Origin of the sequence: Deinococcus frigens DSM 12807, assembly GCF_000701425.1 — a bacterium.
GTDB classification, from domain to species: Bacteria; Deinococcota; Deinococci; order Deinococcales; family Deinococcaceae; genus Deinococcus; species Deinococcus frigens.
Map to the genome: position 1 here is coordinate 1 of NZ_JNIW01000025.1, position 55,339 is coordinate 55,339.

56 protein-coding genes are annotated in these 55,339 nt (G+C 65.8%); 28 read left to right on the top strand and 28 right to left on the bottom strand.

Going from position 1 to position 55,339, the window contains the following annotated elements:
- Window positions 1-274 precede the first annotated feature (274 nt).
- Window positions 275-1,066: an amino acid ABC transporter permease gene (locus Q322_RS0110240; protein WP_029477821.1), complete on the top strand. Its 792-nt coding sequence runs from the start codon at window positions 275-277 to the stop codon at window positions 1,064-1,066.
- Window positions 1,067-1,346: 280 nt separating this feature from the next.
- Here the strand turns inward: Q322_RS0110240 and pnp are convergent, their stop codons facing one another.
- Both pnp and Q322_RS0110250 read right to left on the bottom strand, forming a co-directional pair.
- Window positions 1,347-3,512, bottom strand: a complete 2,166-nt coding sequence (gene pnp, locus Q322_RS0110245) for a polyribonucleotide nucleotidyltransferase (RefSeq protein WP_029477822.1) — start codon at window positions 3,510-3,512, stop codon at window positions 1,347-1,349.
- Between the two features lie 23 nt (window positions 3,513-3,535).
- The gene (locus Q322_RS0110250) at window positions 3,536-3,796 is read right to left on the bottom strand and encodes a hypothetical protein (protein ID WP_029477823.1); all 261 of its coding nucleotides are present in this window, start codon (window positions 3,794-3,796) and stop codon (window positions 3,536-3,538) included.
- Between the two features lie 332 nt (window positions 3,797-4,128).
- Here Q322_RS0110250 and Q322_RS0110255 point away from each other — a divergent pair, with 332 nt between their 5' ends.
- From Q322_RS0110255 to Q322_RS0110270, 4 genes are all read left to right on the top strand, one after another.
- Window positions 4,129-4,821, top strand: coding sequence for a TetR/AcrR family transcriptional regulator (locus Q322_RS0110255; RefSeq protein WP_029477824.1), 693 nt, complete (start codon window positions 4,129-4,131; stop codon window positions 4,819-4,821).
- 299 nt (window positions 4,822-5,120) lie between these two features.
- Complete coding sequence (locus Q322_RS0110260; protein WP_029477825.1) at window positions 5,121-6,806, top strand: bifunctional metallophosphatase/5'-nucleotidase; 1,686 nt, start codon at window positions 5,121-5,123, stop codon at window positions 6,804-6,806.
- Window positions 6,807-7,056: 250 nt separating this feature from the next.
- On the top strand, window positions 7,057-8,583 hold the full coding sequence (gene malQ / locus Q322_RS0110265; RefSeq protein WP_029477826.1) for a 4-alpha-glucanotransferase: 1,527 nt from the start codon (window positions 7,057-7,059) through the stop codon (window positions 8,581-8,583).
- 127 nt (window positions 8,584-8,710) lie between these two features.
- Window positions 8,711-9,283, top strand: a complete 573-nt coding sequence (locus tag Q322_RS0110270) for a cob(I)yrinic acid a,c-diamide adenosyltransferase (RefSeq protein ID WP_029477827.1) — start codon at window positions 8,711-8,713, stop codon at window positions 9,281-9,283.
- Between the two features lie 214 nt (window positions 9,284-9,497).
- On the opposite strand, the gene pdxR is transcribed toward Q322_RS0110270, so the two are convergent.
- The gene (gene pdxR, locus Q322_RS0110275) at window positions 9,498-10,997 is read right to left on the bottom strand and encodes a MocR-like pyridoxine biosynthesis transcription factor PdxR (protein WP_051668425.1); all 1,500 of its coding nucleotides are present in this window, start codon (window positions 10,995-10,997) and stop codon (window positions 9,498-9,500) included.
- A gap of 17 nt (window positions 10,998-11,014) precedes the next feature.
- Here pdxR and Q322_RS0110280 point away from each other — a divergent pair, with 17 nt between their 5' ends.
- From Q322_RS0110280 to Q322_RS0110305, 6 genes are all read left to right on the top strand, one after another.
- On the top strand, window positions 11,015-11,422 hold the full coding sequence (locus Q322_RS0110280; RefSeq protein ID WP_051668426.1) for a cupin domain-containing protein: 408 nt from the start codon (window positions 11,015-11,017) through the stop codon (window positions 11,420-11,422).
- Window positions 11,419-11,880, top strand: coding sequence for a GNAT family N-acetyltransferase (locus Q322_RS0110285; RefSeq protein ID WP_029477830.1), 462 nt, complete (start codon window positions 11,419-11,421; stop codon window positions 11,878-11,880). Before Q322_RS0110280 ends, Q322_RS0110285 begins: the two co-directional genes overlap by 4 nt.
- Window positions 11,877-12,506: a pyridoxamine 5'-phosphate oxidase family protein gene (locus tag Q322_RS0110290; RefSeq protein ID WP_034418254.1), complete on the top strand. Its 630-nt coding sequence runs from the start codon at window positions 11,877-11,879 to the stop codon at window positions 12,504-12,506. The genes Q322_RS0110285 and Q322_RS0110290 overlap by 4 nt, the downstream gene beginning before the upstream one ends.
- On the top strand, window positions 12,503-13,381 hold the full coding sequence (locus Q322_RS0110295; protein ID WP_029477832.1) for a DMT family transporter: 879 nt from the start codon (window positions 12,503-12,505) through the stop codon (window positions 13,379-13,381). The genes Q322_RS0110290 and Q322_RS0110295 overlap by 4 nt, the downstream gene beginning before the upstream one ends.
- A gap of 96 nt (window positions 13,382-13,477) precedes the next feature.
- Window positions 13,478-14,740 (top strand): aspartate aminotransferase family protein, encoded by a 1,263-nt coding sequence (locus Q322_RS0110300; protein WP_029477833.1) that lies wholly within the window; start codon window positions 13,478-13,480, stop codon window positions 14,738-14,740.
- Between the two features lie 160 nt (window positions 14,741-14,900).
- Window positions 14,901-16,595 (top strand): VanW family protein, encoded by a 1,695-nt coding sequence (locus tag Q322_RS0110305; protein WP_029477834.1) that lies wholly within the window; start codon window positions 14,901-14,903, stop codon window positions 16,593-16,595.
- 241 nt (window positions 16,596-16,836) lie between these two features.
- Here the strand turns inward: Q322_RS0110305 and Q322_RS0110310 are convergent, their stop codons facing one another.
- Window positions 16,837-17,205 (bottom strand): hypothetical protein, encoded by a 369-nt coding sequence (locus Q322_RS0110310; protein WP_029477835.1) that lies wholly within the window; start codon window positions 17,203-17,205, stop codon window positions 16,837-16,839.
- A gap of 387 nt (window positions 17,206-17,592) precedes the next feature.
- Between Q322_RS0110310 and Q322_RS0110315 the strand changes: the two genes are divergently transcribed.
- Entirely contained in the window at window positions 17,593-18,057 is a 465-nt protein-coding gene (locus tag Q322_RS0110315; protein WP_029477836.1) for an SRPBCC family protein, read from the top strand.
- Window positions 18,058-18,208: 151 nt separating this feature from the next.
- Here the strand turns inward: Q322_RS0110315 and Q322_RS0110320 are convergent, their stop codons facing one another.
- The 4 genes from Q322_RS0110320 to Q322_RS0110335 all read right to left on the bottom strand — a co-directional run bounded on the left by Q322_RS0110320 (window position 18,209) and on the right by Q322_RS0110335 (window position 23,009).
- Window positions 18,209-18,844, bottom strand: coding sequence for a hypothetical protein (locus Q322_RS0110320; RefSeq protein ID WP_051668427.1), 636 nt, complete (start codon window positions 18,842-18,844; stop codon window positions 18,209-18,211).
- A gap of 228 nt (window positions 18,845-19,072) precedes the next feature.
- Complete coding sequence (locus Q322_RS24530; protein WP_245593214.1) at window positions 19,073-19,789, bottom strand: hypothetical protein; 717 nt, start codon at window positions 19,787-19,789, stop codon at window positions 19,073-19,075.
- Window positions 19,790-19,798: 9 nt separating this feature from the next.
- Window positions 19,799-20,353, bottom strand: a complete 555-nt coding sequence (locus tag Q322_RS0110330; RefSeq protein WP_029477839.1) for a DUF402 domain-containing protein — start codon at window positions 20,351-20,353, stop codon at window positions 19,799-19,801.
- A gap of 82 nt (window positions 20,354-20,435) precedes the next feature.
- Complete coding sequence (locus Q322_RS0110335; RefSeq protein WP_029477840.1) at window positions 20,436-23,009, bottom strand: U32 family peptidase; 2,574 nt, start codon at window positions 23,007-23,009, stop codon at window positions 20,436-20,438.
- A 184-nt stretch (window positions 23,010-23,193) separates the two neighbouring features.
- On the opposite strand from Q322_RS0110335, the gene Q322_RS20875 reads away from it, so the two are divergent.
- The gene (locus Q322_RS20875; protein WP_084147927.1) at window positions 23,194-23,766 is read left to right on the top strand and encodes an ankyrin repeat domain-containing protein; all 573 of its coding nucleotides are present in this window, start codon (window positions 23,194-23,196) and stop codon (window positions 23,764-23,766) included.
- A 187-nt stretch (window positions 23,767-23,953) separates the two neighbouring features.
- Window positions 23,954-25,288 (top strand): aspartate--tRNA(Asn) ligase, encoded by a 1,335-nt coding sequence (aspS, locus tag Q322_RS0110345; RefSeq protein ID WP_029477842.1) that lies wholly within the window; start codon window positions 23,954-23,956, stop codon window positions 25,286-25,288.
- 169 nt (window positions 25,289-25,457) lie between these two features.
- Here aspS and Q322_RS0110350 read toward each other — a convergent pair whose 3' ends face one another.
- Window positions 25,458-25,940 carry an FKBP-type peptidyl-prolyl cis-trans isomerase gene (locus Q322_RS0110350; RefSeq protein ID WP_029477843.1) on the bottom strand — a complete coding sequence of 161 codons (483 nt, stop codon included), beginning with the start codon at window positions 25,938-25,940 and terminating at the stop codon, window positions 25,458-25,460.
- Between the two features lie 148 nt (window positions 25,941-26,088).
- Here Q322_RS0110350 and Q322_RS0110355 point away from each other — a divergent pair, with 148 nt between their 5' ends.
- The gene (locus Q322_RS0110355) at window positions 26,089-27,309 is read left to right on the top strand and encodes a molybdopterin molybdotransferase MoeA (protein ID WP_029477844.1); all 1,221 of its coding nucleotides are present in this window, start codon (window positions 26,089-26,091) and stop codon (window positions 27,307-27,309) included.
- Between the two features lie 10 nt (window positions 27,310-27,319).
- Here Q322_RS0110355 and Q322_RS0110360 read toward each other — a convergent pair whose 3' ends face one another.
- The 9 genes from Q322_RS0110360 to Q322_RS0110395 form a co-directional block, all read right to left on the bottom strand.
- Window positions 27,320-27,541 (bottom strand): helix-turn-helix transcriptional regulator, encoded by a 222-nt coding sequence (locus tag Q322_RS0110360; RefSeq protein WP_029477845.1) that lies wholly within the window; start codon window positions 27,539-27,541, stop codon window positions 27,320-27,322.
- Between the two features lie 2 nt (window positions 27,542-27,543).
- The gene (locus Q322_RS0110365; protein ID WP_156952994.1) at window positions 27,544-28,059 is read right to left on the bottom strand and encodes a hypothetical protein; all 516 of its coding nucleotides are present in this window, start codon (window positions 28,057-28,059) and stop codon (window positions 27,544-27,546) included.
- Between the two features lie 94 nt (window positions 28,060-28,153).
- Window positions 28,154-29,362, bottom strand: a complete 1,209-nt coding sequence (locus tag Q322_RS0110370) for a thiolase family protein (RefSeq protein ID WP_029477847.1) — start codon at window positions 29,360-29,362, stop codon at window positions 28,154-28,156.
- 3 nt (window positions 29,363-29,365) lie between these two features.
- Window positions 29,366-29,911: a hypothetical protein gene (locus Q322_RS23330; RefSeq protein ID WP_156952995.1), complete on the bottom strand. Its 546-nt coding sequence runs from the start codon at window positions 29,909-29,911 to the stop codon at window positions 29,366-29,368.
- A complete protein-coding gene (locus tag Q322_RS0110375) occupies window positions 29,908-31,077 on the bottom strand; it encodes an alpha/beta hydrolase family protein (RefSeq protein ID WP_051668428.1) in 1,170 nt (389 codons plus the stop codon). Before Q322_RS0110375 ends, Q322_RS23330 begins: the two co-directional genes overlap by 4 nt.
- Window positions 31,078-31,272: 195 nt before the next feature.
- Window positions 31,273-33,633, bottom strand: coding sequence for a 3-hydroxyacyl-CoA dehydrogenase/enoyl-CoA hydratase family protein (locus Q322_RS0110380; RefSeq protein WP_029477849.1), 2,361 nt, complete (start codon window positions 33,631-33,633; stop codon window positions 31,273-31,275).
- 110 nt (window positions 33,634-33,743) lie between these two features.
- Window positions 33,744-34,874 carry a hypothetical protein gene (locus tag Q322_RS0110385; RefSeq protein WP_156952996.1) on the bottom strand — a complete coding sequence of 377 codons (1,131 nt, stop codon included), beginning with the start codon at window positions 34,872-34,874 and terminating at the stop codon, window positions 33,744-33,746.
- A gap of 71 nt (window positions 34,875-34,945) precedes the next feature.
- Entirely contained in the window at window positions 34,946-35,209 is a 264-nt protein-coding gene (locus Q322_RS0110390) for a hypothetical protein (RefSeq protein WP_029477851.1), read from the bottom strand.
- Window positions 35,206-35,973, bottom strand: a complete 768-nt coding sequence (locus Q322_RS0110395; RefSeq protein ID WP_029477852.1) for a sulfite exporter TauE/SafE family protein — start codon at window positions 35,971-35,973, stop codon at window positions 35,206-35,208. Before Q322_RS0110395 ends, Q322_RS0110390 begins: the two co-directional genes overlap by 4 nt.
- 206 nt (window positions 35,974-36,179) lie before the next feature.
- On the opposite strand from Q322_RS0110395, the gene Q322_RS0110400 reads away from it, so the two are divergent.
- The 3 genes from Q322_RS0110400 to Q322_RS0110410 all read left to right on the top strand — a co-directional run bounded on the left by Q322_RS0110400 (window position 36,180) and on the right by Q322_RS0110410 (window position 38,777).
- A complete protein-coding gene (locus Q322_RS0110400; protein ID WP_034418258.1) occupies window positions 36,180-36,809 on the top strand; it encodes a nucleotidyltransferase family protein in 630 nt (209 codons plus the stop codon).
- A gap of 39 nt (window positions 36,810-36,848) precedes the next feature.
- Entirely contained in the window at window positions 36,849-38,135 is a 1,287-nt protein-coding gene (locus tag Q322_RS0110405) for a class I SAM-dependent RNA methyltransferase (RefSeq protein ID WP_051668429.1), read from the top strand.
- 222 nt (window positions 38,136-38,357) lie between these two features.
- Window positions 38,358-38,777: a hypothetical protein gene (locus Q322_RS0110410; protein ID WP_245593215.1), complete on the top strand. Its 420-nt coding sequence runs from the start codon at window positions 38,358-38,360 to the stop codon at window positions 38,775-38,777.
- A 154-nt stretch (window positions 38,778-38,931) separates the two neighbouring features.
- Here Q322_RS0110410 and Q322_RS0110415 read toward each other — a convergent pair whose 3' ends face one another.
- Window positions 38,932-39,429, bottom strand: coding sequence for a hypothetical protein (locus Q322_RS0110415; RefSeq protein ID WP_029477856.1), 498 nt, complete (start codon window positions 39,427-39,429; stop codon window positions 38,932-38,934).
- 101 nt (window positions 39,430-39,530) lie between these two features.
- Between Q322_RS0110415 and Q322_RS0110420 the strand changes: the two genes are divergently transcribed.
- Window positions 39,531-40,103 (top strand): DUF2975 domain-containing protein, encoded by a 573-nt coding sequence (locus tag Q322_RS0110420; RefSeq protein ID WP_156952997.1) that lies wholly within the window; start codon window positions 39,531-39,533, stop codon window positions 40,101-40,103.
- A gap of 27 nt (window positions 40,104-40,130) precedes the next feature.
- Window positions 40,131-40,421, top strand: a complete 291-nt coding sequence (locus Q322_RS0110425) for a helix-turn-helix domain-containing protein (protein ID WP_029477858.1) — start codon at window positions 40,131-40,133, stop codon at window positions 40,419-40,421.
- Here Q322_RS0110425 and Q322_RS0110430 read toward each other — a convergent pair.
- Genes Q322_RS0110430 through Q322_RS0110435 form a run of 3 tightly spaced genes read right to left on the bottom strand, consistent with a single transcriptional unit; the run spans window position 40,325 to window position 42,399 of the window.
- On the bottom strand, window positions 40,325-41,224 hold the full coding sequence (locus tag Q322_RS0110430) for a Cof-type HAD-IIB family hydrolase (RefSeq protein WP_084147928.1): 900 nt from the start codon (window positions 41,222-41,224) through the stop codon (window positions 40,325-40,327). The two genes, Q322_RS0110425 and Q322_RS0110430, sit on opposite strands and share 97 nt — an antisense overlap.
- 28 nt (window positions 41,225-41,252) lie before the next feature.
- Window positions 41,253-41,993 (bottom strand): ATP-binding protein, encoded by a 741-nt coding sequence (locus Q322_RS22415; protein ID WP_084147929.1) that lies wholly within the window; start codon window positions 41,991-41,993, stop codon window positions 41,253-41,255.
- Window positions 41,971-42,399 carry a 4'-phosphopantetheinyl transferase superfamily protein gene (locus tag Q322_RS0110435; protein WP_029477860.1) on the bottom strand — a complete coding sequence of 143 codons (429 nt, stop codon included), beginning with the start codon at window positions 42,397-42,399 and terminating at the stop codon, window positions 41,971-41,973. The genes Q322_RS22415 and Q322_RS0110435 overlap by 23 nt, the downstream gene beginning before the upstream one ends.
- 37 nt (window positions 42,400-42,436) lie before the next feature.
- Here Q322_RS0110435 and Q322_RS0110440 point away from each other — a divergent pair, with 37 nt between their 5' ends.
- Complete coding sequence (locus Q322_RS0110440; RefSeq protein ID WP_034418275.1) at window positions 42,437-43,132, top strand: HepT-like ribonuclease domain-containing protein; 696 nt, start codon at window positions 42,437-42,439, stop codon at window positions 43,130-43,132.
- A gap of 2 nt (window positions 43,133-43,134) precedes the next feature.
- On the opposite strand, the gene Q322_RS0110445 is transcribed toward Q322_RS0110440, so the two are convergent.
- The 5 genes from Q322_RS0110445 to Q322_RS0110465 form a co-directional block, all read right to left on the bottom strand.
- Window positions 43,135-44,082, bottom strand: coding sequence for an aldo/keto reductase (locus Q322_RS0110445; protein WP_029477862.1), 948 nt, complete (start codon window positions 44,080-44,082; stop codon window positions 43,135-43,137).
- A complete protein-coding gene (locus tag Q322_RS0110450; protein WP_051668430.1) occupies window positions 44,079-44,855 on the bottom strand; it encodes a hypothetical protein in 777 nt (258 codons plus the stop codon). Before Q322_RS0110450 ends, Q322_RS0110445 begins: the two co-directional genes overlap by 4 nt.
- Window positions 44,852-45,232: a RidA family protein gene (locus Q322_RS0110455; protein WP_029477864.1), complete on the bottom strand. Its 381-nt coding sequence runs from the start codon at window positions 45,230-45,232 to the stop codon at window positions 44,852-44,854. The genes Q322_RS0110450 and Q322_RS0110455 overlap by 4 nt, the downstream gene beginning before the upstream one ends.
- A gap of 282 nt (window positions 45,233-45,514) precedes the next feature.
- On the bottom strand, window positions 45,515-46,333 hold the full coding sequence (locus tag Q322_RS0110460) for an N-formylglutamate amidohydrolase (protein WP_034418263.1): 819 nt from the start codon (window positions 46,331-46,333) through the stop codon (window positions 45,515-45,517).
- Window positions 46,334-46,423: 90 nt separating this feature from the next.
- Window positions 46,424-47,521: a BMP family lipoprotein gene (locus Q322_RS0110465; protein ID WP_029477866.1), complete on the bottom strand. Its 1,098-nt coding sequence runs from the start codon at window positions 47,519-47,521 to the stop codon at window positions 46,424-46,426.
- Between the two features lie 235 nt (window positions 47,522-47,756).
- On the opposite strand from Q322_RS0110465, the gene ligA reads away from it, so the two are divergent.
- The 5 genes from ligA to Q322_RS0110490 all read left to right on the top strand — a co-directional run bounded on the left by ligA (window position 47,757) and on the right by Q322_RS0110490 (window position 52,255).
- Complete coding sequence (ligA, locus tag Q322_RS0110470; protein ID WP_029477867.1) at window positions 47,757-49,793, top strand: NAD-dependent DNA ligase LigA; 2,037 nt, start codon at window positions 47,757-47,759, stop codon at window positions 49,791-49,793.
- A 195-nt stretch (window positions 49,794-49,988) separates the two neighbouring features.
- A complete protein-coding gene (locus Q322_RS0110475) occupies window positions 49,989-50,393 on the top strand; it encodes an Asp23/Gls24 family envelope stress response protein (protein ID WP_051668431.1) in 405 nt (134 codons plus the stop codon).
- Window positions 50,390-50,938 (top strand): transcription antitermination factor NusB, encoded by a 549-nt coding sequence (nusB, locus tag Q322_RS0110480; RefSeq protein ID WP_051668432.1) that lies wholly within the window; start codon window positions 50,390-50,392, stop codon window positions 50,936-50,938. The genes Q322_RS0110475 and nusB overlap by 4 nt, the downstream gene beginning before the upstream one ends.
- Window positions 50,935-51,813, top strand: coding sequence for a bifunctional methylenetetrahydrofolate dehydrogenase/methenyltetrahydrofolate cyclohydrolase FolD (gene folD / locus Q322_RS0110485; protein WP_029477870.1), 879 nt, complete (start codon window positions 50,935-50,937; stop codon window positions 51,811-51,813). The genes nusB and folD overlap by 4 nt, the downstream gene beginning before the upstream one ends.
- Entirely contained in the window at window positions 51,761-52,255 is a 495-nt protein-coding gene (locus Q322_RS0110490; protein ID WP_051668433.1) for a divergent PAP2 family protein, read from the top strand. Before folD ends, Q322_RS0110490 begins: the two co-directional genes overlap by 53 nt.
- Window positions 52,256-52,304: 49 nt before the next feature.
- Here the strand turns inward: Q322_RS0110490 and Q322_RS0110495 are convergent, their stop codons facing one another.
- Complete coding sequence (locus Q322_RS0110495) at window positions 52,305-52,538, bottom strand: hypothetical protein (RefSeq protein ID WP_029477872.1); 234 nt, start codon at window positions 52,536-52,538, stop codon at window positions 52,305-52,307.
- 131 nt (window positions 52,539-52,669) lie between these two features.
- On the opposite strand from Q322_RS0110495, the gene priA reads away from it, so the two are divergent.
- The gene (gene priA, locus Q322_RS0110500) at window positions 52,670-55,186 is read left to right on the top strand and encodes a replication restart helicase PriA (RefSeq protein WP_029477873.1); all 2,517 of its coding nucleotides are present in this window, start codon (window positions 52,670-52,672) and stop codon (window positions 55,184-55,186) included.
- A gap of 58 nt (window positions 55,187-55,244) precedes the next feature.
- Window positions 55,245-55,339: transposase (locus Q322_RS24980; RefSeq protein ID WP_162176608.1), on the top strand; the 95-nt coding region annotated here is incomplete at its 3' end.

The window sequence follows — 55,339 nt, forward strand, 5'->3', positions numbered from 1 at the left end:
GCGTTCCTCAAGCTGGGCGCGGGAATACCGTGAAGGTTGCCATTCGGCCATGCCATTAGAGTATCAGGCTGTATTTACGCCGTGATCAATAAACGCCGGAACCTGTCGAGTAACCGCGCCTCTGACCGGGGCGCGGCTTTTTATTGCTTGCCATTCAGAAACAGCGGGCGCACCCGAACAAATTCGCGACGCTGAACGTGAGCTGTGGCATCATCGGCGAAATGAAAATCAGTCTTCGTCACAGTCTGACCTGCCACCTCCCGGAGCGTCTTGCATGACCGCGCCAAAAGCCGTCCGTCCCCCGTCGGCGGGCGGTCCCTCAATTTTCCTGTGGTTGCTGGGGGCTGTTGCCGCCTTCCTGGCGCTGTTCTTCGTGATCACCTTCGTCCTGCGGCTGATGCCCGATCCGATTGGCCCGCGCGCCGATCTGTTTGTGGAGGGCGCGCGGATGACCCTGCAACTCACTGTGGTCAGCGGGTTGATCGGCCTGGTGATCGGCATGATCGCGGGCATCCAAAAGACGAGCGCCAACGCCTGGGTGCGCGCGCCCGCAAACTTTTTTATCTGGCTGGTGCGCGGCACGCCGCTGCTGGTGCAGATCCTGTTCGTGTACAACGCGCTGCCGGGCATTCTGGCCGCCATCGGCATTCAACTCCAGCTCAATGAATTCTGGTCCGCCGTGATCGCCCTGTCGCTGAACGTCGGGGCTTACAACGCGGAGGTGATCCGCGCCGGAATTCTGGCGATTCCACCCGGTCAGGGCGAGGCGGCCCGCAGTCTGGGCCTCAGCGGCGGGCAGACCATGACCACCGTGGTCTTGCCACAGGCCTTGCGAATCGTGGTGCCGCCACTGGTCAACAACGTCGTTGCGCTGCTCAAGGATTCCTCGCTGGCGTCCAGCATCGCCCTGCTGGAACTGACCCTGGCCGGGTCGCGGGTCAGTTCCGAGAGCTTCCAGCCCATCCCGGTGCTGACCACCGTGGCCGTGGTGTACCTGGCCCTGACCACCGTGCTGACGCTGTTCACCGATCAGTTGGAGCGGCGGACTAAGATCGCGAGCCGGTGAAGCTGGAGTGCGGCACAAGTCTCACGGGCCGTCTCATACGGACTGCGATTGAAAGGTGTTGGAAACACCTGGAAATTCGAGCGAAGCGAGCAGGAGAAAAACGGGTTCCGGACGTGAAGTGGATGAGTCGGCGCTTTCCCGACTCATGCACGAAACAAACGGAATCCGTATCACAAATCAATAAAAAGGGCCACCTCCAATCATGGAGATGGCTCTTTTCCTTTCTGTCTTTCAGAAGTGGCCAGCAGGCAACGCTTGACCCGCGCCCCGACTCTTTCCCTCAGTCCCGCCGGGGTGGCCGTCCCCCACGGTCCCCACCCGCACGCAGCGGACGCGCCTCGCGCGGGGCGATCTTGCCTTCCAGTTCGGGGCGGACCAGGTCGATCTTGCCCCGGTCATCCACGCCCACGATCTTGACGCGCAGCCTATCGCCCACGTTCATCACGTCTTCCACGGCGTTGACGCGCTCCTCGGACATCTGCGAGATGTGCAGCATGCCGTCCTGGCCGGGATACAGGTTGATAAACGCTCCGAACGGCGTGGTCTTGACCACCATGCCGTCGAACTCCTCACCGGTCTTGGCCTCGCGGGTGATGCTCATGATGCGGTCGCGCACCGCTTCCGCCGACGCGGATTCTGCGCTGAAGACGCGTACGGTGCCGTCCTCCTCCACCGTGATCTGCGCGCCCATCGCCTCCAGCTCGCGGATCTGCTTGCCGCCGGGGCCAATCACCTTGCCGATCAGCTCGGGGTTGATCTTGAGGGAAATGATGCGCGGCGCGGTGGGCGACAGTTCCGGGCGCGGGGCGGCCAGCACCTCGGCCATCTTGCCCAGGATGTGCAGGCGTCCATCGCGGGCCTGCGCCAACGCCTCGCGCATGATCTGCGGGGTGATGCCGCCGACCTTGATGTCCATTTGCAGGGCCGTGACGCCCTCGGCAGTGCCGCAGACCTTGAAGTCCATATCGCCCAGCGCGTCTTCCAGGCCCAGGATGTCGGTCAGGACGCGGTATTTATCGCCCTCCATCACCAGACCCATCGCTACACCCGCTACAGGCGCTTTAATTGGCACGCCCGCGTCCATCAATGCCAGCACCCCGGCGCAGACCGTCGCCATTGAAGATGAGCCATTGGATTCCAGCACCTCGCCCACGATGCGGATCACGTAGGGGAATTCCTCGAAGGGGGGCAACACGGCGCGGATGGCCCGCTTGGCGAGGTTGCCGTGACCGATCTCGCGGCGCGACTGCCCGCCCATGCGCTTGACCTCACCCGTGCTGTACGGCGGGAAATTGTAGTGCAGCATGAACTTGTCGCCGGTCTCGGCGCTCAGGTCATCCACCAGAATCTCGTCGCGCTCGGTGCCCAGGGTCGCCACGCCCAGCACCTGCGTCTCGCCGCGTGTGAAGATGGCGCTGCCGTGCGCGCGGGGCAGAGGCCGCGCCTCGATCCAGATGGGGCGCACCGTCTTAGAGTCGCGGCCATCGGCGCGCAGATCGTCTTCCAGGATCAGGCGGCGCAACTCCTGTTTTTCCACCTTGTTGAAGACGTTTTTCAGGGCCGTGATGCGCTCCTTGGCTCCCTCGGCGTCGGGGTCCGGCTCGTAGCCCGCGATAATGCCGTCTCGCAGGACCTTTGTGCGGGCGCTGCGGTCCTTTTTCTTGACGGTCAGCAGCGCATCCTTGAGTCCATTGGCCCGCGCCTTTTCCGCAATTTCGGGGACCAGATCGGTGGTCAGATCGGTGTCTTCCAGGAAGTTGAACTTCTCCTGGCCCATTTCCCCCCGCATGGTCTCGATCAGCGAGATCACGCCCTGCATCTCGGCGTGGGCGAACTCGATGGCCCCCACCAGATCGTCCTCGCTGGCGTTGTGCGCCCCGGCCTCCACCATCATCACGGCGTCCTTGGTTCCGGCCACCACCAGATCCATGCTGCTATGGCCCAGTTGCTCCACGGTGGGGTTGATGACGTACTGGCCGCCCACCTGGCCAACCCGCACGCAGGCGGTCGGTCCTGCCCACGGGATATCGCTCAGGCTCAGGGCTGCCGAAGCGCCCACCGGCCCCAGCACGTCCGGCGCGTTCTGGCCGTCGGCACTGATGACCGTGATGATCACCTGGGTTTCGTGGCGGTAGGTCTTGGGAAACAGCGGGCGAATCTGGCGGTCTGTAATTCGTGCGCCCAAGATGGCCTTCTCGCCGGGGCGGCCCTCGCGGCGGTGGAAAGAGCCGGGAATCTTGCCCACGGCGTAGTGACGTTCCTCGAATTCTACCGTCAGGGGCAGGAAATCCAGCGTACTCTTGTCGTCCCTGGCCTGGGCGGTGACCAGCAGCATGGTATCGCCGTAGCGCAGGGTCACGCTGCCGCTGACCAGCTTGGCAAGTTTTCCGGTCTCGATGCTCAGCTCGCGCCCGCCGAGCATGGTGGTGTAGGTTTTTCCAATCATGAGCGGCAGTCTATCCCGCCTGCTCATCTCCAGAGAGAGGGCTGGCCCGCTCTGGGGTCCAGGCCGCCATAAAAAGCAGAGATGCCAGTGGAGGTCACGCTGAACCCGGCGGGCAGCATCTGCTCGATGCCCCAAAACGGCTGTTCCGTGCCGGACAGCGGAGCCGCGCCCCGGCCCGAGACCACGCACCGACCGGGACGGTGCCCGGCCAGCATGACGCTGGAAAGCCATTTGAGGTCAGGCACATTGTCCAGGGGAGGTTGCGTGACGGAGGTCAATCGCATACACAGGCACCAGCCTGCTGACTTCCAGCGGTACGACGACGCCGCCCGTTTGACAAAGCAGGATGGCTCAACTCTATCCAGGAAGGGGGCCAGAACCTCGCCTTCAACGCGTGGCCAGTCCCCAGCTCTGAAGATGGCATGGACTCCTGTTCTGGGGATGAATGCGCCGTCCGGTGCGCCGCTTCTGCCAAGCCATTCCCAGGCATTGCCTCATCAGATGGCCCGCGCCTTTGGCGAATCTCCGGATTCCCTTAAGCGAACCTCCTGTGTACACCGTGTGAGTGAAGCTCTTAACAGTGCTGGGGCGGCGTTCAAGCTTATGTTCACCTCCCATGACCACTCATCCCTCTCGTCCCATGCGTGCCCGCAGCCTGGCCGACAAACGGCAGCGGCGGGCCGATATCCTGAGCGCCGCCGAGCACTTGTGGACCACCACCCCCTACGCGGACCTGAGCATGAATCAGGTCGCCAGCGTGGCCCAGCTTGCCAAGGGCACGCTGTACCTGTATTTCGGCACCAAGGAAGAACTGTTCCTGGCGCTGGTCGACAGCCATCTGAATGCCTGGATCGACCGCGCCGCCGCACTGTTGGAAGAACGCGGCCCCCACACGCCGTCACAACTGGCCGACGTCCTGCTGGAGGCCGGACAGGAGTCCCGGTCGCTGCGCCGCCTGCTGGTGCTGCTGGGCACTGTGCTGGAACGCCGGGTCCGCCCGGAACTGCTCCAGGAATTTCACCACAACCTGACCGCGCGCCTGGAGCGCCTGCTGACGCTGATGCCGTTGGACCGCGAAGTGTCCGAACGGGTTTTGAAGCATGTGTACGCCCTGTCTATCGGCTGGCAGCATCTGGCAGAGGAGCCGGACGGACGGCCCCGCAGCGCGCAGGGTGACTCGGCCCTGGGCTTGAATGAATGGGGCCTGATCGGCTCTGTCAGCGGCATGCGCGAGGGTGCCGGGGAAGAGTTTGAGCTGGCGCTGCGCGCCGTGATCGAGCGCCTGGCCCGCGTGCCCACTCCCGCCTGAGCCAGCTCGGCGTCTGCCCGGCCCACAACCTAGATCAGGATTGCCACGCTTACCTCTGAATGTGGGGGGGAGTTTGTCTTTTGCCCGCTGGGATGGGTGCTGGCCGGCGGGCGTGGTGACGCCATCCGCGTCCTCCAACCGCAATCTCTGTCACTCCTCTCGCGGTGCTCCCGGGGCCGCTGGAACTGGAACGGCGTGCGTCCCGCTTTCCTGGGCGGTCCGGCGTGGGTGGACGCCGTTTGCCCCGGTCGTCCCGGCCCCGGGCCTGAGGAGCTGGGCGGCGTTTATGATGGGGAACCATGAGACGCAATTTTTTTTTAATCGGCGCAGCCCTGACGCTGTCCTCGTGCAGCATGATGTCCAAGACCGCCGAGCCGGTGACGGTGACGGTGGTGGGCCTCAACGACTTTCACGGCAACCTGGAGGCCACCAACTTCAGCGGCGTGATGATCCCCGATCCGGCGGACCCCAGCAAGCAGATTCGCCTGAAGGCCGGGGGCATCGAGGCCATCGGCGGTTACCTGGACCAGGAGCGCGCCAAGAATCCCAACCTGATCTTCGTGGGGGCGGGCGACGTGATCGGGGCCTCGCCCATTACCAGCAGCCTGCTGCGCGACGAACCCAGCACCATCGCCATGACCAAACTGGGTATGAAGTTCAGCTCGCTGGGCAACCACGAATTCGATCAGGGCCTCAAGGAACTGCTGCGGATGCAGAACGGTGGCTGCGACAGCAATGACATAGCCAAAGCCTGCAAGTTCGAGAACCCCTACCCCGGCGCGGGCTTCAAGTGGTTGGGCGCGAACGTGGTGGACAAGACCACGCAGAAGCCCGTGTTCGAGCCATATGCCGTGCAGGAAGTCGGCGGCGCGAAGATCGGCTTTATCGGCGCGGTTCTTCAGGGAACGCCGGACATCGTCAGCCCCGACGGCATCAAGACGCTGGACTTTCTGGATGAGGCCAGCAGCATCAACAAGTATGTCCCTGAACTGCGCAAGCAGGGCGTGGACGCCATCGTCGTGCTGATCCACCAGGGCGGCGTGGCCAAGGACGGCTTCTCGGAGCCAGCCTGCGGCACCCTGACCGGCCCCATCGTGGACATCGTGAACAAGCTGGACCCGTCCATTAAAGCGGTGGTCAGCGGGCATACCCACCAGGGCTACAACTGCCTGGTGGGGGGCCGCGTGGTCATCCAGGGCGACTACTACGGCCACCTGCTGCAACGCCTGGACCTGACGGTGGACAAGGCCAACCACAAGCTGCTCTCGGTGAGTGCGGCCAACGTGGTGGTGGACACCCGCACATTGCCCAGGGACCCGGCCATGACCGCCATCCTGACCCGCGCCAAGGAACTGACCGACGCCGTGAAGGCGACGCCGGTGGGCACATTGGCGGCCCCCAGCATCAGCCGGACCACCAACGCGGCGGGCGAGAGCGCGCTGGGCGACGTGATCGCCGACTCGCAACTGGCTGCCACCGCCGACCAGGGGGCCGTGATCGCCTTCATGAACCCCGGCGGCATCCGCGCGGACCTGACCGCCAGCGCGGCGGGCAACACCGCCAACTTCGGCGACGTGTTCACGGTGCAGCCCTTCGGCAACTCGATGGTGGTCCTGGACCTGACCGGTGCGCAGATCAAGACCCTGCTGGAGCAGCAGTTCGACAACCCGCAGGAGGGCGGCACCCGCATCCTTCAGGTCAGCAAGGGCTTTTCCTACAGCTATGACTCCACCGCCGCCAAGAGCAGCCGGGTGGACGCCGCCAGCATCAAACTGAACGGCGCGGCCCTGGACCCCGCCAAGACCTACCGGGTCACCATGAACGCCTTCCTGGCAGGCGGCGGCGATTCCTTTGGAATCTTCAAGGACGGCACCAACGTCTTGCAACTGCCCAACCTGGTGGATGTGGACACCTTCGCCACCTTCCTCAAGGCCAATCCCGGCCTGGCGGGCGGCGCGCAGGACCGCATCACCAAGACGAAGTAGCGCGGGTGATCGGCAGCTTCTGAGCTGTGCTGGAGTCGCAGAAAAACTCGCAAACCTATAACCAGTGCGCCCTCTCCCTGAATTATGGTGGGGGCGCATTCCTGTGCCGGCTGTCTTGACCGTCCCTTTGGAGCGTGAGCGCACCCCCGGCGTATGTACTATCTTCGGCGGTACTGGCCCCGGCGGTACTGGACCGTTCACTCTGGAATCACTTCCAAACGCCCTCATCCTCTCAGGAGGTTTTCAAGTCATGACCCTGCCCCACTCGACACTGGCCCGTTCCAGCGGCGTTCTGCTGCACCCCACCAGCCTGCCCGGCCCCTACGGCATCGGCGAGCTGGGCACCTCCGCGCGCAACTTCATCGACTGGCTCTCGGACGCCGGCCAAAAATACTGGCAGGTCATGCCGCTGGGGCCGACCGGCTACGGCGACAGCCCGTATCAGGCGTTCAGCGCCTTTGCGGGCAACCCGTACCTGATCGACCTGGCCACCCTGCGCGACGAGGGCCTGCTGCACGAGACCGACTTTGCCGCCACGCCGGTCTTTGCCCCGGCCCGGGTGGACTTCGGCCTGCAATACATCTGGCGCAACCAGATGCTGGAGCGCGCCTATATCTCCTTCGTGGGCGGTTATGGCGAACACCTGACCCCGGATTTCGAGGCGTTCAAGACCGAAGAAGTGAGCTGGCTGGACGACTACGCGCTGTTCACGGCCCTGAAAGCCGCGCACGGCGGACTGCCCTGGAACGCCTGGCAGCCTGCCGTGCGGGAGCGTCAGCCGGAGGCGCTGGAGCTGGCCCGCAGCGACCTGAACGTGACCATCGAGCGCACCAAATTCATCCAATTCCTGTTCTTCCGGCAGTGGGACGCCGTCCGCGCCTACGCCCGCGAGCGCGGCATCGAGGTCATCGGCGATATTCCCATCTTCGTGGCGATGGACAGCAGCGACGCCTGGGCCAACCGCGATCTGTTTTATTTCGACGGGCAGGGCCAGCCCACCGTGGTGGCCGGGGTGCCGCCAGACTATTTCTCGGAAACCGGGCAGCTCTGGGGCAACCCGCTGTACGACTGGAAGGTCATGCAAAAAGGCGGCTTCGCGTGGTGGATCGAGCGCTTCAAGGGCAGTCTCAAACTGTTCGATCTGATCCGCATCGACCATTTCCGGGGCTTTGCGGCGTCTTGGGAAATTCCCTTTCCCGCCGAAACCGCCATGCACGGGCGCTGGGTGCCCGCGTTGGGTCAGGAAATGTTCCAGGCCGTGCGCGACGCGCTGGGCGTGCTGCCGATCATCGCCGAGGATCTGGGCGTGATCACCCCCGACGTGGAAAAGCTGCGCGACAATTTCGAGTTTCCTGGCATGGCCGTGTTGCAATTCGCCTTTGGCGGCGGCGACTTCGCGGTCAACGACTTCCTGCCCCACAACCTGCGCGAGAATCAGGTGGTCTACACCGGCACCCACGACAACGACACCACGCGCGGCTGGTGGGTACACGCCGAGGAACTGGAGAAGCACAATTTCCGCGTGTACACGTCCTCGGACCCCAGCGAGACCAGCTTTGTGCCGCAGATGATGCGCCTGGCCTTTGGGAGCCGCGCCAATCTGGCCGTGGTTCCCCTGCAAGACGTGTTTAATCTGGGCAGCGAAGACCGCATGAACCTGCCCGGCACCACCGGAAATCACAACTGGACCTGGCGTTACCACGCGGGCGATCTGCATCCCGATCTGGCGGCGAATTTGCGCGCCCTGACGGCGGAAACTGGGCGACTGGGGAATTAGATGGGAATGGGGGAGAGGTGGCCTTCTCCCTTCACATCACAATTAAACCTTCCGAAGACCTCTCCTCCAGGGGTCTTTTTTGCCGTTCCCACACCCCACCGCCCCTAAACCCACTACCCTGGAACTTATGAAGCTCTACACCAAGACAGGCGACGGCGGCACCACTGGCCTTTACGGCGCGGACCGCGTGAGCAAGACGCACCCGCGCGTGGAGGCTTACGGCACCGTGGACGAACTGAACAGCGCCGTGGGTCTGGCCCGCGCCCACAACACCCGCAGCCACAAGCCCGACGCCGCGCTGGACGCCGATCTGGAATACCTGCAAAACGCGCTGTTCGATCTGGGCGCGGACCTTGCCACCCGGCCCGGCACCGTGTACGAGAAGAAGGTCAGCCGAATTGATGCTGAGGACGCCGTTTATCTGGAAGCGATGATCGACCGCTACCAGGAGGCCGCGCCGCCCTTTACCGGCTTCGTCCATCCTGGCGGCACGCCCGCTGCCGCCGCACTGCATGTGGCCCGCACCGTGGCCCGCCGCGCCGAACGCGAGGTGATTCGCCTGCTGGAAGTGGAAGAGGCCAACAAGGAAGTGCAGATCTACCTCAACCGCCTCTCGGACCTGCTGTTCGTGATGGCGCGGGCGGCGAACCAGGCGGCAGGCATCGAGGAACACGCCTGGCTGGTCAAGGGACGGCGCTAGGGGCGTCAACGTTCCTGCCCCCTCTCCCCTCGTGAAGGAGGGCTGGGGAGGGGGCCACCGGGCCGGCGGCAACCTCCGCGAGATGGTGGCCAGCCCCTCACCTCTGATCCGCGTCGCGTGCAATTCAGCACAGACAGAAACGCACCGTCTGTTCTTTCAGGCCACGCAACGCGCGTTTCTTGCTTTTCATTCCAGTCGGATTCAAGTCAGGCCTTTAACCACAATCCATATGATCGCCGAGTTTTTCCTCGACCACCCGCGCAATTTCCCGCGCTCCCGCCTCCGCCCCGTGCATGGTCAGGCCGCCGTAGCCCAGCAGCAGGGCGTTCGGCACGGCTCCAGTAAAGGTATAGGTGTCCAGTGTAGAGACGTAAACGCCGCGCCGCGCGAGTTCGGCGGCCACGTCCTGCGCGTCCAGCGGTGGCGACAGGAACAGGCAGACATGCAGCCCGGCCTCGATGCCGCCCAGCGTGGCGCGCGGCGCAAGCGGTTGCAGCAGGCGTGTCAGTACCGTCCGCACCCCGGCATGCCAGCGGCGCGTGCGGCGGATATGGCGGTCCACCTCGCCCGTTTTCAACAGGTGCAGCAGCGCGTGCTGGACGGGCAGCGGGTGGCCCGAATCCAGCAGCGTGCGGGCGCGGATCAGCGTGGGCATCAGCGCGGGCGGACCGATCAGAAATCCCGTTCGCAGCCCCGGCGTCAGCACCTTGGACAGCGTGCCGAGGTAGAGAACGCGGTTGCTCTGTTTGTTCCCCTGGGGGTCCAGACTCGCCAGCGTAGGCAGGGGCGGCGCACCGTAGCGGAATTCGCCGTCGTAATCGTCTTCCACTATCAGCGCGTCGTGCTTCGCGGCCCACTCCAGCAGGGCCAGGCGGCGCGGCACACTCATGCGCCCGCCGAGGGGAAAGCCGTGGCTGGGCGTCACGTAGGCCAGCCGGGCGGGCGGCGTCTCGGGTGTGATGACCGGCCCATCCCCGTCCTGTTCCAGCGGCACCAGAACGTGTCCGGCGTCCACAATCGCCTGTCGCGCGGCGCGGTAGCCGGTGGCCTCGAACAGCACGGCAGAGGCGGGGGGCAGCAGATGCAGGATCAGGTTCAGCCCCTGGAGGCTGCCTGCCGTGACCAGCACCCGCGCCGGGTCAGCACTCAGCCCGCGTGAGCGCGCCACGAACGCCGCCAGCGCGGCACGTAATTCTGGTTCTCCCGCCGGATCGCCGTAGTCGCCTGCCACCTCTGCCCGCGCCGCCGCCGCCCAGGCCTGCCGCCACGCCCGCGTGTTCAGCGTGACCGTCGTGGCCACGCCTGCCCGGAAGTGAATGCCTCCTGGCCGCATGGGGTCGTCCACCGGGGCGACCTGCGGGGCCACGAACCAGCCGGGCGCTCCGCCACCTGTGTTCCTTACCTGCGCCGCTCCTGCGGCCACGCGCGTTCCCCGGCCCACCGTCGCCTCCAGCGTACCGTCGGCCACCAGTTCGGCATAGGCGTCGGCCACCACGCCGCGCGTGACGCCCAGTTCTGCGGCCAGTGTGCGCGAACCGGGGAGGAGTAGACCAGCGGGCAACGCGCCGGACAGCGCCGCTCCTCGGAGCGCGTCGGCCAGTTGCGTGTGCAGGGGCCTTTGTTCATCCCGGTCAAGCGTGAGGGCCAGTGGCAGGTCGCCCAGAAGTGGACTGCGCTCTTTGGCCTGAAGTGGAGCTTTGCGGGGGGCCACCATCCGGCTAGTCTACGGCCATGAACGTGCAGAAGGGACATGACCTCCAGGCCACCAATCCGCATGGCGTGACACTGGGCGAGGCCAGGGATCAGCTTGGATTGCCCGGCGCTCTGGCCTTTGCCGAGGTTTTCCGGCGCGGCACATTGCGCGCCGAGTTGTACGCCCCGCGCGGCCATGATCCGCAAACGCCCCACCTTCAGGATGAGGTCCATGTCGTCGCCACCGGCAATGGCACGTATCTGTGTGAGGATCAGCGCCGCCCCTTCGGCCCCGGCGATTTTCTCTTCGTGGCTGCGGGGCAGGACCACCGTTTTGAAGACTTCAGCGGGGATTTCGCGGTCTGGGTGATCTTCTACGGCCCGGAAGGCGGCGAACAACCGGGGAGCAGAACCGTGCTGGGGCAGACCCACGGGGAAGGGGCGTGAGCATCCGTAGACTTGACGGCCCCGACGCCGCTCTGGCCCTGCCTGCCCTGCGTGAATTGCGCCCAAACTCTCTTGCTCTGAAGGATGAGGCGTCTCTTGCCCGCCATCTGGCCGCCACCCGCGCCGAGGGTTACCGTCTGGCGGGCGCATTCGAGGACGGACGCACCGAGGCTGCCGCCGCCGCTGGATACCGCGTGATGGAGCTGCTGGCGTATGGACGAATTGTGTATCTGGATGACCTGTCCACGCTGCCGGACGCGCGGGGCAAAGGCCATGCCCGCGCCCTGCTGGAGTGGCTGGACGCCGAGGCCGTGCGCCTGGGCTGCGTGGCCCTGCACCTGGATTCTGGCGTGGGCGCGGCCCGTTTTACCGCCCACCGCCAGTACCTCAAGCACGGCATGAACATCACCTCACATCACTTTGCCAAAAATTTGGACAGCGCCAGGGAGTTGAAGTGACCGATTTCTACAATCCCCAGAGCCGTGACCCCAGCGTCAGCCGCCGCCCGCACAATCGCCGCGACGCCGCCTGGATACGCGAGTTGCTGGCCCGCGTTAACATCGGACGGGTGGCCACCGTGTGGCAATCGGAAGACGGGTTTCCCTTCCCGTTCATCACCACGCTGGCCTTCGCCTACCGCCCAGGGACGCACGACGTCGTGTACCACACCAACATCACCGGGCGGCTGTGGGCGAACGTGGGGCAGGGTCACCCGGCCACCTTTGAGGCCACCGAGATCGGCTGTCTGCTTCCCAGCAACAATCCACTGGAATTGAGCGTGCAATACCGCAGCGTCGTGGCGTTCGGCACGGCCCGTCTCCTGACAGAGCGGGAGGAGGCCCGCGCCGCGCTGACTGTGCTGTCCGAACGGCTCTTTCCCGACTTGAGAATCGGACAGCAGACCCGGCCCATTCTGGACGCCGATCTGGCGCGCACCAGTGTTTACTCGCTGGCGGTGACGCGCTGGAGCGGCAAGGAAAACTGGCCGCCCATGACCGATCAGACGGAAGACTGGCCCGCGCTGACGCCGGAGCTGGCCCGCCTGCGTCCCGCCGTTCCCGGTCCCGCTAGGATCAAGGTGTGACCCGTCAGGACGCCTTTCAACTGTTTGTGCTCTCCGCCGTGTGGGGCATCTCGTTCCTGCTGATCAAGTGGGGGGGCGAGGTCTTCCCGCCGCTGTGGGTGGCGCTGCTGCGGTGCGTGTCTGGCGCGGCGGTGCTGTGGCTGGCGCTGCGGCTGGGCCACCACACGCTGCCGCCCGCGCAGTTGTGGAGACCGCTGCTGCTGGTGGCTTTCTTTAACAACGTGGTGCCGTGGACGTTTTTCGCGTGGGGGGAGCAGAGCGTGTCCAGCAACATCGCCGCCATCCTGAACGCCACCACGCCGCTGTTCACGCTGATGATCAGCCTGGGTGTGCGCGAGATCGCCCCCGGCAGCCGCGTGATTGTGGGCGTGCTGCTGGGCCTGGGCGGCGTGGGCCTGACCGTCTTCGGTGGCCTGAGCGGCGGCCACGCCTCCGTGCTGGGCGTGGGCGTGCTGACGGCAGCGGGGCTGGGCTACGCGCTGGCCACCGTCGTTGCCAAACGCACGCTGGGCGGCCTGAATCCGGTGGGGCTGGCGACAACTCAACTGTCGTTGGCGGGCTTGTTGCTGCTGCCCGCCGCCCTGCTCGGCCCCGCGCCCTCCGCGCTCACCTCTCAGGCCGTGTTTGCCATGCTGTTCCTGGGGGTGTTCGGCAGCGGTTTTGCCTACCTGCTGTATTACGGCCTGCTCGCGCGCATTTCCAGCACGCAAGTGACGGCGGTCACGTATCTGCTGCCCGTCTGGGGGCTGTTCTGGGGCGCGGTGGCGGGGGAGCGGGTAGGCGTCCTCTCGGTGGTCGGCGTAGGCGTGATCCTGTCCGGTCTGGCGTCGCTCAATGTGCGGCCCAGACGCGCCCGTCAGTCCGCGCCTGGCTGATCCACGCCGCCCGCTGCCCGGCCCAGCCCGGTAGGCTGGACACCTCACCGCCTTTCCCGCGCACGACGCCTACACTGAGGGCAAACGGAGGACTGTATGACTGCAATTCCTGAAAGCAAGACCCAGAGCAAGTGGCTGGACGCCGAACTCAAGTACGACAGCGGCGTGTACAACAAGCACGAGGTCGTGATGGTACGCGGCCTGGGCGCAACTGTGTGGGACGAGAACGGGCGCTCGTACATCGACTGCGTGGCGGGTTACGGCGTCGCCAACATCGGCCACAGCCACCCGGACGTGGTCAGGGCCATTCAGGAGCAGGCGGGCAAGCTGATGATCATGCCCCAGAGCGTCCCCAACGACAAGCGCGCCGAGTTCTTACAGGAACTGGTGGGCGTCCTCCCGGCGGGCCTGGACCGCGTGTTCCTGTGCAACTCCGGCACCGAGGCGGTGGAGGCGGCCAAGAAATTCGCCATCACCGGCACGGGCCGCAAGAGATTCGTGAGCATGAAGCGCGGCTTTTCCGGGCGCAGCCTGGGCGCGCTGGCCCTGACCTGGGAACCCAAATACCGCGAACCCTTCGGTGAGGCGGTGGACAGCAAGAACGTGGACTTCGTGACCTACGGCAATGTCGAGGAACTGCGCGCCGCCGTGACCGATCAGACCGCAGCCGTGATCCTGGAACCCGTGCAGGGCGAGGGCGGCGTGCGCCCCGGCACCATGGAATTCATGCAGGAGGCCCGCCGGATTACCAAAGAAAAGGGCGCGCTGCTGATTATGGATGAGATCCAGACCGGTTTTTGCCGCACCGGCAAGATGTTCGCCACCGAGCACTTCGGCATCACCCCCGACGGCATGACGCTGGCCAAGGCGATGGCCGGCGGCGTCCCCATCGGCGCGTTCGTGATGACGGCGGAGGTGGCGGACCGCATGCCCGCAGGCGGCCACGGCACCACCTTCGGCGGCAACCCGCTGAGCATGGCCGCCGGACTGGCCGCCATCCGCGCCATGAAGCGCGAGGGCATGGCCGAGCAAGCCCGCGAGAAGGGCACGTATTTCATGGACCGCCTGCGCGCCATTGACTCCCCTAAAATCCGCGAAGTACGCGGCATGGGCCTGATGATCGGCGTGGAACTTAAGGAAAAGAGCGCGCCGTACATCACCGCCCTGGAACACGACGAGGGCGTGATGGCCCTGCAAGCCACGCCGCTGGTGGTCCGTTTCCTGCCGCCGATCACCATTACCAAAGAGCAGATCGATGGGGTGGTGGACGCCTTCGAGCGCGTGCTGAACGGCGTCAACCCCCGTGCCGAGCGTCAGGCGCAACTGGCCGCGCAGGCGGAGGAAAAACAGAGCGAGTAGTTTTTTTCAACCGGGGCCGGAGTCGGGGCTGCGGACTGGCCCCCAGCCCCGTTTTTGCTGTCCGATACAGGCGAACATGGCCCGGAAAACACCGCCGTGGGCGTGGCAGAGTGTGAAAATCCTCCACACCCCCCACGGCGCATTTCCTTACACTGGGACGGTGAAGTTCTGGTTGATGGGTGTTTCGGCGGTGGCGCTGCTGGGCGGGGCGCTGGCGATGGGTGTGGCGGCCAATGCCGATGACCGGCTCGCGCCGGGCCTGAGCGTGGCGGGCGTGGACGTGGGCGGCCTGACCCGTGCGCAGGCGCTGGCCGCCATCGGTGAGCGAACCGCCGCCACCCCACAGGTGACGGTCAGGGCCGGGAACCAGAGCTGGACCCTGGGGGCCGATCAACTCGGCTGGTACGCCGACGCCGAGACCAGCGTGGCCGCCGCCGCGAGGGCCACTGCCGCGCGGACCTTTCTGGAGCGCGTCAAAGGCGTGATCGGCCAGCAGCAGCAGCAGAGCTTTGCGCTGGTCGCCGCCGTCGATCCTGCCGCCGCCGAGGCAGCTCTGGCTACCCTGACGGCCCGCCTGAACACGCAGCCCAGGAACGCAACGGTGGCCTTCAACAAGCAGACCCTGAAGTATGCCGTGACGGCCAGGGACGCGCTGGGCCGCGAGTACAATGCCGCCGCCGCTGCCAGCACCTATGTCGCCGCGCCCACCGCCACCAGCATCCAGATTCCGGTCAGGGAGTTGAAGGCCCGGTACACCGCCGATGTCCTCCAGAAGTACGTGGACCAGGGCAACGCGTTGATGCGGCCCTTCGGCGCGACGCTGGCTGGGACGGCGCGCAAGGGCCTGCTGACCCCGCTGCAAGTGGCCAACCTGTACTGGGTCAGACCGCAGGGCATCGTCGCGGACGAGGCGGCCATCAAGCGCGCCTTCGTTCTGCTGACGGAGTTCATCGATCAGCCTGCGCAGAACGCCCGCTTCGCCTTCAAGGGTGACACACCGGTCAAGGTGCGCGAGCAGGCCGGGCGCGTGACCCAGAATGCGGCGTATACGGCCTTCCGGGCCACGGTGCTGGACTCGTCCACGTCCAGCATGACGTTCCTGTCCAAGTCGGTGGCCCCCACCCTGAGCGCCGCACAGCTGCCCGACGCCAGCAAGCTCACGCTGATCCACACGGGTGTCAGCAGCTATTTCCACAGCAGCCCCGAGCGCCGCACCAACGTCGCCAACGCCGCCGCGAAGATCAACGGCGCGGTGGTTCTGGCCGACGGCACCTTCAGCTTTCTGGAGAATCTGGGCGGCATCACGGCGGGCAACGGATTCGTGGGCGGGCTGATCATTAGCGGCGGGCGCACGGTGGGCGGCCTGGGCGGCGGCGTATGTCAGGTCAGCACCACCACCTTCCGCGCGCTGTACGGGGCCGGGCTGCCGGTTCTGGAGCGCAACCAGCACAGCTACCGCGTCGGCTATTACGAGCCGCAGGTGGGCTACGAGGCCGCCGTTTACGATCCGGGCCTGGACCTCAAGTTCGGCAATGACACCGGCGGACCGCTGCTGATCAAGACCATCAACAACGACGCCAAGAGCACCCTGGAAGTGCAGCTCTGGGGCATCCCGCAGGGGCGCACCGTGACCGTTGGCCCTGCCGTGATTCTGGGCCGCACCGCGCATCCCGCCCCCAAGTACGTGGTCAACCCGAAGATGCGCCCCGGCACCACCCGGCAGGTGGACTGGGCGGCGGACGGATATGACCTGTACATCACCCGCACCATCGAGGACGCCAGCGGTGTGCGGAGCGACAAGACCAGCACGACGTACAAGCCGTGGCAGGCGGTATACGAGGTGGGGCCGAGCTGAGCCGGGACAGAAAAGGAAGCGTGGGCCGAAGGTTGTTCTTCAGCCCACGTTTCCGTTGAAGGGGCTTATACGGACTCCGATTGGAAGGTGTTGGAAACACCTGGAAATCCGAGCGGGCGTCCAAGCGTCCTCATGGGCGCTGCTCTGGACAAGACAGCGAGCAGGAGAAAAACGGGTTCCGGACGTGGAGTGGATGAATCGGCGCTGTCCCGGTTCATACACGAAACAAACGGAATCCGTATTATTTGACCGGCTTGCGGACGGCGGCCATGATCAGCGAGAAGGCGGCGATCACGAACAGGTAGCTGAGCAGCGAGGCCGCCGGGCTGAAGTTAGGGTTCAGCACGTCCAGCGAGAACTTGTAGATGGCGAAGGGCACGGCCCAGCCCATCGCAAAGTAGGCGGCCCGGCGCAGGTAGTCCGGCGCGGCGGCGGCCTGCGGAAAGTAGAACATGGGCACCAGCATGGCCGGAATCAGCAGCAACTGGACCAGATAGAACCAGATGGGCAACTGGTCAAAACCGTACTCGAAGCCTCCAAAAACGATATTCAGCGCGCCGATGACCAGGCCCGTGATCAGGGCGGTGCGGGGAAGGAAAGATGGATTCACACCCCCCATGCTGCCACAGCGGGCGGGCGGCAACTGTCCGGCGGTTCAGGTCAATGCCCGTTGAGCGGTCAAAATGTCCTGACGTCTCAACTCGACTTTGCCCGTTGCAGGACTCGGGCTACTTCACATCCCGCGTCTGACAGGCGCTCGAAGACCCGGCGAGGTGCTACTTGCCGCATCATGGATGGACCGGAACTCGGTAAAGTCGGCTCAAGTCGGACTGAACCACCCCACCCATTTGACCGGTTCAAAGGGTCACCGGGGACGTCGGGTGGACATGACGGGGTGCACGCTGCCCCTCATCGCCCTGGCAGTCTGGGCCGCCTACAATTGGGGAGCAAGCGCAACTCAGCCTCATCTCAGTTCATCCCCAAAGGAGCGTCAACCATGAAACTCAACTATTCAGGCCAGGAACAGGTCCGGGCCGCGCCCGCCGTGGTGTGGGCCTTTGTGCAGGACCCGGAACGGGTGGCGCGCTGCCTGCCCGATGTGCAGGACGTGGTGGTCCAGGACGCCACGCACATGGAGGCCACCGTGCAGGTGGGCGTGGGCATGGTGCGCGGCAAGTTCAAGTTCAAGATCGAGGTTTTGCCCGACCAGTCGGCGGGCCGCGTGAACGTCAACGTGCGCGGCGGCGGGCTGGGCAGCCTGGTGGACCTGACGGCTGGGGCGGATGTGGTGGACAACAATGACGGGACCACCACCCTGGATTGGACCGGCGAGGCTAACATGCGCGGCCCGGTGGCCTCGGTGGGCGGGCGGATGCTGGACGCACAGGCCAAGAAGCTGATCGAGAAAACGTTTGCGAACATGGGAACGGCCATGAGCGCGGCGGGCGGAACGCTGGCCTAGAGCAGTGCTGCGAATGACGTCACCCGAAGTCTGTCTGTCTGGTGACGTCATTCCCCGTCCTGCTCAGCGAAAGGCACACGCGCCGCTCAGTCTGAAAGATGATTTCTGTTTGAGCTTTATCCGGGACGGGATGACCGCGTGTAAAGCGCAGTCAATCGGTGTCCGTCAACGCCGCCCGTTCCTGCTCCAGCAACTGCACGGCGGTCAGGGTTCCGTGTGGTGACACGGACAGCACGCGGCGTTCGGCCAGGGTCCACAGTGCGCGGTGAACGGCCATCTCCGCCTCGGCGCTGCCGCTGGGGGCCAGACGGTCCAAAAGCGTGGTGTAGCGCAGCGGTCCCAACTCTGCCGCGCCGCCTGCCCAGACGGTGGCCCCGGCTACCAGCGTCAGGACGCGGCGCTGCTCTGGGGTTTCGGCGCGGTCCAGCAGTTCCTGGCGGGCCTGGACGCGGCGAATCCGGGCGTCGCGTTCGCGGCGGCGCTGTTCGAGCAGGGCCGCCACCTCACCGGACGTGTCCTCGCCCCGGCGGGCGCGGGCGTCACCGATCAGGCGCTCCAGATTGCGGTCCGCGCCCTCACCCACGCGGCTCCGCACCGCCTCGGCGCGGTCACGGAGCAGCCCGGCAGCGCCCTGCACGCGCGGGTCGTTCAAAGCGCTGGCGGCGGCGCGGCGGGCGGCGTCACGCAGGCCCCCTTCCTCGGACTTCGAATGTTCGGCCTTCGGACCGGGTTCGCGCAGCGCTCTGGTCACGCGGAGCAGGGTTTTAAAGTTGGGGCGGCGGGTCATGCGTCCTCCTGGGGGCAGGGGAGAGGGAAAGAGACGGCATCTTTCCCTTATAGCGGAAGGAGGCGTGAGAGAACGTCAGCCGAAAGTGAATGTGATGTCCGTTCCATCAAACGTCTCAGCGCAGGAAAGCTGTCCCTGGCGCATTCTGCCCGCAGCGCAACTTCGTTAAAACTGTCCAAACTATTGCTGAACCCCATTCGAACTCAGTCTTGATGGACAGAGCGGCATTCACGGCACCGATCCGGGTTCGGTTCCGCCGTCCACATACACCAGCTCGCCGATCAGCCGCCGTGCCAGCACCTCGAAAGCTGCCTGCCGCGCGTCATCCCCTGCTGCGCCCAGCACGAGCCGGAGTTCCCCGGCGATGGCAGGTGCCCTGGTCCCCAGATCGTCCAGCCAGCGCTCGCGTTTCACGTCCCACCACCCGTGGACAGCGTACAGGGGCCGCACCACCAGCGGTCCAAGCGCCGCCATGACGGTGAGCGCATGGACCGGCGTATGCAGGCTGGCGCGGGCGTCCATCACGGTGTCGGTCAGCATGAAGCGGATGAATTCGCTGACAGGTTTGGACGTGGGACCGGCGGCGTAACGGGCCTGCGCCTCGGCTTTCAGCGCGTCCAGATCGGGATGGGCTAACACGGCGCAGCCCTGCGCGAACATGGTGATCGTCGCCGCGTCCTCGTCCGCAAACATGGCGCGGAGCTTGCGGACTGGATTGTGGAACACTTCCACCGGGACACCGTCCACCACGAAATTGCTGCGCCAGCGGTGATCGCCCGTCACCAAAGCGTGAATATCCAGATCGCTGTAGGCGTTGGCCTCCCCGCGCGCCGCCGAACCGCACCATAGCGCGGCGTAGACAACCGGCGTGGCGGCGATACGTTCCAAGGCGTCAGGTAGGGCAGCTTCGAGGCGGGCCTGATACGGATTGTCGACAGCCTTCACCCGTAGATTTTAGGACAGCGCAGACTGCCTGGCCCCGTTCAACTGCTCGTCTTGAACGTCGTTCTGCCACTCCAGCCGCAACCCTTGCGCGGTCAGCCAGTGGTTCAGGGTATACCCGGCGTGGGCCAGCCCCAGAACGGTGCGGTGCGTGACCTCGGTGGCCTGCTGCAACTCCTCGGAGGTGATGAAACCCACCTCCCAGGCGGCCAGCAGCTCGTCGGTGTCGGCGATTGCCGCGCCCAGGCCGTCGTGCAGCACGATGTCCAGATACAGGTCGCGCACCGTCCAGACGCCGCCCTCACGGCTGATCTGTGCCACGTCGATGTAATAGTCGTGTTCGCGCCGCCCGTGAAATGCGTAGCGGCAGACCACCAGATGCTGCGCGGGCAGCAGGTGCGCCTGCCAGTGGCGGATACGCGGGTGTCCAACGAAATCGCGGGCCACATACAGGCCCGCGCCCGTTTCACGGTAGGTTTGCACGGCGCGCACGCCGGTGTTGGTGTGGTGACATCGCGCCCGAACGTCGTGCCTTTCCACTTTGATGGGATGCGCGTCAGCAAGCATGGGACAGCGTACCCGAAATCACGCGCAACTGACCCAGAGGCATCTAGCAACTCCCGCTCAAAGTTCTGGGACGGACCAGCGATTAAATCACGGGCAGCGCGTCCAGCAGCCCGAAGTCATGCGGAACAAAGAGGCTGCCTTCCGTGGTCCCGCCGTCGCTCAGGTCGGAGAGGGTGGCCTCCAGTTTCGCGGCCCCCATCTCGCCATTCAGGAAGGCGCGGTGGGTGCGGATGACCCCGCGCACCGTGTCCGGCGATTCGTGGACAAATTCCAGACGCAGGTCGCGCAGGCCCGCCGCCAGCCAGTCCTCCAGATGCGCGGCGGCGATCTGTGGACGGCCCTCGAACACCGTGTTGCGGCAGCCCACGTCGGCCATCACCGGATGGGTGCGCCCGCGTTCATCGCGCAGGGCGACGCGGTGGGATTCACACGGGTGGCCGCAGTTGGTGTAATCGGTGCCGTCACTCAGGAAGCGGCAGAACACGCAATGCTCGGTGTGAAAGACGGGCAGGTGGCCGTAGGCGATGACCTCCAGCCGCCCCGGCCCCACCAGCCCGGCCAGTTCCGTGATCTGCCGCGCGTTCAGATCATGGGTGGGCGTCAGGCGCGCGAGGCCCAGCTCCAGCAGCGCGCGGGCGGTCAGCACGTTGGCGGCATTCAGGGAGAAATCGCCCGTCAACTCGGTTTCGCCCGAACACTGCAAGCCTTCCAGCAGACCGCCGCTGCGAACCAGAATGCCAGCGTCCAGCGAGAGCAGGAACTTCTGCAAGTTCTGCTCGGTGGGCTTGAGAATGCGCGGACTTGCCACCCGCACGGCAATGCCAGCGGCCTTCACACGTTCCACGCTGGGTTTCAGACCGTACAGCTCCAGATAATCCAGGGTGATGGAATCCGGGTGTTCTGCAATGGCCGCGTCCAGTTGTTCGGGGGTGCGGACGAGGACATGCAGCCGCGATGCTTCTGGCTCCGTTGCTTCTGGCTCCGTCTGCGCCTGCGGAAGAGAGGCGTCGGCGGCGAACCCGCCAAACACCTCCCCAATCCGCCGCGCCGGGGCTGCGGCCCGGAGCTGGGTCAAGCCCTCCACCACTTCCCGCCGCAGGCCATTCAGGGCGCTCACGGGCAAAAAGCCCTCGCCGCTCAGTTCCATGCTCAGGCCACAGAGGTGATACCCGGTGCCGCCCAGCTTGCCCAGTTGCTCCCGCAGATTCGCCTCATCCAGCGCGCGGTTGCGGGCCGGCGACAGCGGTTCGGGGAGCGTGGCGGAAAAGCTGCGGCCTGCCTCATCGGTCAGAGTCAGTTGCGACGGCTGCCCGACGTGCCCCACGAAGTGGGCGGTGACTGGGCGTGTGTACACCGGATCGCCCGCCTCGATCAGCGGTTTGACGCGGGCATTCAGGCCTGGATCGTGGGTGCGCCACACCGGATCGCCCACGCGCACGCGGGAGCCGTCCACCGCGCCGCGCCCGAAACGCAGTTCGTAGACGCCTCCGGCCCGCACATCCTCGGTCTGCTGGCCGTCCTGCCACAGACCGTACAGGAACCCACCCTCCTCGCGGCCCTCGGGCGTGCGCCAGTTGGCGGGATCGAACACCAGACCGTCGCCGGGCTTGAGCGGCTCAGAAAGCTCGGCCAGCACGCCGCGTTCGGTGATGCCGCGCACAGTGCCGACAAGCACGCCCCGGTGCCTCGGCGCACGCCCGCGCACCACCGTCTGGTGGTTGGTCCCGGCCATGAAATGCGGGGCCAGCCCGCGTGAATAGACCTGCTCCAGATCCTGCTCCTGCTGCGGCGTGATGCTCAGTGGCAGCCCCGCCCACGCCTCGTCCACGGCCTGGCGGTAGGCGGCAGTCGTGAGGGCCACGAACTCGGCGTCCTTGTAGCGGCCCTCGATCTTCAGGCAGTTGACGCCGATCCGCACCAGTTCCGGCACCTGGTGCAGCGCGTAGAGGTCCCCCGGCGACAGCAGATAACGGGCGTCACCCAGGTCACGATATTCGCCGTCCACCAGCAGGTCATATGGCAGTCGGCACGCCTGGGCGCACTGGCCCCGGTTGGCGCTGCGGCCACCCCAGGCTTCAGAGGAAAAGCACTGGCCGGAGTAGGACACGCACAGTGCGCCGTGCACAAAGGTTTCCAGCTCCACGTCGGTCTGCGCGGCAATGCGCTCGATGTCCCGCAGGCTCAACTCGCGGCCCAGCACCACGCGGCTGGCCCCAAACCGGCGGGCATGTTCGGCCCCCTCGGCGGAGGTAATGCTCATCTGGGTGCTGCCGTGGATGGGCAGATCCGGGCAGACCTGCTGGGCCAGCCGCGCAACGCCGTGGTCCTGCACGATCAGGGCGTCCACTCCGGCCTCGGCCAGCGCGATCAACTGGCGTTCGGCGTCGCGCAACTCCCGGTTAAAGACCAGCACATTAAAAGTGACAAAACCCTGCACCCCGCGCGCGTGCAGGCCGCCCATAATCTCGGGGAGGGCTTCGATATCGAAGCCGACTTTGGCCCGCGCGTGAAAGCCCGCGCCGTCGCTTCGGCCCTCACCGCGCGCCGGGTTGACACCAAAAAATACGGCGTCGGCCCCGGCCTCCACCGCTGCCTTCAGTTGGGGAAAGCCTCCCACTGGACTCATCACTTCGGGCTTGATCCGGGAACGCGGCATAACAGGGCAGTGTAACGGGTGGCGAGGTGGGGATGTGGGTGGAGGGAACAAAGATGTCCGCTGTGCTCCCACGCCAACGCCCTTTATGCTGAGGGTAACCCACCGGCCCGCGCCACTCATTTGCCTTGCCCGCTTGAGCTGCCCCCGCCCCCCGTCCCAACCACGCTTTCAGAGGAATTCTGCCATGTCCGCCGATACCGATCCGCACGCCAATCCTCAACCCACCGCTCCCGCCGAAGCCACCAATGCCACTGATGCCACCGATGCCGAGGTGCTGGAGATCATGCAGTCGGCCTTCGAGGCGGCCCGCAACGGGGACGCCGAATTCCTGAAGACCTGGCTGGAAAAGGGCCTGCCGCCCAACCTGCAAAACACCCGTGGCGACACGTTGCTGATGCTGGCGGCGTACCACAGCCACACCGGGGCCGTCCGCACGCTGCTGGACCACGGCGGCGATCCCGATCTCCTGAACGATCAGGGGCAGACCCCGCTGATGGGTGCGGCGTTCCGGGGCGACCGCGCCACCGCCGAACTGCTGGTAGAGCGCGGCGCGGGCCTGGACGTGGCCGCGCCCGGCGGCAGGACGGCGCTGATGATGGCCGCCATGTTTGGCCGTATGGACATGCTGGACTGGCTGCTGGACCTGGGGGCCGATCCCAGCCTGCGCGACGCGGGTGGAGCCTCTGCCGCAGACGCCGCCCGCGTGATGGGGGCGGCGGATACGGCGGCGCGGCTGGACGGGTTGGTGGCGCGTTGACTAGCCCTCACATTGAAATTTGCCCTACGCGCCCGCTAGACTTCCCGGCATGTTCGCGGCTGCCCTGAACAATAGCGATAATGATCCCCGGTAGGGGACGCCAGCCGCCCTGCGCCCCTGACCTCCTCGCCGGAGTCGGGGGCTTTTTTTATCAGCCGATACCGCGCCAGCCCACACAGGAGATTCCATGACCACCGAAACCCAAACGCTCGCATCGACACAGAAACTTCCCCGGACCCTGACCCGTGATCTGGCCCAGCACGACGGCCAGACCGTGCGCCTTCAGGGCTTCGTCCACGCCCGGCGCGACTTAGGCGGCGTGCAGTTCGTGGTGCTGCGCGACGTGTCGGGCATCACGCAGTGCGTGGGCAGCGGCCTGACTCTCCCTTTGCCCGAAAGCAGTATCGAGGTGATTGGCAAGGTCAAGGCCCACCCCAAAGCGCCCGGCGGTTACGAGGTGCAGGTCGAGGATTTCCGCGTGATCAGCGCCGCCGTGGAAGCCCCGCCGCTGGAAATTCCCAAGATGGAATGGAACGTCAACCCCGAAACCATGCTGGATTACCGCTACGTGTCGCTGCGCGGGCTGCGCGAGCGGGCGGCCCTGAAGGTGCAGGGCGAGATCGTCTACGCCTTTCATACCTACCTGCGCGAACACGGCTTCACCGAGATCAGCACGCCCAAGATCGTTTCGGCGGGGGCGGAGGGCGGCGCGAACCTGTTCAAGTTGGATTACTTCGGCGAGCAGGCGTACCTGGCCCAGAGTCCGCAGCTTTACAAGCAGATCATGGTGGGCGTCTTCGAGCGCGTCTACGAGGTGGCCGCCGTCTACCGCGCCGAGGAACACGCCACCAGCCGCCACCTCAACGAGTACCTGTCGCTGGACGTGGAAATGGGCTTCATCGAGAGCGAGGAAGACGTGATGACCCTCCAGAACAACTTGCTGGCGTCGGTCATGGAGCGGCTGCGTGAGACCAGCGCCGCCGAGTTCACGCTGCTGGGTGCGACGATTCCCGACGTTCCGGCGCACATTCCGCGCATTCCGTTGATGGACGCCCGCGCACTCGTCACCGAGAAGTACGGGCACGCGGTGGGCGGCAAGGATCTTGATCCGGAGGCCGAACGCCTGCTCAGCCAGCACTTCACGGAAACCGAGGGCAGCGACTTCGTGTTCGTGACCAAGTATCCCCGCGCCGCTCGGCCCTTTTACACCCACGCGGACCACAACGCCGACGGCAGCCTCAACCCGGACCTCACGCGCGGCTATGACCTGCTGTTCCGGGGCATCGAGATCACCTCCGGCGGGCAGCGCATCCACGATTACGCCATGCTGATGGACTCAATCCGCACCTACAAGATGAACCCCGACGCCATGACCGGCTACTCCGAGGTCTTCAAGTACGGCATGCCCCCGCACGGCGGCTTTGCCATCGGGGCCGAGCGCCTGACCGCCAAGCTGCTGGGCATTGCCAACGTGCGCTACGCCCGCGCCTTCCCCCGGGACCGGCACCGGCTGACGCCCTGAGTAACCGTCCTGACCCCTCCACCCTTACGGGAGAGGGGCGTTGCGAGGCAACGAGGTGAGGAAACCACCGGGCAGGCCATCTCTTGCCAGACCTCCCGCCAAAAAAAGCGGGGCAGAGGTGGGCCGGAACTGGTGAGCCTCTGCCCCGCCCTCTGGCCCTGTTCAGGCCTTAAGCGTCGTGGTCCATCATCTCCGGCGTGTGGGCGTGGCCGTGCTCCAGTTCCTCGGCGGTGGCGTCGCGCACGCCCACCACGGTCACGTCGAAGTCGAGGACCTCGCCCGCCAGCGGGGGGTTGAAGTCCACCTTTACGGTGTCGCCGCTGACGTCCATCACGGTAAAGGGAATCACGCTGCCGTCCTCGGCCTGGGCGTAGTAGGTCTCGCCGATCTCGATATCGTCCTCGAAGTCCTCGCGGGCCAGCTCCTCGGTGTTGTCCTCATCGCGCTCGCCGTAGCCGTCCTCGGGCTGCACGGTCACCTGCATGGTGTCGCCCGCAACCCTGCCCTCCAGCGCCTTTTCCAGCCCCGGAATGATGTTGCTGTGGCCGTGCAGGTAGGTCAGCGGCTCGCCGGGTTCGCTCTGATGTACGATCTCGCCTTTCACAGTCAGCTTGTAATCCAGATCGACAACTTTGTCCTGTGCAATGTTCATATGGCCCTCCGTTGCTCGCCCGGCGGCAGATGCCACCACGTCGGGACGAGTTTTCTCGCCTGAGGAGTGTAACGCTTTGGGGTGAGCGGCGTGGCCTCTTGCCTTGCGCCCTCGCTTCACGGCTGGCTGGCCCTCTATGCTGGCCCGCATGTCTGCCCCCATTTCTGCGAGCCAACCCTTCCCGATGCACGTCAGCGTGGCCGAGGCCCACGAGATGCTGGCCGCACTGCTGCCCGACCTAGAAACCGAGACCGTGTCCGTCTCCCAGGCGCTGGGCCGCACCCTGGCCGCCGATCTGAGTGCCCTGGTCAGCCACCCCAGCGCCACCGAGAGCGCCCTGGACGGCATCGCCGCGCGTGAGGCCGACACGCTGACGGCCAGCGCCGAGGCTCCAGTCCGGTTGAAGATCGTGGGGGAGAGCCGCGCCGGAATGCCCTTTGATGGCCGCGTGGGCGTGGGCGAGTGCGTGCGAATCTACACGGGTGCGCCGCTGCCAGAGGGCGCAGACGCGATCTGCCCGGTGGAACAGTTGGCAGACGAGGAGAGCGCAGACGACGGCCCCGCACACGTTCATCTGCTACGCCCCGCCAGTCCCGCCGACGTGCGCCCCGAGGGCGGCGACTTCCGCGCGGGTGAAACGGTGATGCGCGCTGGCCTGCGCCTGAGTGCCCCCCGCGTGGCGCTGGCCGTCTCGCTGGGCCACGCCCGCCTGCCGGTGCGCCGCAAATTGCGCGTGGCGCTGCTGTCCACCGGCGACGAGGTGATTGAGCCGGGCCTGCCACTACAAGCGGGGCAGGTCTACGACAGCAACCGCGTGGGCCTGTCGGCCATGCTGAATGAGAGCGGCTGCGAGGTCATCGAGCTGGGCCACGCCCCGGACAGTCCGGCGTCCTTACAGGCGGTCATCGCGGGGGCGGGCGGCGCGGACGTGCTGCTCAGCAGCGGCGGCGTCAGCATGGGCAAATACGACTTCATGCGCGACCTGCTGATCGAGCGCGGCAGGGTCGCCTTCTGGAAGGTGCGGATGCGGCCCGGCGGCCCGGCCATTCTGGGCGGCTGGAACGGTCTGCCGGTCTTCGGCCTGCCAGGGAATCCGGTCAGCAGCCTGGTGGTCTTTCACGTCATCGTGCGCCCCGCCCTGACCGGGCAGCCGGTCCAGAGCCTGAAACTGCGCGCCGCCACACCCTTCCGTGGCCTGAAGGACAAGACCGCCTTCTGGCGCGGCGTGATTAAAGACGGAGAGGTGGGGGACTACGGCCCCCAGGGCAGCGGCATCCTGCGCTCGCTGAGCGACGCCGACGCGCTGGTCATCGTGCCGGAGGGAGGCGCAGTGCAGGTCGGGGACGTGGTGGACGTGGTACTGTTGTAGGGGCCGCATCTCAGCTCTGCTGGTACTCAAACACCCGCTCCAGCGGCTGCCCCAGCACCAGCGCGATCTTGAACGCCAGTTCCAGCGACGGCGAATATTTGCTGCCCTCGATGGAATTGATGGTCTGACGGGTCACACCTGCTGCCGTGGCAAGGGCCTGTTGTGTCATTTCCCCGGCCTCGAAGCGCAGGCGGCGGATGTGGTTGACCACCTGACCCTCCGGTGTGGACACGCTCAGAAGCCGCGCCTGTAGCCAATGGCCTGAACGCTGAAGCGCACTACTTCAGCCGTCACAAAAGCCATGAAGCCCAGCAGCAGCAGCGAGGTGGGCGAGAACATCACAGCAGTAGACAGTCCCAGAGAAGCATTGCCGGACAGCATAAAGGGCAGCAGCGTGTAGAAGCCCACACCTGCCAGCACGATCAGGCTCAGGTACGCGGCGCGGGTGGCGCGGGCGTCAATGGCCCAGTCACGCTCATCGGCCCTTTCCTGGGAGGCGCGTTGTCCGGTCAACCAGAAAGCCGCCAGTCCTAGCCCGATCAGCAGCACCTGCAAGATCACCACGGGCAGCAGCATCAGGTGCAGGGTGACGATGCCGCCCACCGTCGTCTCCGGCCCCAGCACGGCCAGCCAGCGCCACGCAAAGACGAAGAACGGCACGTACAGCACCAGCGTGGTCGACAGGCTGATCCACGCCACCTTCTCGCGGAAGGAGCGCGGCATAGCGTCTTCCTGGCTTGTATTCATCATGTTCGTAGTGTACGCTTTACCAGACATAGTGTCAAATTTACCAGACACAGCAACTGTGAAAAAGGCAGCCCGAAAGCCGCCCAATCCAGAAAGCTCAGTCTGCCGCCTGCACGCCTCCTTCCGCCGGATACACTTCCAGCACGCCTGCCGCACCCATGCCACCGCCGATGCACATGGTCACCAGCGCCTTGCCGCCGCCGCGCCGTCCCAGTTCGTAGATGGCGGTGGTTGCCAGCTTCGCACCGCTGCATCCCAGCGGGTGGCCCAGCGCAATCGCGCCGCCGTTGACGTTGGTGATCTCCTCGTTCAGGCCCAGCGTGCGAATGACCGCGAGGCTCTGGGCGGCGAACGCCTCGTTTAGCTCGATCAGGTCGATGTTGGCCAGGGTCAGGCCCACCTGCGCCAGCACCTTGGGAATGGCCTTGACCGGGCCGATGCCCATCAGTTCGGGGTCCACGCCCGCCACCGCGAAGCCCAGGAATTTGGCGAGGGGCTTCAACCCCAGTTCCTGCGCCTTGTCGCCGCTCATCATCAGCACGGCGGCAGCTCCATCAGAAAAGGGGCTACTGTTGGCCGCGCTGACGCTGCCGGTGGTCTTGAAGGCGGGGCGCACCTTCGCCATGTCTTCCAGATTGGCGTCGCGGCGGATCAGTTCATCCTTTTCAAACTGGATGGTTTCGGACTTGATCTTCGTGCCTTTCACGGTGTCTTTCTCCACCGGCACGGCCACGATCTCGGCGTCGAAGCGTCCGGCGTCCTGGGCGGCGGCGGCGCGCCGGTGGCTGCGGAACGCGAAGGCATCCTGATCGGCGCGGCTGATGCCGTACTTGTCGGCCACGTTCTCGGCGGTCATGCCCATGCCGATGTACGAGCCGGGGCGGCTGTCCACCAGATCGGGGTTGGGGCTGGGGTTGTGGCCGCTCATGGGCAACATGCTCATGCTTTCCACGCCTCCGGCCAGCATCACCTCGGCCTGTCCGGTCTGGATGGCTGCCGCCGCCATCGCAATGGTCTGCAATCCGCTGGAGCAGAAGCGGTTGACGGTCACGCCGCCCACGCTGTCGGGCATTCCGGCGCGCAGCGCGGCGAGGCGGGCCACGTTGAGGCCCTGCTCGGCTTCGGGAATGGCGCAGCCCAGGTACACGTCTTCCACCAGGGCGGCGTCAATTCCGGCGCGGCGCACGGCCTCGTTCATGACCAGTGCGGCCAGATCGTCGGGGCGGGTGTTGGCGAGGGTGCCTTTGATGCCGCGTCCCACGGGGGTCCGAACGGCGGATACGATTACGGCGTCTTTTAGATTCATGATTTACTCCTTGAACGGGTTAGAGGCTAGAGGTTGTTCTCTTTCCAATGCCAATGCTGCGATTTTTGAAAACAGATTGTTTTGATAAGCGTATGCCAGATCTTCCAGGCAAGTATCAGCTAAGTCCGCAACTGCTTGAGAAAAAATGCCTAAATCAGTAAGCTGAATTGTCTCACTGCGCTCAGTTACTAAATCAGTATCGCCAATATTGTAAGAAGGCTTATAGAGTTGAGTGCCTTCCACGCCAACTAAAATGCCAGCGTCACTGTAAGCCATTCCCAGATGTAAAAATTTGCCCACTTGATTTGGTTCTTGCTCATAAGTGAAAAACAGGTTCCAGCTAAAAAGTGAACTGTCAGAGCTTGTCAGTTCAATATAGGAGGAAGCATAGATTGCACCTTCCTCAAAGGAACCTGTCCAAGATGATGCACCTTTGACATCAACTAGTCCTCTCGCCTGAATCTGTTCAGATTGCGCTAAAGGACTAAGTTGGAATTTCTGCCAGAGCGAATCCAACGCCCGCGACACACGAAGTTCTTCAGGAGTCATGCCCTCACCCCCGGCAGAACCCTCGCTATAAATGCCTCCAACTCCCCGTCATATTTCTGCGGGTTGATGTTCCAGCAGCGGATGTGTTTGGCCCCCTCCACGCGGTGGTATTCCACCAGATCGGGGCGGGCGGCGGCCAGAGCGTCGGACTGACGGATGGGAATGGTGGCGTCGCGGGTGCCGTGCCACAGCAGCATGGGCAGGTTGAAGCTGGGGGCGGCGGCCAGTTGGTCCACCACATCAAAATCCTGCCCGCTGCGCCGCGTGACCAGATACTGCACAAAGTTGCCGATGTGCCGCGCCATGAAGCCGGGAATGCCGTAGCGCTGCCCGTTGCTGCGAATGGTGTCGCGCCAGTCCAGGGCCGGGCAGTCCAGCGCCACGCCCGTCACCGGAATCGGATATGGCTGATGCCGGGAGCGCAGCACGCACAGGGCGACGTTGCCGCCCATCGAAAAGCCGTAAAGCATGGCCCGCCCATACCCGGCAGCTTTCGCCCAGTCCAGCGCGGCGATCACGTCGGCGGCCTCGCCGTCGCCCAAGCTGAGGTAGCCCTTGCCCACACGCGGCGCACCGTGCGCGTTGCGGAAGGTGACGAACAGAGACGCCACCCCCGAACGCCGCAGCGCGGGCAGCATCCTGAGCGCCTGCGCCCGCTGCCCGCCGTGCCCATGAATGACGATGGCGATGGCGTCCTTCTCGCCCGACGCGGAGGGGATGTGCCACGCGGGCATGTCCCCTACTTCCGTATGAACAGACGTGACCTCGTAGTCGATGCCCAGTTGCTGCGGCGTGCCGTTGTAGACGAAGGTGGAGACCCACGCCAGCGAGCCGTTCGACAGCACCCCGCGTTCTTCCAGAATCTCGCGCCTAACGAGTGTTCCCGCCTGTCTGGGCGGCCCCAGGGTGGCGTGGCCCTGGTTGGGCAGCAGCGGCACGATGCCCACCACGCCTTTTGACAGCGTTTCCGATGACGCGGGCAGATACACTGAATTGCCCCGCCGCCCCACCGGAACGAACTCGCCCTTGACCCGCCGCGTCTTGGAACGCAGGGTGATTTCCGCGCCCAGGAACGCCCCGCCCAGGACGGCCAGGGCATAGGAAAAGGAAGCCCAGCCCAGTGCGCGGCGGCGGTTGATCTGACGGATTCGGGTGAGGATGTACACGGACTATTCTCCTACGGAGTGGCGAGTGGGAATCTTTGCTCCCTCCCTCCTTGCGGGGGAGGGTTGGGGAGGGGGGGCCACGGGGCAGGCCGTGAATGAAACAAGATGCCCTACCTAAATCTCTAGCCGCGCTGGGAAGGCGTTTGCGTTTCCCCCCTCCCAGCCTCCCCCACAAGGGGGGAGGAGCTAAAAGACCTAGTTCCGCAGAGGCTTCCCGGTCTTCAGCATGTGATCAATCCGCTGCTGCGTGCCCTTCTTCCCCAGGAGGGTCAGGAAGGCTTCGCGTTCCAGATCCAGCAGGTGCTGCTCGCTGACCTTCGCCGTGCGGTTGTTGCCCGTGCCGCCGCTCAGCACCCGGCCCAGTTCGTGGCTGACCACCAGATCGTAGTCGGTGATGAAGCCGCCCTGGTGCATGCCGTACAGCGCACTCTTCAGCGCGGCGATGGCGGCGTCGCCCATCACGGGGATGTCCTGGCGGGGGATGGGCTGTACGTAGCCGGGGGCCAGCGCCAGCACCTGCCGCTTGGCTTCCTGAATGATGTGGTTACTGTTCATGGCGATGGTGTCGGTGTCGCGCAGGAAGCCCAGGTTACGGGCTTCCAGGGCGCTGGTGGAGGTCTTGGCCGTGCCGATCAACTCAAAGGCGCGCTGCACGGCGGGCAACATGGTTGCGCCGATCTGCTGGCTGGGGTGCAACTGATCGGTGAAGCGCAGCAGCATTTCCTTGATGCCGCCGCCGCCGGGGATCAGACCCACACCCACTTCCACCAGGCCCATGTACAGCTCGGCACTGGCGACGACATGATCGGCGTGCAGCGTGAACTCCGCGCCGCCGCCCAGCGTCAGGCCGAAGGGCGCGGCCACCGTGGGGTGCGGGGAGAAGCGCAGGGAAGTCGTGACCTGCTGGAACTGCTTGATGGAATCATCCAGCTCGTCCCACTCGTCCGCCTGCGCCTGGGACAGCACCAGCGGCAGATTGGCCCCAGCGCTGAAATTCTCGCCCTGGTTGCCCAGCACCAGCCCGGCGTAGCCCAGCTCCTGCACCAGTTTGTGGCCGTCCTGCACGGCGCGGAGCTGGTCTTCGCCCAGGGCGTTCATCTTGACGTGCCATTCCACCAGCAACACGCCGTCGCCCAGATCGACAACGCTGGCCCCGCCGCGCTTCTTGACCACCCTGGAAACGTCTTTTCTCAGATCGGTCAGGATGAAATAAGGCGCTTCGTACTTCGTCGGCTGACCTTCGGGCGTGACCGTTTCCTCGCCCTCATAGAACTTCTCGCGCCCGCTGTCCTTCATAGACTGGAGCAGGGGCGGCAGGGTGCGCCCTTCCTGCTCCAGATTGCCAATGACAGTTTGCACGCCCAGCGTATCCATCGTTTCAAACGGCCCCTGCTCCCAGCCGAAGCCCCACTTCAGCGCGTTGTCAATGTCCTGGAGGCGGTTGCTTACGTTCCCGGCCATCTTGGCGGCGTACCAGAACCCGTCATTCATCACGCCGCGCAGGAACTCGCCCTCCTTGCCCTCGGCGGTGTAGAGGGTCTTCACGCGCTCGGCCAGCGGCTTGCCCTTCACGGCTTCGACGGCGTCTACCTTGACGCGGCCCTGATCTTCGTACTCCATCGAATCGAGGTTGAGGATCAGGATCTTGGTCTTGCCCTTCTCGTCCTTGGTCTTCTTATAGAAGCCGCTGCCGGTCTTGTCGCCCAGCCACTTCTTGTCCTCCACCAGCGTGCGGAAGCTGTCAGTCAGGCTGAAATCCTCGTCGTCCGGCGTGACCTTGCCAATGTCGTTGGCGACGTGGTAGATGATGTCCAAACCCGACAGATCGGCGGTGCGGAAGGTGGCGGAGCTGGCGCGGCCCAGCACCGGCCCGGTCAGTTGATCCACCTGCGCGGGGGTCAGCCCAGCTTCCTCCATATGCTTCATGGCGCGGATGATGCCGTAGACGCCAATCCGGTTGGCGACGAAGCCCGGCACGTCGTTGGCGATGACCACACCCTTGCCCAGCGTGGTTTCGGCGAACTCGCTGAAGGTCCGCACCACTTCGGGATCGGTCTTGGGGGTGGGAATCACTTCCAGCAGGTGCAGGTAGCGCGGCGGGTTGAACCAGTGCGCGCCCACGAACCGGCGCTGAAAGTCCTCGCCCCGGCCCTCGATTTGCAGGTGCATGGGGATGCCCGACGAGTTGCTGGAGATGATGGCGGTCTTCTTCGCTACCCCTTCCACGCGCTCCCACAGGCTGCGCTTGGCGTCCAGCTTCTCGATGATGGCTTCCAGCACCCAGTCGGCGTCCTTGAGTTTCGCCAGATCGTCTTCTAGGTTGCCGGGGGTGATCAGTGCCGCGCGGGACTTATCCATGAACGCGGCTGGGCGGGCCTTGAGCGCCCGCTGAATGCCCTGTTTCGCCAGGAAATTACGGTCCGGGTTGTCCGGCAGCACGATGTCGAGGAGCATCACGGGAATACCCGCGTTGGCGAGTTGCGCGGCGATGGCAGCGCCCATCACACCCGCGCCGATCACGGCAGCCTTCTGAATACGGGGGGGCTGAATCTTCATGGAACCTCCTAGAGAGACGGCGAATAGGACCGGATGAATAAATTTAGACTCGGTTCAAATTTTAATGCAGGGGCAGGGTCATTGTCCACCGCAGAGGGTGAGGCAAATCTTCACCTGGATTCAGCCTCTGCGGTGTCAGAGCTGATCGCCACGCTACTGCCACGCATCACCAGCCACGCCCGCACCTGCGTTTCGAGGTCTGCGAACGAGTCAAAACCTAGTGCCCTCGCCGCCCCATCCGCCTCCCCAACCTCCGCGAAAGCCAGCGCCAGTTTCACCGAGGCCTGTTTCCCTTTCGTCTCTGCCAGAAATTCGACGAGGCCCAGTCCTTGCGCATAGACGTACTTCCAGCGGCTTTCAGGAACGGCGTTGAAGTCGGTCAGGTCAGACAGTGGCATCCAGTCTCCCTTCGCGTACCCGGCCACGCGCTCCCGGCGGCTTTCAGCGGCTCCTGGTGTCCAGTATGCCCGCGCCACAAAGTCGGCCAGCCCCTCGTGCAGCCACCAGGGAATGCGTTTGTCTCGCCTCTGGCCCGCCGCCCCCGACACGCTCAGGTGCGTGAATTCGTGGGACAGCACGCGCAGCAATTCCTGATCAGGATTCGCGCTGCCCGGCAGCACCAGCTTGATTGACTCGCCTGGCTCGTTCCAGCCGCCGACGGGTTGCATAGACAGGGCAACGCTGGCACTCAGAACCGTCATGTTGGGGTACACCTTGATGGTGGCGGCATTCGGCACCTTCAAACCCAGGGTGTCGCGCACCCGCTCGGCGGCCCGCGAGAGCAGCGGCGCGATGGCGGCAGCCCGCAGGGGCAGGCCCGACACGTCCAGTGCCAGCAACGAGTATTCCCCGGCAGGCAAGGTGCGGAGGGCCTCACCGCCATAACGCCAGACTGCGCCTGCCTTGAACAGCGTGACAGGCAGCGACACCCGCGACACCTGCTCCGGCTGACGCTCCCAGCTCAGGTTCAGATTGGCGCGGGCCTGATCACCTTCCACCGCCACCTCCGAGAATCGAAAGACGGCGCTGGGCTGCGGCACCCGGTCCAGATCGGCAGCGAAGTTGGGGCCTTCCACCGCGAAGGTTCCCTCTGAGTGCAGGAGTTTCTGATAGGCGGCAGCGTCCCCGCTGCGTGCGGCGGCTTGCAGCGCCCCGGCCAATTCCTCGGGCGTGGTCTGGGCAAAGGCCGCACAGGCCAGCGAGGTCAGCAGGGCGGCGATCAGCAGCGGGCGCATACGCATACGCTCAGGGTAGCGGGGGCAGGAAGGGGGCGGGCGTGCCAGCGGTTACGAAGGGCACGCGTGACCCGGGTTCAGATCAACTGCTTGACGAAGAACACCGTCACCAGCCCCGCCAACGCCAGCAGCGCGGCCACGCTCAGACGGCGGTCTTTATTCCAGGTGGCCACCGCCACCCACAGGGCCGCCAGCACTGGCACTGCGCCGATCCAGGCCACGCCCACGGCGGCCAGGTCCGGGAACAACACGGCCAGCCCTAGCAGCGCCACGCCCACCCAGAATCCGGCGGGATACAGCCAGGACGGCAGCCCGGAGACCTCTGTGGGACTGTCGGTCACGCGCCCCCCCAGTATTTCCACAGCAGTTGCCCGGACGTAAAGATCAGCAGCAGGCTGAAGACCAGTTTTAATCGGTCGGCGGGAATGCGGCTTTGCAGGCCAGCCCCGGCCCGCGCGCCGATCAGCACGCCCAGGGCCACCCCGGCGGCCAGGCGCAGGTCCAGCAGCCCTCCGGCCTGGTACACCAGCGCGTTGCCCACGGCGGTCAGGCCCATGATGAAGGTGCTGGTGGCAATGGCCTCGCGGATCGGGACGCCGGCCATCAGGTTCAGCACCGGCACCTGCACCGTGCCGCCGCCGATACCCAGCAGGCCGCTCATGACGCCAGCGAAGGTCATGGCGGGCGGGACAAGTCGGCTGGGTTCGCGCTCGGCCTCCACCCGCTTGAGGCCGCGCAGCAGGTTATACGCGGAGTACAGCAGCAAGACGGCGAACACCGTCGCCACGGCCCGCGCGGGCAGCACCAGCCCCAGGAAACTGCCCACCGCGCCGCCCAGGATGGTGTACGGCGAGAGCAGGTAGCCGGTGCGGGCGCGCACCAGGCCGCGTTGCAGGTATGCGGCGGCCCCGCTGAGGCCCACCGCCAGCACCCCGATCTGGCTGATCGCCACCGCCTGTCCAATGGTGATCTCCTGGCCGAAGCGCGGCAGCACGAATTCCAGGGCGGGCACCACCACCACGCCGCCGCCCAGGCCCAGGATCGCGCCCAGCACCCCGGCCAGCAGCCCCACGGCGATCACGGCCAGCGTCAGGGCAGAAATCACGACTGTCTCACGGCCCAGAGGCTAACACGGCAGGCGGGTCTGGAGGCTGCCTGGCCAGGACCCCTCGTTGGCGTGCCGTAATATTTGGTGGCCGGGCTGACCTGTGGTGGTCGGTCTGATCTGTGCTGCCCGGGCTGATCAGGGTCTTGTCTGATCAGGGGCCGGTCTGCCCCTCTGCTTCACCTCCCCGTCCACTACCATGTCCCATGCCCCCCGAACCCCTTCCCGTCGCGGGCGTGCTCCTCGCCGCTGGCCGCAGCACGCGCATGGGCCGTCCCAAGCAGTTGGCCGTGCTGAACGGGCAGCCGCTGTGCCTGTACGCGGCACAGGCGCTGGCCAGGGTGTATTCCCCTCTTCTGGTCATGCTTCCCCCCGGCAAGGTGGGCCAGGGCATCCGCGCGGCGCTGGCTGACCTGCCGTTCGCTTTTGTGGTCAACCCGCAGCCGGAACTGGGGCTGGCCTCCTCCTTCCGGGTGGCCGCCGCGCATCTGCCCTCCGGTCTGGGCGGGGCGGCCTTTGCGCTGGCGGACATGCCGCTGGTGACGGCGGAGCTGTATGGCGCGCTGCTCTCCGCTTTTCGGGAGACGAACGCTCCTGTCGTGATGGCCGCTTATGGTGAGGGAAGTGGGGCCGTGCGCGCCCCGCCGCATCTTCTGCGCGCGGACCTGTTGCCCGAATTGCTGACTTTGCCCGATGCCGATCACGGCCCCCGGCAGGTCATCGCGGCACACCGTCGGGCGTCGGTAACGCTGAATTTTCCTGCCGCCCTGCTGCTGGATGTGGACACGCCCGAAGGGCTGCCACAGGCGGAGGCGGCGCTGAAGGAAAGGGGCTGAACGGTTGCCTCGCCTGCGCCGCGCTACCTTAAAGGTCTGATGTCTGAAGCTGCCCCCCACTCCGAACGCCCGCCCGCCCTACCATCTGAACTGCTGACGCTGGATATAGAGAAACTGGTCGCGGGAGGGTTGGGGCTGGCCCGCGACGAGGGCGGCGTGGTGCTGGTGCGCGGCGCGTTGCCCGGCGAGCGCGTGCGGGCCAGTGTGCGCGCGGGCCGGGGCGTGCGCCAGGGCGTGACGCTGGAAGTGCTGACGGCCAGCCCGGACCGCGTGGACGGCCCGAATCTGCCCACCGCCGATCTGGGCCACGCCAGTTACGCCGCCCAACTGCGCTACAAACGGGACTTTGTGCAGGAGGCGCTGAGCCGGATTGCCAAACTGGAGCATGAGGTCGGCGAGACCGTGCCCAGTCCCAGCGAGTGGCAGTACCGCAACACCGCGCAGTATCTGGTCACGCCCACGGGGCTGGCCTACCGCGAACGGCGCGGCAATGATCCGCTGGTGGTGGAGGGTGATCCGCTGGTCATGGACGCCATCTCGGCCATCGTGAACAAGATTGATCCGGTTCATCTTGACCCCGCCACAGAAGTCGCCTTCCGTGCCAGCGCCCTGACCGGCGAGGTGGTGGCGGCATTGATCGGGGCCGGGGAACCCCGCGCGTTCCAGCGGGCCAGCGAACACCTGATGGAGGCCGGGGTGGTGGGCGTGTCGCTGGCCCAGCCCGCCGGACGCCGCTTCAGCGCGGGCGTGCGCCTGATCGCCGGAGAGGCCGACGTGCGCGAGCAGTTCGGATGCGTGCAGGTTAGCGTGAGCGCCACCGGCTTCGCGCAGGTTAACCCGGCGGCGGCGGGGCTGGCCTACCTGCGGGCCACCGAGTTGGCCGGACACGGCGAACATGCCGTGGACCTCTACGGCGGCGCGGGCGCAATTGGCCGCCATCTGGCCCCCAATTTCCGGCGCGTGACCGTGCTGGACGCCTCGCCCGAAGCGCTGGCGCGTGGACGGCAGGACGTGGCCGAGAGTGTTGCGGCGGGGGGAGCAGAATCCAACGTGACCTACCGCGACGGCGACGCCGCCCGCTTCAGCGAACTGGGAACGGACGTGATCGTGGTGGACCCGCCGCGCGCCGGGCTGGAGGAGGGGGCGCGCGTTCACATCGATTCCAGCACCGCCGACCGCCTGGTCTACATTTCCTGCGATCCGGCCACCTGGGCGCGCGACGTGGGCGATCTGGTGCGGCGCGGCTGGAAACTGGGCGAGGTCACCCCCCACGATTTCTACCCGCAGACCAGTCACATCGAGATCGTCAGCGTGCTGAACCGCTGAAAATTGGTGAGCAAGAGCTTTACGCGCGCCTGAACCTTAGAGCATTTGTCAAAAGAGTTCTTCACTTTTGGCCGAACGGGCGGGCAAGCGTCCTCACGGGCGTCTGTTCTGCCCAAGACAGTGAGTGAATTTTGCCGAGCATTTGGGAGAATGGAAGCATTGGGAGTCTCTTTTCCCGATGCTGTAATTCGGACAAATGCTCCAGGCGCTAGCGTGAACCGCGTGAAGGCTGGCCTCCTGCTCCTCCCGCTGCTGTTCCTGGGCGGCTGTCGGCCCCCGGCTCCGGACCAGCGCCTCCCCGCCGGGCAGGCCGCGCATCTCGCCGCCCTCAGCGCTCGAGTCGCCGCGCTGGAAACCGAGGTGGCCGAACTGAAGGCCCGGCAGTCTGACCATGCCGCGACCAACGCGGGCGATGTCACGGCCCGCGCCGCCGCGCAGAACTGCGCTATGGCCCTGGCCTGCGCGCTGGAAACGTTCCGGCAGGGCAGCGTGGGCAACCGCTATCCCACAGCGTCGCAGGTGGACCTGCCCGCCGCCTGCGGGGACCAGCGCATGGGCTGGCAGAAACTGGAGACCCAGCAGTACACCTTTACCGTGGCCAACGGCGACGGTCAGGTGCTGGTGCAGCAAAGCGGGCCGTAAAGCATCTGCCCGAAGGACAGCGCTGGGAAAGGAGAGTCCCGGCGCTTCCATTCTTTCCTACGGAGCTGTACCAGTCCCAAATACCCGGGGAAATCCACTCACTTTGTTCGGTCAAAAGCGGATCACTCTTCTAACAAATGCACTTAATGGGCGCTCAGTTCCCCAGCGCCACCGGGTCGTCCGTGCGCTCGTCTTCCAACAGTACACCGAAGGTGGTGACCTTATCGCCGGTGAAGCCCATCACGAAAGCCCAGACCTGATCCGGATACTTCTGATAAATGCTGCTGCGGACATACACCGCCTCGCCCCCCTGCATGAAGGTCCGCTCGCGCACCAGTTTGGTTTCTCTGCCGTACTGCTCGACGCCCGTTTTGCGAAAGGCGGTGAAGCCGTTGAGGGTGCCCCACTGCCCCTGCACGTCCGGCGTAAAGACGTTCCACAGCCGGTCTAGCTTGACCGCCAGAAACTCGGTCATCAGCGCCCGCCCACGCGTCAGCGCAGCCTGCTCGGCGGCGGTGCGCTGTCCCGTGGCCGGGGCGGTGGACGGGGGCCTGGCGGGCACCGGCGTGCCGCTCTGCGCCAGCGCCGACGGGTGCAGGACCAGCAGGGCGAGGGCCACCGTCAACACTTCAACCGACACATTGGCGTTCATACCCCAGCGTACACGGTGCGGGTCCGGTCAGGCTGTCAGATGAGAGACCATCTGCCTGCCCCGGTATTGATTACTGCTTCACAATAATATATTGTTGTTTCATGACGAGACAGGAACAGGGGCGGCGCTTGAATTGGGAGACGGCCCGGAAGCGCGCGGCGGGCCGGGCCAGGTGGCTGTGGATGCTGTCGCTGTACCTGTTCGTGGGCATCGTTTTCTCGATTGTTGTCTCAGACTTTCTAAAGCCCCTGATCTTGCAGGTGCGCGAATGGCGCGCGGTCGGCCAGGCGACCGGCGTACCCTTCCGGGAGATCCTGACCTGGCTCAGTCAGCGGGCGCTGCTGGCCGCCCCCGCGTTGGCCGTGGTGGCAGCGGTCTGGGAAGCCCAGAAATACCTGCGGTACCTGGGCGCAGGGGAACTGTGGAATGCGGCGACCGCGCGGTTGCTGCGGCGGGTGGGGACCGCGCTGCTGCTGAGCGCGGCGCTCACGACAGTGATCGTTCCCAGCGGGACGCGCTGGCTGGAGGCGCGGGGGGGCTTCGGCCTTGCGCTCAGCTCGGAAGCGGTGACTCTGGGCGTGCTGGGTGGGCTGTTGATCATGATCGCCGACCTCTTGAAAGACGTGTTGCACACGGCCAGCGACCTCAAGGCCGAGAGCGACAGCTTTGTCTGACGGGGCTGTGCTGATGGAGGGAACCTGATGCCCATCGTCGTGCGCCTGGACGTGATGATGGCCCGCCGCAAACGCCGGGGCAAGGACCTGGCCGCCGAGATCGGCATCACCGAGGCCAACCTCTCGCTGCTGCGGACCGGCAAGGTCAAAGGCGTGCGCTTCGAGACGCTGGCCGCGCTGTGCGCCGCACTGGACTGCGTGCCGGGCGATCTGCTGGATTATCAGCCGGACGGGCTGGATTCAGAAGACCCTGGACCAGTCGACGCCGGGGCAGTCGATGCCGGGCCAGCAGCCGCAACACCGGGTGGGGCCAGGTGAAGGAGCCGCTCGATCACCGCCGCCACGCCGTCCTCCGCGTTGCTGAGGGTCATCTCGTCCGCCGCCGCCAGGGCTTCTTCTTCTGCGTTCGCCATCGCCACGCCGCGCCCGGCCCAGGCCAGCATCTCGGCGTCGTTGGGGGCGTCACCGAAGGCCAGAACCTCGGACTGGGCGATCTCTAGACTGCCGCACAGCCGCGCCAGGCCCCACGCCTTGCTGACGCCCTCGGCCAGCACCTCCAGAAACGGTGCGCCGCTGTGGGTCACGGCATAACCGCCCAGGTTCAGGGCATGTAATTCGGTCAGCAATTCGCGCGGGGTCAGTGCCGGGTGGCGCACGATGAACTTCAGGCTCGGCTCGGCCAGCACCTGGTCCAGGGGGGCCGCGCCCATCTCGCCCGGCTCGCGCTTGTGGTCCTCGAAGTGGGCGATGTCGGCGTACCCGGTCTGCGCCACGAAGGCCTCACCGCCTCGCCGCACGCTGACGAATAAGACGCCGGGAATGCGTTCAGCCAGCGCCTCGGCCAGAGCGCGCTGTACTGCCGCCTCCACATGTGCCTCGAACAACACTTCTCCGGTGGTCAGGTGAACACCATATGCGCCGTTGCTACACAGCGCCCACTCCATGAAGCCCGCCATCTCCGCGATCCGCTGAACTCCGCGCGGTTGGCGCGCCGTGACCGGAACAACCACCATGCCCGCCGCCCGCGCCGCGTCCAGCGCCCGGCGGGTGCGCGGGCTGACGCTCAGGTCCGGGCGCAGCAGCGTGCCGTCCAGATCGGTGGCGATCAGGCGGATGGGCATGGGCCAGCTTAGCGTGGAGATGGATAAATCATTTGAGTGGACTTTGCTGAGGACGGCGTTTCATTAAATATTCCCAGGCTGTAGCTGCAAAATCACTGTTAGTTCTGTAAGGCCGACGGGTGCCAGCTTTATACACTAGTAGACCTCCTTCTTGTAGGCGCTCGTTCATTTCATGCTCAGGAATCCAACTGGTGTGCCAACCTTGCTTTTGCAGGTCCAAGGATATTGTTCGCAACTCCTCGCTGCTTCTTCTGACGTTGAAAGGTTTTGCGTCTCTGAACATAGCGGCCAGCCGCTCATGCAAAGCCAGCTTTGTGCTTGTGCCTTCGCGATAAAATACTTGACCTGCATAAATTGAGTTGCCTAAATTTTGGCGAATTACGTGAGGGTATTCCGGCACTCGGTAAACTTGAAGTAATCCAACCACTTCGCCATCACGCTTGAATTCGCCATATTCAATTTTGGGCGCTGGATCTAAGTATTTTGCGAGGAAGCTACTCAATATACTCTCGTCTTCGCGCTCTATATCGTTTCGCCTGAATACTTTGCGTTGCCCATCTTGATCATTTATTCCGTAGACGAGATAACCTGGATTGGTACTTTCGGCATTGGCCGGCGCTGCCACATCTTTTACCAGCTCTGCACGAGCCTTCTCGCGTTCACTGCTCTTTTTACTGGGATCAAAGTAGTTTGGCGGGAAGGTGCGCTTGAAATCGACGTCCACAACTTCCACCATCTGAAGAACTTCATTCAGCGTGTTCTCGTTCATTTTGATAGTTTAGAGGCTGCGTTTCTCGCTCTTCTAAAACCACCACCGCCGAGGCGTGTTCCTTGGTGTGCGTTAGCGTCAGGTGGGCCACCCAGCCGCGCGCGCGCATCTCTTCCTCGATGGCGGGAACAAAGGCCAGCGCAGGCCGCGAAAAGGGAAAGGGGCCGTCCGGCGTGGCGCGGCGCACCACCCACACATCGCGCCAGCCGTGCGGACGCGGCCAGACCTTCTGAAAGGCTTCCTTGGCGGCGAAGCGGGCGGCCAGGCTGGGGGCCGGGTCGCTCAGGCGGGCGCAGTAGACCAGTTCCTCGGGCGCGAACAGCTTGCCGGCGCGTGGTCCCTCGCGCTCCAGCATGGCGCGGATACGCGAGATCTCGATCAGGTCATGGCCCACGGCGACGATCATGACCGTGATGCTAGTGCGCGGCGGGTATCTTCGGGGGGTGAACGAATCCGTGCCCGCGCTGTTTCCCGACACCAGCCTGCAAGAAGTCGCCCGTTTGATCCGCTCCGTAGAGGCGGACTGGCGTAGGATGGGCGTGGCCCGCGTGCGAATTTTCGGCTCGGTGGCGCGCGGTGAGGCCACCGATCTCTCAGATGTGGACCTGCTGGTGGACTTCGCGGGCGAGGCGGGCCTGCTGGACCTGATGCACGTCAAGGACCTGTTCGAAGACACCCTGCGCCGCCGCATCGACGTGCTGACCGAGGGCGGCCTGAAATCGCAACTGCGCCGCGAAATCCTGAGCGACGCGGTCGACGTGAGCCGGGTGCCGCGCCACCCCCAGACCACCTTTCGCCGCAAACGCTGGCTGTGGCGCGTGCATGACGTGCTGGACGCCCTGGAACGCGTGCGTGCCTACACGGCGGGCCACACCCTGGACAGCTTCCTGGCCGACGAACTGACCCGCGACGCCGTACTCCGCAACCTCGCGCGGCTAGGCGAGACCACCAAATTCATTCCTCAGAGCGTGGAGGACCGCCATCCGCAGGTGCCGTGGGCCTACCTGCGCGACATCCGCAATCTGGTGGCGCACGATTATTTCGGCATTGATCCGGTGCTGGTGTGGCACACCGCGACATCGGAGCTGGTTAACATCCGGCCCGCCTTACAGGAACTGGCGAATGGGGGAGAGGAATAGTCTCAATTCCAGGCCATCCCGGCCCGCGCCCGCCAGTAGGCGTCTGGCGCTTGAGCAAGGCCATTGAGCGCAGAGAAGTCGGCGTTCAGCCGCAGCGCCCGCAGATTGCTCCTAAGCTGCTCCGAGGTGGTTGCCCCGCTCAGGACCACATCGGCCCAGGGTTGCGCCAGGGCGGCGGCCAGGGCCACGGCGTCGGGAGTGGCGTTCAATTCGCCGCACACCCCGGCCAGCGCGGGGGGAATCTGCCCGCGTCCGGTCAACCGTCCGTTCGCCACCGCCTCCTTGACCACCACGGCCCAGCCTGCTGCATGCGCCTCTGCCAGCGCCGCGCCCGCCGACGGTTCCAGCAAGTTCCAGGTGGCCTGGACGGCGCTCAGCGGATGGACGCCGTCCACGGTGACTTCCAGCGCCCGCCGCAGCGTGTCGGCCTGCTGCGGCCCGCTGGTAGACAGGCCCACCCGCACGCCCGCTGCTGCCAGTTTTGCTAAACGCGCCAGCACCGACTGATTCTCCAGCACGCCCGTCTCCAGCGTGGCCGAGTGGATCAGGTACACCTCGGGTCTTTGACCCAGTGCCGCCAGCGTTTCGGGCCATTGCCTGTTCAAGGTGTCCAGATCATGGCTCTTGACCTCGTGCGTCTCGGCGTCGGTGCGCCAGTCGGCGACATAGGTGTAGCCCCACTTGCTGCCGACGGTCGCCGCGTGGCCGCGCGCCTTCAGCCAGCCGCCCAGAAATTCCTCGGCGCGTCCGTAGCTGCGGGCGGCATCGAAGTAGCGGATTCCAGCGGCCCAGGCGGTGTCCAGCACATGCCAGGCGTGCCGCCGCATGGCGTCTACCGCCTTGTTTTCCAGATCCGCGCCGTGGCCCAGATTGATATAGCCGGGCCGTCCCAGTGCAGCCAGACCCAGGCCCAGGCGGGGCGCATTGGGGGCGAGAAGGGGAGAGGTCATGCGTCCACCTTCGCACGTTCTCTCAGGTCCCTGGCCAGTTCGGCGTTGACCGTCAGATCGAGACTTCCGGCCAGTTCCAGCGTCCAGTCCACTGCATGGCTATAGATCTGCTCCAGATCATTCAGGCCGCCCGTGATCGACTGATAACGGCGCAGGGTTGCCGCGTTCAGCCGCTGCTCGGCCAGCCGCGCCGGGTTGAGCAGGTAATCGGTGTGACCCGACTCCAGGACGGCCAGAGCCAGCAGCCCACTCTGAATCCACCACAACAGTCCGTGCGCCCGAACCCGTTCGCCGCGCGCCAGCACATTCATCCCGAAGGCCAGCCAGTTCAGTACGCGGTCCAGCGTGGCCCGGGCCTGTGTGTCCGGTGGGGCTTTCGAGGTCAGCTTGTGCAGGGCTGCCGCCAGCCTGCCGTCTATATCTTTGACCAGCATCTGTTCGGGAAAGAGGTGTTCGTTGCCCCACCCCTCCAGGTCATCAAGGCGCGTGTTCGGAACGGCGTGCAGCTCCACGCGCAGCAATCCCGGTAAGATCGTCGTGGGTGTGCCAAACTCGTTGATAACAAAGTGAAAAACGGGCGTCAGCGTTTCGAGCCAGCCGCGCACGTCAAATTCTGCCTCTGGTTCCAGATAAAGCCAGTACTCCAGATCGCTGTACCGGTCCGCCGTTCCCTGCGTGAAACTGCCGTAGGCCAGTGCGTGCGTGATGCGCCCGTCGGCGCACATGGCTTCGCGCAATTGGGCGTCCAGCGCGGCGTGGCGGTCCAGAGTCACGGGATGATGGCCTCGGCCTCGATTTCTACCAGATGCTGCGGGTCAATCAGTGCGGACACCTGCACCATCGTCGCCGCCGGGCGGATGGTCCCGAAGACCTCGCCGTGGGCGCGCCCTACTTCCTCCCAGCGCGAGATGTCGGTCACGAAGATACGGGTTCGCACCACGTCTTCCAGACTGGCCCCGGTCTCTCGCAGTGCGTCCCCGATGATTCCCAGAATCACGCGGGTCTGCTCGTAAGCGTCGCCCACGCCCACCACCTCGCCGTCCATGGTGGCGGTGGTCCCGGCCACATGCACCACGTTGTTCACTCGCACGGCGCGCGAGTACCCCACGCTGGCCTCCCAGGGCGCGGAACTGCCGATGTTCTGTCTCATGCCCCAGAGTAGCCTGGCCCACTGGATGGCGATTCATGTGCCCACTTGCACCCGACTGGAGGAAGAAGTAAAGAATGACGTGCTGCGTGGTACGGCAGAATATCCAGCGCTCTGCTGCCCGTTCTGGAATTTAATGCAATGCGTCTGGGTGGTGACCTTGAGGGGTCCGGGAGCTGTTCTCGCGCTCCAGCGGGTGGGCAGAGGCCCAGGACGACAGCGGCGGAGGGCAAGTTTCGATGGAAACACACCTCAAATGGGAAAGAGGAGCGAGGGCACATTGGCTCAGTTCACCAGCTCCAGAGCCGCCTGCGCGAACACCGCAAAGGCCGCGTTCATCTGCCGCATGGCTGCGTCCAGCGGCTGCCCGTCTCTGAGGTGCAGTCCCGCGTTAAACTCGATGCCGAAAGCGGGCACGCCGCTGCGGCGGCTGTGGTTGTGGCTCAGGGTGTCCACGCTCCACGGCTCGCCCAGGGTGACGCGGCGAAATGGGCTGGCGGCGATCACGTCGGCGAAGGCGCTCTCGGCGGCGGCTTGCAGCGCCTCCCACTGCTCGCGCGGAAAGGTGGGCGCGTCCTGGCTGCCGGGCATTAGGCAGATGGCGGGGCGGGGCGTGCCGGTGTCCTGGCCTAGCCTGGGGCCGTGCGGGGCCATGCTGTGGCCCACGATCATCAGCCGCGCGCCGGGCAGCTTGGCGCTCACCGCGTCGTCGAAGGTGTCCCAGATGCGCCGCAGCCGGTCCCCGCGCTCGGTGTCCGCAATCTCGGTGCCTGCGGGGTACAGCGGCTGGCGGTCAAAATCCGTCTCCTTGATCACGCCGTTGTCCACCCGGTCATCCCGGTCACGGTTCAGGTCCACGGCAAAGCGGCTCCAGGGAGCCTGGACGTGCCGCGCGCCGGGCAGTGAGTACAGCAGATCGGTGTAGGCGTCGCCGTCCAGAAAGATGCGCTGTAAGAACGCCTCGCGTTTTGCTGTATCGAACACGTCGTCGCCCAGCATCTGCCGCAGGATGTGCGCTGGAAGCTGCCCCGACGGGTGGGGCGTGACAATCAGGAGTTGATCGCGCAGGGGCTGATCGCGCAGGGGCGCAGAGCGGTCTGACATGGCCTCAGCATAGGCCAGAGTCCCAGGACATGCTTCCGACACAACAAAAGGCGGTCCACGCGGGACCGCCCTCGCCTTGGCAGAACAGACTTACTTGGTGGGCACCTTGATCTTGCCGCTGATGATCCGGGCCTTGATGCCCTCGACCTTGATCACCTGAGCGCTGCTGATCAGCGCCTTATTGTACTGGTCCACCGCGTAGCCGACGCCGCCGTCCTTGAGGCCGAAGACGCGCGAGCCGCCCCTAAACTTGTCTTCCTTGACGTCGTTGATGAGCTGGTACACGGCGTTGTCCACCCGCTTGAGCATGCTGGTCAGGCCGTGGTTCATGGTGGTGGGTTTGCCGTCAAAGTCGCCCAGGTAGTTCTGGTTGCTGTCCACGCCGATAAAGAACATCGGACGGGTGTTGCCCGTGCAGGCTTTGGTGTAGGCGGCACTCTTATTGACGGCCTTAAAGTTGTCGCTGGCGAACCTCACGCCGGCTGGCAGGTTGGCGGCCCTGACGCACTGGGTCTGCTTGATGTAATCGATCACGCCGTTGCCCGAGCCGCCCGCCGCCGCAAAGATGATGTCCGCACCCTTGGCGCGCATGCTGCCCGCGATTTCCTTGGCCTTGCCGGGGTTGTTCCAGGCGTCGGGGGTGGTGCCCACGTACTGCGCGATCACGCGCGCCTTGGGGTTGGCGGCCTTGACGCCCGCCGTGTACCCGGCCTCGAATTTGTGGATCAGCGGAATGTCCATGCCGCCCACAAAGCCCACCACGCCGGTCGAGCTGTTCATGGCGGCCAGATAGCCCACCAGATAACTGCCCTCCTGCTCAGAAAAGGTCAGGCTGGCGACGTTCTTCTGGTCAGAGATGTCGTCGACCAGACCAAAGTACAGGTCCGGGTTTTCCTTGGCGACCTGGCTGATGCTGGCGTTGTTGGCAAAGCCCACGCCAATGGTCAGATCAAAACCCTCGTTGGCAAAGGAGCGCACGCCCTGGATCACCTGGCTGGGATCGCTGGGTTCAAAGTCCTTGAGCTGAATGCCCAGCTTCTTCGACGCCCGCAGGCTGCCCTCGTAGGCGCTCTGGTTAAAGCTCTTGTCAAACTTGCCACCCGCGTCGTATGCCACGCCCACGCGCACGGTCTGCGCGGCGGCGAGCGAGATGGAGACGGCCAGGGCCAGGGTCAGAAATTTCTTCATGGTGGTTCCTCCAGTGTGGGCTGTGCCCAGACAAGTGCCCAGACAGCAGGCAGATGAGTTGCTTGAACACAGTATACGGAAACTGCGGCATGATCTGACCACACCGGAGTTATGTTTACCTGGTGGGGCCTGAGAACGGCGCTGGGACCAGGTGCCGACGAGGATCAAGGCAGGTCGCCGCTCCGGTGGCCATTCCGTCTCCAGCCGAACCCGGTGGGGGTGCTACGCTGTGGGCATGGATCAGGCCGACTTCGCCGACTATCTGACGTTAAGTGCCGCCCTGGCCCGGCATAACCGCGCCTACCACGAGCAGGACGCGCCTACCATTCCCGACAATGAATACGACGCCCTGGTGGGGCGGCTGCGGGCGCTGGAAGCGCAGCACCCCGACTGGGCCGAGCGTGCGGCGGCGGCGACGGACGCGGCGATGAGTCCGGTGCAGGCGGTGGGCGGCGCACCCAGCGCGGTTTTTCAGCCCGTCAGCCACCCCACGCCCATGACCAGCCTGGACAACGCCTTTGACGACGCGGAACTGGACGAATGGCGCGAGAAGCTGGCCCGCTCGCTGAACCTGCCCCCGGAACACGACGAATTCATGCTCACCGGCGAGCTGAAGATCGATGGCCTGAGCGTCAACCTGTATTACCAGGACGGCGTGTTGCAGTGGGCCGCCACGCGCGGCAACGGCGCAGTGGGCGAGATGGTGACCGCGCAGGTGGCGACGGTGCCGGGCATTCCCACGTCTTTAGACGGCCTGACCGGCGAGCTGGAGGTGCGCGGCGAGGTCTATATGGGACGCGCGGACTTCGCCGCCTACAACGCGCAGGCCGAGGAACTGGGCACGCCGCTGCTCAAGAACCCCCGCAACGGCGCGGCGGGCGCGCTGCGCCAGAAGGACCCGGAGGTGACGCGTACCCGCAACCTCAAGGCCATCTTCTACGCCCTGGGCAGGCGCGACGGCGTTGTGGCCACCACCCAGGGCGAGGTGCTGGCATGGTTGCAGGCCCACGGTTTTCCGATCAGTACCCACAGCGAGCAGCTCAGCGGCGTAGATGCCGCCGCCGACTACCACGCCCGCATGACCGCCCAGCGCCAGAATTTCGAGTTCGACGCCGACGGCACCGTGTTCAAACTCGATTCCCTGCGTCTCCAGGAGGAAGCGGGATTTACCAGCCGCGCCCCGCGCTGGGCCATCGCCTACAAGTTCCCGGTGGAGGAGGTGGAAACGGAGCTGGAAAGCATCAGCGTGAACGTGGGCCGTACCGGCAAGCTGACGCCGCTGGCGCACCTGTCACCCCGCCTGATTGAGGGCAGCACGGTGGGCAGGGCGACGCTGCACAACCAGGACTTCGTGGCAGCCCTGGACCTGCACATCGGCGACACGGTGGTGGTCCGCAAGTCCGGCGGCGTGATTCCGCAGATCATGCGCGTGATCACCGAGAAGCGCCCGGCGGACGCCCCGCCCTTTGTCTTCCCTGACATCTGCCCCGAGTGCGGCCAGCCCGTCGTGCGCGATCCAGCGGACGCCAACACCTACTGCGTCAATCCGGTCTGCCCCGCGCAGACCTTTAAACTCGTTCAGTATTTCGTCTCGCGCGGCGCGATGGACATTGCGGGCGTGGGCGAGAAGCTGATCGCGCAACTGCTGACGCTGGGCCTGATTCACGGTCCCGCTGATCTGTACGCCCTGAGCGCCGAGACGCTGGCTGGTCTGGAGCGCGGCGGCGAGAAAAAGGCCCAGAACGTCCTGGCCGAGCTGGAGGCCAGCAAGACCCGCCCGCTGTGGCGGCTGATCAACGCATTGGGCCTGAACCATGTGGGCCAGCGCAACGCGCAGGCGCTGGCCAACGCCTTCGGCACGCTGGATGGGCTGATGGCCGCCACGCCCGAGGCAATCGAGGCCGTGCCAGGACTGGGCAAGGTCATCGGCGCAAGTGTGGCGGTGGCCCTGAAGGAGGAGAGTTACGTCACCCTCCTGAACAAGCTGAAAGCCGCTGGCGTCGATCCCCAGGAGGAGGCAGTCCGGCGCGGCGAGCAGCTCAGGGGGCTGAACTTCGTCATCACCGGCAGCCTGGGCCGCCCGCGCGACGCCATCAAGGCCGAGCTGGAAGCTGCCGGGGGCCGCGTGACCGGCAGCGTGACGGGCAAGACCTCTTACCTGATCGCCGGGGAGGACGCCGGAAGCAAGCTGACCCGCGCGCAGGAGCTGGACGTCGAGGTGCTGGACGAGACCGGGCTGGCGGCGTTGCTGGCGGAGAAGGGGGTGGCGTGAGCGTTACTGGAGGTGCAGGGGACCCCGTCACGGTTTGCCCCCTCGGCTCCCCTTGAGAAGGGTTGGCGGCCACGCAGACGCAGGGGGTTCCCGTGCACCCTGGCCCGCCACACCCCACACCACCGCCCCCACCCTCTAAACTGTTCCCCACTGGCGCGGCGCATCACTCGGCCCGCGCGTGGAGGCGTTCCCATCATGGCAAGCAAACCAATTCAGCCCAGTTCTAATCCCAGCAGCCCAGCGTCCAGCCCCGAAGTCGAGATCAGCCAGAGCGTGCTGGTAGACATCGCCGCCACCACCATCACCGGCATCCAGGGTACCGAGGTCGCCCCCGCCCCGCTGAACATGGGTGAGGTCCTGCGCAACCAGTCCGGCGCACGCAAACCCCGCGCCCTGCGCGTGACCCGCGACGGCGGCAGCGTGAGCGTGGACGTGGGACTGAACGTCGATTTCGGGCAGAACCTGATGGCGGTCTCGGCACAGGTGCAGCGCGCCGTGTGCGAGAACATCGAGCTGATGACTGGCCTCAAGGTCAGCGCCGTCAACGTGACCGTGCAGGGCGTGTGCGTGCCGGCCCCCGCCCCCAAGGGCCAGTCTTGACCCGCCGCCGCGACCGTTCTGTTCAGGACCGGGCCGCCCAGCCCGTGGGAACGCGCCGCGCCGCCCGCGAATTTGCCTTCCGCGCGCTGTTCGAGGCGGACCGGGGCGACCTGCCGCTGGAAACGGTCTTCACCCGCGCCGAGGGCCAGATGCGTGAGGGCGACGACACCTTCCCGCGCCTGAACGAGGAGGCCATGACCTTTGCCCGGCAGCTCGTGGACGGCCTCCAGACCCACCGCGCGGCCATCGACGAGACCCTGCACCGCACCATTCGCGGCTGGAGCTTCGGGCAGATGGCCCAGACGGACCTGAACGTGCTGCGGCTGGCCGCCTTCGAGATGGGCTATACCGGCGAGCCGCACCCCCCGGTGATCGAGAGCGCCGTGCGAATCGCGCGCAAGTTCGGCGGCGACGATTCCGGAAAGTTTGTGAACGGCGTGCTGGCGGGGCTGAGCCGCAGCATGCAGACGGCCCCCGCCGCGCCCCAGATAGAAGAGCAGGAACCGGAGGTGCGGCAGCCTGGGGGACCAGAGGAGCGCGGGTGAGTGCACGCGTGCTGGCCGGGCCGCCCGTCGCGGCGGCGCTGCTGGCGGACGCGGCGGCGCGGGCCTCGCGCCTGCCCGCCCTGCCCCATCTGGCCATCGTGCGCGTGGGCGACGATCCCGCCAGCGTCAGCTACGTGCGCGGCAAGGCGCGCAAGGCGGGCGAGGTGGGCCTGCGCAGCACCGTCCACGCGCTGCCCGGGGCCACCTCCCAGGCCGAATTGCTCGATCTGATCGCCACGCTCAACCGCGACGACGACGTGAACGGCATTCTGGTCCAGTTGCCGCTGCCCGCGCAGATTGCTGAGGCCGCCGTGCTGCACGCCATCGATCCGCGCAAGGACGTGGACGGCTTTCATCCCCTGAACGTGGGCGAGCTGTGGGCGGGCCGTCCGGCGCTGACGCCGTGTACGCCTGCCGGGATCATGTCCCTGCTGGCCCATTACGGGATTCCAGTGGCGGGCGTGCGCGCCGTGATCGTGGGCCGCAGCCACCTGGTGGGCCGCCCGCTGGCCGCGCTGCTGCTGAATGCCGACGCCACCGTGACCGTCGCCCACAGCCGCACGCATGATCTGGGAGCCGTGACCCGGGGGGCCGACCTGCTGATCGCCGCCGCCGGACGCCCCGCCCTGATCACGCCGGAGATGGTGAAGCCTGGGGCAACGGTGATCGACGTGGGCATCAACCGCGTGCTGAGCGCGGCGGGCAAGGGCCATCTGGTGGGCGACGTTCACCCGGAGGTCGCCAGTGTGGCCGGGGCGCTGACCCCGGTGCCAGGGGGCGTCGGCCCGATGACCGTGGCACAACTGCTGGCCAACACCGTGCATGCCGCCGAGATGCAGGTTCAGGCAGGGGCTGTCGGTGAACTCGTTCGCTGAGCTGCTGAGCAACCGCTGGTTGTGGACGGCGGTGCTGGCCTCCACGGGCGCGCAGCTTTTTAAGGTGCTGCTGATCTTGCTGATCGAGCGTCGCTGGCGGCCCGCCGCCGTCATGGAAACCGGCGGCATGCCCAGCAGCCACAGCGCGATGGTCTCCGCCCTGACCACCGGCGTCGGTCTCTCTGAAGGCGTGGGCAGCGCGCTCTTTGCCATCAGCTCCGTTTTCGCCCTGATCGTCATGTACGACGCCACCGGCGTCCGCCACGCCAGCGGCCAGCAGGGCGCACTGCTCAACGAGCTGATCAGCGAACTGCGCGACGTGGTGCGCGCGGGCTTCGCGCCCCTGCCGGTGCGGGTGCTGCTGGGCCACACCTATCTGGAGGTGCTGGTGGGCACCCTGCTGGGCATCGGTGCGGGCTTCCTGGCCTTCCGGGTGCTTTAGGAACAGCAATCAGCGGCAGGGTGGGGGAGTGGCGGGCCTGCCCGCTCTCTCAACGGCGGCTTCTCCTGCCTCCCACTGCGCGCTCTGCCTGACCGAGCAGAAAGTCAAAGGCGCGGTCCCGTTTGCGCGCCTTGATGTACTTGCCGCGTTTGGTCTTCTGGGAGCGGCGCAGTAGGCCGATGACCTGAAGTGCAATCGGCGCGTAGATCAGCAGTTTGCTCAGGCTGAACTTCGGAGCCTGGCTGGAGCTGCCCTTGACGGTGCGGGTGCGGGTGGTTTTCATGCCTCCATTACGCTATTTCTCCCCCTGGAGTTGCTGAGAATATGGAGTTGCTGAGAATATGGTGGAGGTCTGACCTGTCAGCCCCCCTCGCTCACCCTTGACCGGGCCACCGCCGCGCTAGCCTGCGGGATGTGACTCCGGCCCCCGCCCTGCCCCCCAAGCCCTGGCTGGTGGTGGTCAATTTACCCGTGCCAGCGCAGGATTTCAGCGCGCCGCATGGCTGGAGTGCTGGGGTTCCTACCGGCTGCCGCGTGCTGATTCCCTGGCGCGGCGAACTGGTGGTGGGTCTGGTGGTGTGCGAGACCGAGCCGCGCGGCGCTTACCGCCTGCGTGAAACCGTGCATGTGCTGGACACTCCGGTCTGTCCCTGGGTCACGCCGCAAACGGTGGCGGGCGTGTGTGCCTGGGCGCACGATGCCCGCATTCCTGCCGGGCTGATCTGGGGTGACCTGCTGGGCGTGGGCTGGACGGCGGACTATCTCCACACGGTCCGCGCGGTGGGGGGAGCGGATCTCAGCGCCTTTGCCCGCAAGACCCCCACGGCGCTGTGGACCGACGCGGGTGCGTTCCATCCCGCCCTGCTGGACGCCGTGCGCGAACAGGGGCTGCTGGAAGAACGCTTTGATCTGCGCCCCCGCACCAGAGGAGTGATCCGCGCCCGCGAGCTGGCCGAGGTGCCCGCTGCCGCCCGCGCCGTGACGGTGTTGCATGCCGTGATCCCTGTGCCCACACCGTTGACACCCCGGCAAACGCACGCCCACGCGTGGCTGAGCGACTACGGTCCGCATGAGACGTTAAGCGGCTGGGCCAAAGCCGCCGGAGTCAGCGGTAGTGTCGTGAATGGCGTCCTAAATGCGGGGGGGGCGCACTATGTGGCCGAAGTGGCCCCACCTCCCCCTGCCTGGAAATGGCTGAACGAGGCTGGCCCGCAGGACACCCTGAGTAGCTGGGCCAACGGCGCGAGCGCGGACGGCACACCGCTGTCGCCCACCGCCGCCGGAACGCTGCTGGCGCGTGGCTGGGCCGACACCGTGCAGGTGCTTGCGCCGCCGCCTGCGCTGCCCGAGGCGGTGCCTGTCGAGGTCGATGACACCCTCCCAGACCGTCTGCCAGAGGCTCCTCTGTGGCGTTTGCACGGCGGACGGGCGGCCTCGCGCTTCCGCACCCTCACGCCGCGTGTGCTGCGGCTGCTGGAGCAGGGCCGGGGCGTGCTGGTCCTCGCCCCCGATCATGCCACCCTGCGCCGCGCCTGGGAGGGGCTGTCGGGATTGGCGGCCCATGCCGGAACGCGCGCCGTGCAGCTCAGCGGGCAGCTTGGCGACATTCAGCGCGCCCACACCTGGGAGCTGGTCCGGGGGGGCGCGGCGCGGCTGGTCATCGGCAGCGCCCACGCCCTGGCTGCGCCGCTGCAAGACCCTGCCCTGATCGTGGTGCTGGAGGAAGGCAGCGACGCCCACAAGCTCCTCTCCGGTTCGCGGGCCTTTGTGCCGGACATCGCCGCGCGGGTAGCTGCCGCGCATGACATTCCGCTGGCTGCGCTGGGGGCCACGCCCGCCGCCGAGAGCGTGCCGTGGCCCGGCGCAGTATTGCCGCCGCCGCGCGCCCGCGTGCATGTCGTGGATTACGCCACGCCGCCCGAACAGCCCGCCCTCGGTCCCCTTTCTAGCGCGCATCTGGGCATGGGCGATATGGGCTACCCGATCAGTCACGATCTGGCCCGGTTGCTGCGGCAGGTGCAGGAGCGCGGACGGCAGGCAGCCCTGCTGGCCCCCCGGCGCGGCTACTCGGCGCTGCTGCGCTGCCCCAACTGCGAACACACCCCGCAGTGCCGCAACTGCGACGTGCCGCTGCGCTTTCATCAGGCCACCCGCCAGATGACCTGCCACCAGTGCGGCTACCACGAGTCCATGCCGGACCGCTGCGACAACTGCGGCGAGCAGATGTGGAAGGCGCGCGGCCCCGGCACCGAATGGATCGCCCAGGAGGTGGGCAAGCTGCTGCCGGGGATGCCCGTCTACCGCATGGATAAGGACCGTCAGGACCCATTGGCCCCTCTGTATGCCGGAGAGCCAGGCGTGATGGTGGGAACTCAACTGCTCCTCGCCCACGATGCGCCACCCAATCTGGCGCTGGTGGCGATCACGCTGGCCGACACCTGGCTGAACGTGTCCGACTTTCGCGCTTCCGAACGGTATCATCGGCTGCTGCGGCAACTGGCCGAGTGGCACCCGGCCCGCGCGCCGCTGCTGCTGGTGCAGACCTTCCAGGCAGGTCACCCGGCCCTGAAGGTGCTGGCCGATGGGCGCGACGCCCTGGCCTACCCGGCGGCAGAGGAACGCGCCCGCAAGGAGCTGGGCTACCCGCCCCACGCCCGGTTGGCCCAGGTGGAAATCACGGCCCGCGAGGCCAAGCGCGCCCAGACTGCTGCCCAGGAGATGGCCGAGGCACTGTACGCGGCAGGGGCCAAGGCTCAGGAAGTCCTTGGCCCCGCGCCCAGCCCGGTGGCCCGCCTGCGCGGCGTTTACCCCTACCATCTGTTCCTGCGCGCCCGCACCGACGCCCGCCTAGCCGAACTGCTCAAGGTGCTGGACAGCCGAACGTGGAAGGCCAGGGTGCGTGTGGATGTGAACCCACGCGGGGGTCTGTAAATATAAATGGCTCATCCTGGATTCCAGGGAGCTATGTCAGCCCTGGTCATCTATCGGCATGCTGAGTCTCATCCAGCTCCTGGACGACGAAAAGTGTTTTGAAGTGGTGCGGCAACTTCGTTGGCCTGATGGTGTGATGTGCCCACACTGCCA

Bases quoted from the DNA above. Each gene is read 5' to 3' on its own strand.
- Q322_RS0110380 (WP_029477849.1), bottom strand. From the start codon at position 33,633: ATGAAGATTCAGCCCCCCCGTATTCAGAAGGCTGCCGTGATCGGCGCG.
- Q322_RS0110400 (WP_034418258.1), top strand. From the start codon at position 36,180: ATGCCCCCCGAACCCCTTCCCGTCGCGGGCGTGCTCCTCGCCGCTGGC.
- Q322_RS0110280 (WP_051668426.1), top strand. From the start codon at position 11,015: ATGAACGTGCAGAAGGGACATGACCTCCAGGCCACCAATCCGCATGGC.
- Q322_RS0110260 (WP_029477825.1), top strand. From the start codon at position 5,121: ATGAGACGCAATTTTTTTTTAATCGGCGCAGCCCTGACGCTGTCCTCG.
- Q322_RS0110435 (WP_029477860.1), bottom strand. From the start codon at position 42,399: ATGATCGTCGCCGTGGGCCATGACCTGATCGAGATCTCGCGTATCCGC.
- Q322_RS0110370 (WP_029477847.1), bottom strand. From the start codon at position 29,362: ATGAATCTAAAAGACGCCGTAATCGTATCCGCCGTTCGGACCCCCGTG.
- Q322_RS0110365 (WP_156952994.1), bottom strand. From the start codon at position 28,059: ATGATGAATACAAGCCAGGAAGACGCTATGCCGCGCTCCTTCCGCGAG.
- Q322_RS0110335 (WP_029477840.1), bottom strand. From the start codon at position 23,009: ATGCCGCGTTCCCGGATCAAGCCCGAAGTGATGAGTCCAGTGGGAGGC.
- malQ (WP_029477826.1), top strand. From the start codon at position 7,057: ATGACCCTGCCCCACTCGACACTGGCCCGTTCCAGCGGCGTTCTGCTG.
- Q322_RS0110355 (WP_029477844.1), top strand. From the start codon at position 26,089: ATGTCTGCCCCCATTTCTGCGAGCCAACCCTTCCCGATGCACGTCAGC.
- Q322_RS0110255 (WP_029477824.1), top strand. From the start codon at position 4,129: ATGACCACTCATCCCTCTCGTCCCATGCGTGCCCGCAGCCTGGCCGAC.
- Q322_RS0110330 (WP_029477839.1), bottom strand. From the start codon at position 20,353: ATGCTTGCTGACGCGCATCCCATCAAAGTGGAAAGGCACGACGTTCGG.
- Q322_RS0110420 (WP_156952997.1), top strand. From the start codon at position 39,531: ATGACGAGACAGGAACAGGGGCGGCGCTTGAATTGGGAGACGGCCCGG.
- Q322_RS0110495 (WP_029477872.1), bottom strand. From the start codon at position 52,538: ATGAAAACCACCCGCACCCGCACCGTCAAGGGCAGCTCCAGCCAGGCT.
- Q322_RS0110350 (WP_029477843.1), bottom strand. From the start codon at position 25,940: ATGAACATTGCACAGGACAAAGTTGTCGATCTGGATTACAAGCTGACT.
- Q322_RS0110460 (WP_034418263.1), bottom strand. From the start codon at position 46,333: ATGTCAGACCGCTCTGCGCCCCTGCGCGATCAGCCCCTGCGCGATCAA.
- Q322_RS23330 (WP_156952995.1), bottom strand. From the start codon at position 29,911: ATGACTCCTGAAGAACTTCGTGTGTCGCGGGCGTTGGATTCGCTCTGG.
- Q322_RS0110430 (WP_084147928.1), bottom strand. From the start codon at position 41,224: ATGCCCATCCGCCTGATCGCCACCGATCTGGACGGCACGCTGCTGCGC.
- Q322_RS22415 (WP_084147929.1), bottom strand. From the start codon at position 41,993: ATGAACGAGAACACGCTGAATGAAGTTCTTCAGATGGTGGAAGTTGTG.
- Q322_RS0110270 (WP_029477827.1), top strand. From the start codon at position 8,711: ATGAAGCTCTACACCAAGACAGGCGACGGCGGCACCACTGGCCTTTAC.
- Q322_RS0110445 (WP_029477862.1), bottom strand. From the start codon at position 44,082: ATGACCTCTCCCCTTCTCGCCCCCAATGCGCCCCGCCTGGGCCTGGGT.
- Q322_RS0110490 (WP_051668433.1), top strand. From the start codon at position 51,761: ATGCCGCCGAGATGCAGGTTCAGGCAGGGGCTGTCGGTGAACTCGTTC.
- Q322_RS0110475 (WP_051668431.1), top strand. From the start codon at position 49,989: ATGGCAAGCAAACCAATTCAGCCCAGTTCTAATCCCAGCAGCCCAGCG.
- Q322_RS0110405 (WP_051668429.1), top strand. From the start codon at position 36,849: ATGTCTGAAGCTGCCCCCCACTCCGAACGCCCGCCCGCCCTACCATCT.
- Q322_RS0110240 (WP_029477821.1), top strand. From the start codon at position 275: ATGACCGCGCCAAAAGCCGTCCGTCCCCCGTCGGCGGGCGGTCCCTCA.
- Q322_RS0110455 (WP_029477864.1), bottom strand. From the start codon at position 45,232: ATGAGACAGAACATCGGCAGTTCCGCGCCCTGGGAGGCCAGCGTGGGG.
- Q322_RS0110300 (WP_029477833.1), top strand. From the start codon at position 13,478: ATGACTGCAATTCCTGAAAGCAAGACCCAGAGCAAGTGGCTGGACGCC.
- Q322_RS0110250 (WP_029477823.1), bottom strand. From the start codon at position 3,796: ATGCGATTGACCTCCGTCACGCAACCTCCCCTGGACAATGTGCCTGAC.
- Q322_RS0110320 (WP_051668427.1), bottom strand. From the start codon at position 18,844: ATGACCCGCCGCCCCAACTTTAAAACCCTGCTCCGCGTGACCAGAGCG.
- Q322_RS0110425 (WP_029477858.1), top strand. From the start codon at position 40,131: ATGCCCATCGTCGTGCGCCTGGACGTGATGATGGCCCGCCGCAAACGC.
- Q322_RS20875 (WP_084147927.1), top strand. From the start codon at position 23,194: ATGTCCGCCGATACCGATCCGCACGCCAATCCTCAACCCACCGCTCCC.
- Q322_RS0110465 (WP_029477866.1), bottom strand. From the start codon at position 47,521: ATGAAGAAATTTCTGACCCTGGCCCTGGCCGTCTCCATCTCGCTCGCC.
- pdxR (WP_051668425.1), bottom strand. From the start codon at position 10,997: ATGGTGGCCCCCCGCAAAGCTCCACTTCAGGCCAAAGAGCGCAGTCCA.
- Q322_RS0110415 (WP_029477856.1), bottom strand. From the start codon at position 39,429: ATGAACGCCAATGTGTCGGTTGAAGTGTTGACGGTGGCCCTCGCCCTG.
- ligA (WP_029477867.1), top strand. From the start codon at position 47,757: ATGGATCAGGCCGACTTCGCCGACTATCTGACGTTAAGTGCCGCCCTG.
- Q322_RS0110315 (WP_029477836.1), top strand. From the start codon at position 17,593: ATGAAACTCAACTATTCAGGCCAGGAACAGGTCCGGGCCGCGCCCGCC.
- pnp (WP_029477822.1), bottom strand. From the start codon at position 3,512: ATGATTGGAAAAACCTACACCACCATGCTCGGCGGGCGCGAGCTGAGC.
- aspS (WP_029477842.1), top strand. From the start codon at position 23,954: ATGACCACCGAAACCCAAACGCTCGCATCGACACAGAAACTTCCCCGG.
- Q322_RS0110385 (WP_156952996.1), bottom strand. From the start codon at position 34,874: ATGCGTATGCGCCCGCTGCTGATCGCCGCCCTGCTGACCTCGCTGGCC.